General features: G+C 70.7%; 52 protein-coding genes (1 of these 52 cut by a window edge). 41 read left to right on the plus strand and 11 right to left on the minus strand.

The annotated features are described in order from the left end of the window. Both EW117_RS21240 and EW117_RS21245 read right to left on the minus strand, forming a co-directional pair. The coding region (locus tag EW117_RS21240) for a hypothetical protein (RefSeq protein ID WP_165362806.1) at nt 1–423 on the minus strand (423 nt) is incomplete at its 3' end. Between the two features lie 49 nt (nt 424–472). Next, nucleotides 473–1,093 (minus strand): hypothetical protein, encoded by a 621-nt coding sequence (locus EW117_RS21245; protein ID WP_129788698.1) that lies wholly within the window; start codon nt 1,091–1,093, stop codon nt 473–475. A 296-nt stretch (nt 1,094–1,389) separates the two neighbouring features. Here EW117_RS21245 and EW117_RS21250 point away from each other — a divergent pair, with 296 nt between their 5' ends. From EW117_RS21250 to EW117_RS21280, 7 genes are all read left to right on the plus strand, one after another. Further along, the gene (locus EW117_RS21250) at nt 1,390–3,951 is read left to right on the plus strand and encodes an ATP-dependent Clp protease ATP-binding subunit (protein WP_129788699.1); all 2,562 of its coding nucleotides are present in this window, start codon (nt 1,390–1,392) and stop codon (nt 3,949–3,951) included. Between the two features lie 199 nt (nt 3,952–4,150). Beyond that, a complete protein-coding gene (locus EW117_RS21255) occupies nt 4,151–5,197 on the plus strand; it encodes a TRAP transporter substrate-binding protein (protein ID WP_129788700.1) in 1,047 nt (348 codons plus the stop codon). A gap of 23 nt (nt 5,198–5,220) precedes the next feature. Next, the gene (locus EW117_RS21260) at nt 5,221–5,724 is read left to right on the plus strand and encodes a TRAP transporter small permease (protein ID WP_129788701.1); all 504 of its coding nucleotides are present in this window, start codon (nt 5,221–5,223) and stop codon (nt 5,722–5,724) included. A 13-nt stretch (nt 5,725–5,737) separates the two neighbouring features. Next, nucleotides 5,738–7,042 (plus strand): TRAP transporter large permease, encoded by a 1,305-nt coding sequence (locus EW117_RS21265; protein ID WP_129788702.1) that lies wholly within the window; start codon nt 5,738–5,740, stop codon nt 7,040–7,042. 29 nt (nt 7,043–7,071) lie between these two features. Then, nucleotides 7,072–7,956: a 5-dehydro-4-deoxy-D-glucuronate isomerase gene (gene kduI / locus EW117_RS21270; protein WP_129788703.1), complete on the plus strand. Its 885-nt coding sequence runs from the start codon at nt 7,072–7,074 to the stop codon at nt 7,954–7,956. Between the two features lie 41 nt (nt 7,957–7,997). Next, entirely contained in the window at nt 7,998–8,813 is an 816-nt protein-coding gene (locus EW117_RS21275; protein ID WP_129788704.1) for an IclR family transcriptional regulator, read from the plus strand. A gap of 40 nt (nt 8,814–8,853) precedes the next feature. Continuing rightward, complete coding sequence (locus EW117_RS21280; protein ID WP_207211978.1) at nt 8,854–9,669, plus strand: SDR family oxidoreductase; 816 nt, start codon at nt 8,854–8,856, stop codon at nt 9,667–9,669. A 10-nt stretch (nt 9,670–9,679) separates the two neighbouring features. Here the strand turns inward: EW117_RS21280 and EW117_RS21285 are convergent, their stop codons facing one another. Next, nucleotides 9,680–10,426: an IclR family transcriptional regulator gene (locus EW117_RS21285; protein ID WP_129788705.1), complete on the minus strand. Its 747-nt coding sequence runs from the start codon at nt 10,424–10,426 to the stop codon at nt 9,680–9,682. A gap of 69 nt (nt 10,427–10,495) precedes the next feature. On the opposite strand from EW117_RS21285, the gene eda reads away from it, so the two are divergent. From eda to EW117_RS21300, 3 genes are read left to right on the plus strand one after another with little or no spacing between them, the layout of a single operon-like run. Further along, nucleotides 10,496–11,161: a bifunctional 4-hydroxy-2-oxoglutarate aldolase/2-dehydro-3-deoxy-phosphogluconate aldolase gene (gene eda / locus EW117_RS21290; protein WP_129788706.1), complete on the plus strand. Its 666-nt coding sequence runs from the start codon at nt 10,496–10,498 to the stop codon at nt 11,159–11,161. Next, nucleotides 11,158–12,258: a sugar kinase gene (locus EW117_RS21295; protein WP_129788707.1), complete on the plus strand. Its 1,101-nt coding sequence runs from the start codon at nt 11,158–11,160 to the stop codon at nt 12,256–12,258. Before eda ends, EW117_RS21295 begins: the two co-directional genes overlap by 4 nt. 29 nt (nt 12,259–12,287) lie before the next feature. Further along, nucleotides 12,288–13,283: an NAD-dependent epimerase/dehydratase family protein gene (locus EW117_RS21300; RefSeq protein ID WP_129788708.1), complete on the plus strand. Its 996-nt coding sequence runs from the start codon at nt 12,288–12,290 to the stop codon at nt 13,281–13,283. Between the two features lie 81 nt (nt 13,284–13,364). Here EW117_RS21300 and EW117_RS21305 read toward each other — a convergent pair whose 3' ends face one another. Next, nucleotides 13,365–14,381, minus strand: coding sequence for a LacI family DNA-binding transcriptional regulator (locus EW117_RS21305; RefSeq protein ID WP_129788709.1), 1,017 nt, complete (start codon nt 14,379–14,381; stop codon nt 13,365–13,367). A 278-nt stretch (nt 14,382–14,659) separates the two neighbouring features. Between EW117_RS21305 and EW117_RS21310 the strand changes: the two genes are divergently transcribed. The 6 genes from EW117_RS21310 (at nt 14,660) to EW117_RS21335 (ending at nt 21,599) form a co-directional block, all read left to right on the plus strand. Beyond that, nucleotides 14,660–15,685, plus strand: coding sequence for an ABC transporter permease (locus EW117_RS21310; protein ID WP_129788710.1), 1,026 nt, complete (start codon nt 14,660–14,662; stop codon nt 15,683–15,685). Further along, nucleotides 15,679–16,593: a carbohydrate ABC transporter permease gene (locus EW117_RS21315; protein WP_129788711.1), complete on the plus strand. Its 915-nt coding sequence runs from the start codon at nt 15,679–15,681 to the stop codon at nt 16,591–16,593. The genes EW117_RS21310 and EW117_RS21315 overlap by 7 nt, the downstream gene beginning before the upstream one ends. A gap of 82 nt (nt 16,594–16,675) precedes the next feature. Continuing rightward, nucleotides 16,676–18,319 carry an ABC transporter substrate-binding protein gene (locus tag EW117_RS21320; RefSeq protein ID WP_129788712.1) on the plus strand — a complete coding sequence of 548 codons (1,644 nt, stop codon included), beginning with the start codon at nt 16,676–16,678 and terminating at the stop codon, nt 18,317–18,319. Between the two features lie 87 nt (nt 18,320–18,406). Next, complete coding sequence (locus EW117_RS21325) at nt 18,407–19,930, plus strand: GH39 family glycosyl hydrolase (RefSeq protein ID WP_129788713.1); 1,524 nt, start codon at nt 18,407–18,409, stop codon at nt 19,928–19,930. Then, on the plus strand, nt 19,923–20,624 hold the full coding sequence (locus EW117_RS21330) for a glycosyltransferase (protein WP_129788714.1): 702 nt from the start codon (nt 19,923–19,925) through the stop codon (nt 20,622–20,624). Before EW117_RS21325 ends, EW117_RS21330 begins: the two co-directional genes overlap by 8 nt. A 54-nt stretch (nt 20,625–20,678) precedes the next feature. Then, nucleotides 20,679–21,599, plus strand: coding sequence for a hypothetical protein (locus tag EW117_RS21335; RefSeq protein ID WP_129788715.1), 921 nt, complete (start codon nt 20,679–20,681; stop codon nt 21,597–21,599). A gap of 18 nt (nt 21,600–21,617) precedes the next feature. On the opposite strand, the gene EW117_RS30855 is transcribed toward EW117_RS21335, so the two are convergent. Beyond that, nucleotides 21,618–22,364, minus strand: a complete 747-nt coding sequence (locus EW117_RS30855; RefSeq protein WP_129788716.1) for a GbsR/MarR family transcriptional regulator — start codon at nt 22,362–22,364, stop codon at nt 21,618–21,620. 242 nt (nt 22,365–22,606) lie between these two features. Between EW117_RS30855 and EW117_RS21345 the strand changes: the two genes are divergently transcribed. The 4 genes from EW117_RS21345 to EW117_RS21360 all read left to right on the plus strand — a co-directional run bounded on the left by EW117_RS21345 (nt 22,607) and on the right by EW117_RS21360 (nt 25,418). Then, nucleotides 22,607–23,275, plus strand: coding sequence for a DUF4097 family beta strand repeat-containing protein (locus EW117_RS21345; protein WP_129788717.1), 669 nt, complete (start codon nt 22,607–22,609; stop codon nt 23,273–23,275). A gap of 57 nt (nt 23,276–23,332) precedes the next feature. Further along, entirely contained in the window at nt 23,333–24,151 is an 819-nt protein-coding gene (locus EW117_RS21350; protein ID WP_129788718.1) for an alpha/beta fold hydrolase, read from the plus strand. Nucleotides 24,152–24,339: 188 nt separating this feature from the next. After that, nucleotides 24,340–25,077, plus strand: coding sequence for a MerR family transcriptional regulator (locus EW117_RS21355; protein ID WP_165362807.1), 738 nt, complete (start codon nt 24,340–24,342; stop codon nt 25,075–25,077). Beyond that, nucleotides 25,074–25,418 carry a YnfA family protein gene (locus tag EW117_RS21360; protein ID WP_129788720.1) on the plus strand — a complete coding sequence of 115 codons (345 nt, stop codon included), beginning with the start codon at nt 25,074–25,076 and terminating at the stop codon, nt 25,416–25,418. The genes EW117_RS21355 and EW117_RS21360 overlap by 4 nt, the downstream gene beginning before the upstream one ends. An 8-nt stretch (nt 25,419–25,426) precedes the next feature. On the opposite strand, the gene EW117_RS21365 is transcribed toward EW117_RS21360, so the two are convergent. After that, a complete protein-coding gene (locus EW117_RS21365; RefSeq protein ID WP_129788721.1) occupies nt 25,427–25,834 on the minus strand; it encodes a type II toxin-antitoxin system death-on-curing family toxin in 408 nt (135 codons plus the stop codon). Between the two features lie 59 nt (nt 25,835–25,893). On the opposite strand from EW117_RS21365, the gene EW117_RS21370 reads away from it, so the two are divergent. Together EW117_RS21370 and EW117_RS21375 are read left to right on the plus strand one after the other, a co-directional pair. Then, nucleotides 25,894–27,000 carry a serine hydrolase domain-containing protein gene (locus EW117_RS21370; RefSeq protein WP_129788722.1) on the plus strand — a complete coding sequence of 369 codons (1,107 nt, stop codon included), beginning with the start codon at nt 25,894–25,896 and terminating at the stop codon, nt 26,998–27,000. Nucleotides 27,001–27,056: 56 nt separating this feature from the next. After that, nucleotides 27,057–27,563 carry a pyridoxamine 5'-phosphate oxidase family protein gene (locus tag EW117_RS21375; RefSeq protein WP_129788723.1) on the plus strand — a complete coding sequence of 169 codons (507 nt, stop codon included), beginning with the start codon at nt 27,057–27,059 and terminating at the stop codon, nt 27,561–27,563. Nucleotides 27,564–27,620: 57 nt separating this feature from the next. On the opposite strand, the gene EW117_RS21380 is transcribed toward EW117_RS21375, so the two are convergent. From EW117_RS21380 to uxaC, 3 genes are all read right to left on the minus strand, one after another. Beyond that, nucleotides 27,621–29,717 carry an acyltransferase family protein gene (locus EW117_RS21380; RefSeq protein ID WP_129788724.1) on the minus strand — a complete coding sequence of 699 codons (2,097 nt, stop codon included), beginning with the start codon at nt 29,715–29,717 and terminating at the stop codon, nt 27,621–27,623. A 108-nt stretch (nt 29,718–29,825) separates the two neighbouring features. Beyond that, entirely contained in the window at nt 29,826–31,967 is a 2,142-nt protein-coding gene (locus tag EW117_RS21385) for an alpha-glucuronidase (protein WP_129788725.1), read from the minus strand. 90 nt (nt 31,968–32,057) lie between these two features. Further along, nucleotides 32,058–33,494: a glucuronate isomerase gene (uxaC, locus tag EW117_RS21390; protein WP_129788726.1), complete on the minus strand. Its 1,437-nt coding sequence runs from the start codon at nt 33,492–33,494 to the stop codon at nt 32,058–32,060. A gap of 166 nt (nt 33,495–33,660) precedes the next feature. Between uxaC and EW117_RS21395 the strand changes: the two genes are divergently transcribed. From EW117_RS21395 to EW117_RS21460, 15 genes are all read left to right on the plus strand, one after another. Further along, nucleotides 33,661–34,446 carry an AraC family transcriptional regulator gene (locus tag EW117_RS21395; RefSeq protein WP_129788727.1) on the plus strand — a complete coding sequence of 262 codons (786 nt, stop codon included), beginning with the start codon at nt 33,661–33,663 and terminating at the stop codon, nt 34,444–34,446. A 75-nt stretch (nt 34,447–34,521) separates the two neighbouring features. Further along, nucleotides 34,522–35,133 (plus strand): LysE family translocator, encoded by a 612-nt coding sequence (locus tag EW117_RS21400; RefSeq protein ID WP_129788728.1) that lies wholly within the window; start codon nt 34,522–34,524, stop codon nt 35,131–35,133. 28 nt (nt 35,134–35,161) lie between these two features. After that, entirely contained in the window at nt 35,162–35,308 is a 147-nt protein-coding gene (locus EW117_RS29515) for a hypothetical protein (protein WP_165362808.1), read from the plus strand. 24 nt (nt 35,309–35,332) lie between these two features. Further along, entirely contained in the window at nt 35,333–35,548 is a 216-nt protein-coding gene (locus tag EW117_RS21405; RefSeq protein ID WP_129788729.1) for a hypothetical protein, read from the plus strand. Between the two features lie 370 nt (nt 35,549–35,918). Further along, nucleotides 35,919–36,944: a LacI family DNA-binding transcriptional regulator gene (locus tag EW117_RS21410; protein WP_129788730.1), complete on the plus strand. Its 1,026-nt coding sequence runs from the start codon at nt 35,919–35,921 to the stop codon at nt 36,942–36,944. 41 nt (nt 36,945–36,985) lie between these two features. Further along, nucleotides 36,986–38,218: an extracellular solute-binding protein gene (locus EW117_RS21415; RefSeq protein WP_129788731.1), complete on the plus strand. Its 1,233-nt coding sequence runs from the start codon at nt 36,986–36,988 to the stop codon at nt 38,216–38,218. Beyond that, entirely contained in the window at nt 38,215–39,354 is a 1,140-nt protein-coding gene (locus tag EW117_RS21420; RefSeq protein WP_129788732.1) for an ABC transporter ATP-binding protein, read from the plus strand. The genes EW117_RS21415 and EW117_RS21420 overlap by 4 nt, the downstream gene beginning before the upstream one ends. A gap of 97 nt (nt 39,355–39,451) precedes the next feature. Next, entirely contained in the window at nt 39,452–40,372 is a 921-nt protein-coding gene (locus EW117_RS21425) for an ABC transporter permease (protein ID WP_129788733.1), read from the plus strand. Continuing rightward, nucleotides 40,372–41,226 carry an ABC transporter permease gene (locus EW117_RS21430; protein WP_129788734.1) on the plus strand — a complete coding sequence of 285 codons (855 nt, stop codon included), beginning with the start codon at nt 40,372–40,374 and terminating at the stop codon, nt 41,224–41,226. The genes EW117_RS21425 and EW117_RS21430 overlap by 1 nt, the downstream gene beginning before the upstream one ends. Beyond that, on the plus strand, nt 41,219–42,700 hold the full coding sequence (locus EW117_RS21435; RefSeq protein WP_129788735.1) for a mannitol dehydrogenase family protein: 1,482 nt from the start codon (nt 41,219–41,221) through the stop codon (nt 42,698–42,700). The genes EW117_RS21430 and EW117_RS21435 overlap by 8 nt, the downstream gene beginning before the upstream one ends. Nucleotides 42,701–42,917: 217 nt before the next feature. Continuing rightward, nucleotides 42,918–44,033 carry a Gfo/Idh/MocA family protein gene (locus EW117_RS21440; RefSeq protein WP_129788736.1) on the plus strand — a complete coding sequence of 372 codons (1,116 nt, stop codon included), beginning with the start codon at nt 42,918–42,920 and terminating at the stop codon, nt 44,031–44,033. A 99-nt stretch (nt 44,034–44,132) separates the two neighbouring features. Beyond that, nucleotides 44,133–44,969, plus strand: coding sequence for a cupin domain-containing protein (locus EW117_RS21445; protein ID WP_207211979.1), 837 nt, complete (start codon nt 44,133–44,135; stop codon nt 44,967–44,969). Between the two features lie 229 nt (nt 44,970–45,198). Further along, a complete protein-coding gene (locus EW117_RS21450; protein ID WP_129788737.1) occupies nt 45,199–46,527 on the plus strand; it encodes an ABC transporter substrate-binding protein in 1,329 nt (442 codons plus the stop codon). Beyond that, entirely contained in the window at nt 46,524–47,534 is a 1,011-nt protein-coding gene (locus EW117_RS21455) for a carbohydrate ABC transporter permease (RefSeq protein WP_129788810.1), read from the plus strand. The genes EW117_RS21450 and EW117_RS21455 overlap by 4 nt, the downstream gene beginning before the upstream one ends. After that, the gene (locus EW117_RS21460) at nt 47,531–48,460 is read left to right on the plus strand and encodes a carbohydrate ABC transporter permease (RefSeq protein ID WP_242504430.1); all 930 of its coding nucleotides are present in this window, start codon (nt 47,531–47,533) and stop codon (nt 48,458–48,460) included. The genes EW117_RS21455 and EW117_RS21460 overlap by 4 nt, the downstream gene beginning before the upstream one ends. Before the next feature lie 9 nt (nt 48,461–48,469). Here the strand turns inward: EW117_RS21460 and EW117_RS21465 are convergent, their stop codons facing one another. Continuing rightward, a complete protein-coding gene (locus EW117_RS21465; RefSeq protein ID WP_129788738.1) occupies nt 48,470–50,497 on the minus strand; it encodes a DUF2264 domain-containing protein in 2,028 nt (675 codons plus the stop codon). 119 nt (nt 50,498–50,616) lie between these two features. Between EW117_RS21465 and EW117_RS21470 the strand changes: the two genes are divergently transcribed. The 3 genes from EW117_RS21470 (at nt 50,617) to EW117_RS21480 (ending at nt 54,001) form a co-directional block, all read left to right on the plus strand. Further along, entirely contained in the window at nt 50,617–51,696 is a 1,080-nt protein-coding gene (locus EW117_RS21470) for a substrate-binding domain-containing protein (protein WP_129788739.1), read from the plus strand. 157 nt (nt 51,697–51,853) lie between these two features. Then, nucleotides 51,854–53,143, plus strand: a complete 1,290-nt coding sequence (locus EW117_RS21475) for an ABC transporter substrate-binding protein (protein WP_242504431.1) — start codon at nt 51,854–51,856, stop codon at nt 53,141–53,143. 219 nt (nt 53,144–53,362) lie between these two features. Further along, the gene (locus tag EW117_RS21480; RefSeq protein ID WP_129788740.1) at nt 53,363–54,001 is read left to right on the plus strand and encodes a Poxvirus protein I5; all 639 of its coding nucleotides are present in this window, start codon (nt 53,363–53,365) and stop codon (nt 53,999–54,001) included. Between the two features lie 58 nt (nt 54,002–54,059). Here EW117_RS21480 and EW117_RS21485 read toward each other — a convergent pair whose 3' ends face one another. Beyond that, nucleotides 54,060–56,798 carry an exo-rhamnogalacturonan lyase family protein gene (locus tag EW117_RS21485; RefSeq protein WP_242504432.1) on the minus strand — a complete coding sequence of 913 codons (2,739 nt, stop codon included), beginning with the start codon at nt 56,796–56,798 and terminating at the stop codon, nt 54,060–54,062. A gap of 266 nt (nt 56,799–57,064) precedes the next feature. On the opposite strand from EW117_RS21485, the gene EW117_RS21490 reads away from it, so the two are divergent. Then, nucleotides 57,065–57,190, plus strand: partial view of a rhamnogalacturonan lyase gene (locus EW117_RS21490; RefSeq protein WP_129788741.1) — the beginning only. The gene runs 2,199 nt beyond the window's last position; 126 of the gene's 2,325 nt are visible here — the first part of the coding sequence; the start codon lies at nt 57,065–57,067; its stop codon lies off the right edge, out of view.

Below are 57,190 nucleotides of genomic sequence, written 5' to 3' on the forward strand. Positions count from 1 at the left end.
CGCGGTGCACGCGGTGCTGTCCTCCGTCTCGTGCCAGTTGCTCGCGTCCTCGACCTCTACCCACACCACGCAGTAGCCGTCCGGATAGGCCTCGCGGGCCTCCCAGAATGCTGCCCAGCCGTTGTTCTGCTCGTTTCTGCCGAGCTCGCGGGAGAACGCCTGGCCGCCGCCGCGCGACCCGAGAGGACGCACCACGTAGGAGACCTCGTCGCTCTCGCTCCCACGCTCGAACGCGACACCGTCGACACTGACCCAGATCTCGTCCCGGTAGTGCTCGGCGGCCGCAGCACGCTGCGCGACGGCGGCCGCGCCCACCAGCGCGAGCACCGTCAGCAGGAGCGGGAGCAGCAGGGCGGGGCGCCGTCCCGGGGCGTCGCCGACCGTCGGCCGCGGCGTGGCGGCGGAGGCGGTGGCGCGGATCACAGCGGCGATCCTACCGCCGCATGACCTGCCGTTGGGGGCGATCAGCGGGTTAGAACCGCGGCCCTTCCTCGCCGTGCAGGAGGTTGCGGATGGGGCGGGTGATGACGTCGATGCGGTCCACCAGGTCGGTGGGCCCGGTGACGACGACGGCGCGGTCGGCGGCCGGCGAGTACACGGCGGTCACGTTGCGCACCGTCACCCGCATGCAGCGTTTGGCGGTGCCGTCAACCCGGAACTGGCGCGTCTCGCACGGTACGTCGTCGACCTCGGCGACGATGGCGCGCATCGCGCTGCGGTAGTCCTGGTACGACTCGGCGAGGTCGGTGACGTCGGCGATCTCCGGGGGCGCGGCCGGATCGACGTCGGCATGCAGGGGTGCGACGAGCGCACCGCTGCACGCGGCGCGGACGATGTCCTCGATCTGTGCGGGCGTGGCGGGCACGCGGAGGGTCTCGACCTCGACGGTCTCGCCGGAGAATGTGCGGTAGGACCGCAGGAACCGTTCCTCGGTGGGGTCCGTGCTGTCGGAGACGCCGGTGACCTCCTCCTCGACGAGGTCGAGGCCCCAGGTCAGGGGGTCGTCCACCTCGCCGACGACGCCGGAGAAGCGCGCGAAGCGCGCGACGATCTGTTCCCAGGACTCGGGGGTCGGGCTCGGTTCGTCCGCCATGTGGCCTCCCCGGGGCGGGTGCGGGACTGACACGAGACTGCCGGGTGCGGGGGGAGGCGTCAACGACCTCCGGCAGAATCGGCCCGGAATCAGCCGGGACTCGCCGCCAATTCCCGGTGTCCGGGCGTGTCGCCGCGCGTTGGGGTGCTCCTTGCCGCTCGCGGGCCGTACATCGTCACGCCCCTGGCGAACATGGGCATCAACCGGCCCATGGGCGCGTTGTGAGCGCATAGAGTCGTTGCGGTCAGGCCTGGTACCGCCGGTGCAGGTGTACGCCGCTCGTGAGGGAGCAGCACATGTTCGAGAGATTTACGGATCGCGCCCGTAGGGTCGTCGTCCTCGCCCAGGAAGAGGCGCGGATGCTGAACCACAACTACATCGGCACGGAGCACATCCTGCTCGGCCTCATCCACGAGGGTGAGGGCGTAGCCGCCAAGGCGCTCGAGTCGCTGGGGATCTCGCTCGACGGCGTCCGCACCCAGGTCACCGAGATCATCGGTGAGGGGCAGCAGGCGCCGAGCGGGCACATCCCGTTCACGCCCCGCGCCAAGAAGGTTCTTGAGCTGTCGCTCCGCGAGGCGCTGCAGCTGGGCCACAACTACATCGGCACGGAGCACATCCTGCTCGGCCTCATCCGCGAGGGTGAGGGAGTCGCGGCACAGGTGCTCACCAAGATGGGTGCCGACCTGAACAAGGTGCGCCAGCAGGTCATCCAGCTGCTGAGCGGCTACCAGGGTAAGGAGCCGGTCTCCGCGGGCGGCCCCCAGGAGGGCCAGCCGGCAGGCTCGGCCGTGCTCGACCAGTTCGGCCGCAACCTCACCCAGGCCGCGCGTGAAGGCAAGCTGGACCCGGTCATCGGTCGTACGCAGGAGATCGAGCGGGTCATGCAGGTCCTGTCCCGCCGCACCAAGAACAACCCGGTGCTGATCGGCGAGCCCGGCGTCGGCAAGACCGCCGTCGTCGAGGGGCTGGCGCAGGACATCGTCAAGGGCGATGTCCCGGAGACGCTCAAGGACAAGCAGCTGTACACGCTTGACCTGGGTGCGCTGGTCGCCGGTTCGCGCTACCGCGGTGACTTCGAGGAGCGCCTCAAGAAGGTGCTCAAGGAGATCCGCACGCGTGGCGACATCATCCTGTTCATCGACGAGATCCACACCCTGGTGGGTGCGGGTGCCGCCGAGGGCGCCATCGACGCGGCCTCCATCCTGAAGCCCATGCTGGCTCGCGGTGAGCTGCAGACCATCGGTGCCACCACGCTCGACGAGTACCGCAAGTACGTCGAGAAGGACCCGGCCCTGGAGCGTCGCTTCCAGCCGATCCAGGTGCCTGAGCCGACGCTCGAGCACGCCATCGAGATCCTCAAGGGTCTGCGCGACCGCTACGAGGCGCACCACCGCGTGTCCATCACGGACTCCGCGCTGGTCTCCGCGGCCACGCTCGCCGACCGGTACATCAACGACCGGTTCCTCCCGGACAAGGCGATCGACCTGATCGACGAGGCCGGCGCACGCCTGCGCATCCGTCGCATGACGGCGCCGCCGGAGCTGAAGGAGCTCGACGAGAGCATCGCCGAGGCACGCCGTGAGAAGGAGTCGGCGATCGACGAGCAGGACTTCGAGAAGGCCGCCGGGCTGCGTGACAAGGAGAAGCAGCTCACGCAGGTCCGCGCGGACAAGGAGAAGGCCTGGAAGTCCGGCGACCTCGACACGGTCGCGGAGGTCGACGACGAGCTGATCGCCGAGGTGCTGGCGATGTCCACGGGCATCCCGGTCGTCAAGCTCACCGAGGAGGAGTCCAGCCGGCTGCTCCACATGGAGGACGAGCTGCACAAGCGCGTCGTCGGCCAGGAGGCCGCGATCAAGGCGCTGTCGCAGGCCATCCGCCGTACGCGGGCCGGGCTCAAGGACCCGAAGCGTCCCGGTGGCTCGTTCATCTTCGCCGGCCCCACGGGTGTCGGTAAGACCGAGCTCGCCAAGGCGCTCGCCGAGTTCCTGTTCGGTGACGAGGACGCCCTCATCCAGCTCGACATGTCCGAGTTCTCGGAGAAGCACACGGTCTCGCGGCTGTTCGGCTCCCCGCCCGGATACGTCGGTTACGACGAGGGTGGCCAGCTCACCGAGAAGGTGCGGCGCAAGCCGTTCTCCGTGGTCCTGTTCGACGAGGTGGAGAAGGCGCACGCCGACATCTTCAACTCGCTGCTGCAGGTGCTCGAGGACGGTCGCCTCACCGACTCGCAGGGTCGGGTGGTCGACTTCAAGAACACCGTCATCATCATGACCACGAACCTCGGCACGCGGGACATCGCCAAGGGCGTCCAGACCGGCTTCAACTCCGGCGGCGACCTGGTGACCTCCTACGAGCGCATGAAGGCGAAGGTCAACGAGGAGCTCAAGCAGCACTTCCGGCCCGAGTTCCTCAACCGCGTCGACGACGTGGTCGTGTTCCCGCAGCTCTCGCAGGACGAGATCATCGAGATCGTCGACCTGGAGATCGCGAAGCTCGACCGTCGCCTGCGCGACCGGGACATGGGCATCGAGCTCACGCCGGCCGCCAAGCACCTGCTGGCGGAGAAGGGTTACGACCCGGTGCTCGGCGCCCGTCCGCTCAAGCGGGCGATCCAGCGGGAGATCGAGGACTCACTGTCCGAGAAGATCCTGTTCGGCGAGCTCACGGCCGGTCAGTTGGTGATCGTCGACGGCGAGGGCGAGGGCATCCTCGGCGAGTTCACGTTCCGCGGTGTGGAGCGCGACGAGCGTCGTCGGCCGACCCCGGCCGAGCCCCAGTCGGTGCCCGCGGGTGCCGGACTGGTGCCGCGCGACCTGCCGCCGTCGGGCCAGATGGCTGCCGGCGGGGCGTAACCACCCGGTAGTTCCACGGACCACAGAGGCCCGGTCACCCCGAGAGGGGTGGCCGGGCCTTCGTGCGTTGTACGCCGGATGCGTCCGGGTTTGACATCCTTAGGGTGAAATGGTTCCGTACAACAGAACTGAGTTCCGCTAGACGGACCACCGGTACCCGATGGATTGTTCCGCTCGACGTTGAGCAGAAGGAGAAGCGATGAGGCTCAAGAGGATGGTTGCCGCCGGTGCGGCGGCCCTGGTGGCCGTGGCGTTCACGGCCTGTGGCAGCGGGTTCGAGACGCCCGCCGAAGGCGGCACCGAGGCCACCGGCGGCGCGGGGGCGCCCGAGGCGGAGACGGTCTTCAAGGTCGCCTTCAACCAGAACGCGGAACAGCCCGAGGCGGTCGCACTGACCAACCTCGGGGAGCGCCTCGCCGAGCGGACCGATGGCCGCTACGCGCTCGAGGTCTTCCCGAACGAGACCCTGGGCGCGCAGAAGGACACGGTCGAGCTGGTCCAGGCCGGGACGGTCGACTTCGCGCTCGTGGCCGGATCGCTGCTCGAGAACTTCAACCCGGACTTCGTCGCGCTCAACCTGCCGTACGTGTACGACTCGCAGGAGCACCAGGAGGCCGTGCTCAACGACCCGGAGATCACCGGTGACCTGTACGCGTCGATCGAGGACCAGAACCTGCGGGTGCTCGGCGGCTTCTCCGCCGGTGTGCGCAGCGTGTACAACTCGTCGCACCCGATCGAGAAGCCGGCGGACCTCGCCGGCCTCAAGATCCGCGTCATGGAGTCCGACACGAACGCCCGGATGCTGGAACTCATGGGCGGGATCGGCACGCCGATGGGACAGGGCGAGGTCTACACGGCGATCCAGTCCGGTGTGATCGACGGCGGGGAGAACAACGAGTCGATCTACGCGAACCTCAAGCACGACGAGGTGGCGCCGTACTACTCGTACACCAAGCACCTCATGATCCCGGACTACCTGATCACCAGCCCCGCGCTCTTCGACTCGATGTCGGAGGAGGACCAGGCGGTGTTCCTCGAGGAGCTCCAGGCGGCGTACGAGGAGTCCAGCGAGCTGACGGCGAAGGTCATGACCGAGAGCCAGGCCGCGGCCGAGGAGGCCGGCGCCGAGTTCAACGAGCCCGACGTCGAGCCGTTCCGGCAGGCCGTGGAGCCGCTCCTGGACGAGAAGCTGACCACGGACACCTCCCGGGAGCTGTACGACAGCGTCCGCGCGGCCGCCGAGTGACGCGGCGCTGAGGAACTCGATCGATGACACACGTCAAGCGAGGTCTTGATCTCGGTCTGCGGTGGCTCTGCATCGGCCTGTTCGCCGTGCTGGTGCTGGTCGTGGTGTGGCAGGTCTTCACCCGGCAGGTGCTGTCGGCGCCGAGCACCTGGTCGGAGGAGCTCGCCAAGTACATCTTCATCTGGCTCGGGCTCTTCGGCGCCGCGCTGGTCTTCGGCGAGCGGGGGCACATCGCGGTCGACGCGGTGGCCCGCAGGCTGCCAGAGCGTGCGCAGCGCTGGAACGCCGTGCTGGGTCAGGTGGTGATCGGCGTCTTCGCGGCCGCCGTCCTGGTCTATGGCGGCTGGCAGGTCTCCGAGCTCGCCTGGAACCAGAGCATGCCCGGGCTGCCGCTCAAGGTCGGCTGGCTCTACCTGGCGCTCCCGCTGTCGGGGTTCCTGGTGCTCTTCTACACCGTCTACCACCTGGTCGCCGTCGTGCGGGGCGTGGAGAACGCCACCACCGACGGCGAGCCGGAAGCCATCTGAGGGGGTCGAAGACATGGAGGTGGCCGCTCTGGCAGGGCTCGTCCTCGTGGTGGGGATCGCCGTGCTCCTCGTCCTGGGAATCCCGGTCTCCGTCGCCGTGGGTACGTCCGCCGCGCTCGCGGCGGTCACGGCCCTGGGCCTGGAGAACGGTCTGCTGACGTCCGCGCAGCAGATGTTCCGCGGTATCAACAACTTCTCGCTGCTGGCGATCCCGTTCTTCGTGCTGGCGGGCGTCATCATGAACAACGGCGGGATCGCGCTACGGCTCGTGAACTTCGCCAAGATGCTGGTCGGGCGCGCCCCGGGGTCGCTCGCGCAGACGAACGTCGCGGCGAACGCGATGTTCGGCGCGGTCTCGGGCTCCGCCGTCGCGTCCGTCGCCGCTGTCGGCTCCACGATGGGGCCGCTGCAGGCCAAGGAGGGTTATCCGAAGGACTTCGCCGCCGCCACGAACATCGCGTCGGCGCCGTCCGGGATGATCATCCCGCCGAGCAACCTGATGATCGTGTACTCGCTGGTGTCGAGCACGTCGATCGCCGCGCTCTTCGTGGCCGGCTACGTGCCCGGCATCCTCTGGGCGCTGCTCTGCATGGTGATAGTGCACCTGTACGCCCGCGGGCGGCCCGAGCTGCGGATCACGGAGCGGCTGTCGCTCTCGGCGGGCCTCCGCGTGACGCTCGAGGCCATCCCGGCCCTGATGCTGATCGTCGTGGTGATCGGCGGGATCCTGGCGGGCTTCTTCACCCCCACCGAGGCGTCGTGCATAGCGGTGGTCTACTCGCTGGTGCTGGCGTTCGTGTACCGGGCGATCAAGGTGCGCGACCTGTCCGGCATCCTGCTGGAGTCCGCCCGCACCACGTCGATAGTGATGTTCCTGGTCGGGGTGTCCGCCGTGATGTCGTGGGTGATGTCGTTCGCGCAGATCCCGCAGCTGGTCACGGACGCGCTGCTGTCCGTCACGAACAACCCGTACCTGCTCATCGTCCTGATCGTGGTGCTGCTCCTGGCCATCGGGTGCTTCATGGACCCGACGCCGGCGGTCCTGATCTTCGCGCCCATCTTCCTGCCGGTGGTCACGGCGTTCGGCATGGACCCGGTCCACTTCGGCATCTTCATGGTGATGGCCCTGTCGATCGGCACGATCACGCCGCCGGTCGGCCCGGTCCTGTTCGTCGGCGCCCGGGTCTCCGGGATCTCGATCGAGAACGTGATGCGCCGCATGGTGCCGTTCTTCGTCGCGCTCGTGCTCCTGCTTCTCGTCGTCGCGATGACACCCGCACTGTCGATGTGGCTCCCCACCGTCCTCGGGCTCGCGTAGCCCGGCTCCACCACCAAGGAGGCAAGCAGTTGGAACAGCGATACGCCACCGCCCCCGACCAGGTTCCCGGGATGACCACGGACGACCTCCGTCGTCACTACCTGGTACCCGGGCTCTTCGTCGACGACGAGATCCGCACGGTCTACACCCACCACGACCGCGTGGTGCTCGGCGGGATCAGCCCGGTCTCTGCCCCGCTGACGTTGCCCGGCTTCCCCGAGATCCGCTCGGAGCGGTTCTTCGAGCACCGTGAGGCGGGCATCGTCAACGTGGGTGGTCCGGGCACCATCACGGTCGACGGGACCGAGCACCACCTCGGCCACGGCTCCTGCCTCTACGTGGGGCGCGGCGCCGCCGACGTCGTGCTCGCTTCGGACGAGCCGATCACCCTGGACGGGGGCGGGCCGACGGCGGCCGAGGGCGGGCCGACGGCGGAGGCCGGGCCCGCGCGCTTCTACTTGTTCTCCGCGCCCGCGCACACCGCGTACCCGACGACGCTCGTGCCCGCCGGGCAGGGCACCGTCCGCGAGCTGGGCGACCCGCTCACGAGCAACCGCCGCACGCTGAACCAGTACATCCACGAGAACGGCGTGCGGTCGTGCCAGGTGGTCATGGGGGTCACCACCCTGCACCCCGGTTCCATGTGGAACACCATGCCCGCGCACACCCACGACCGGCGCACCGAGTGCTATCTCTACTTCGACCTGCCGGGCGAGGCGCGCGTGCTGCACGTCCTGGGCGAGCCGACCGAGACGCGGCACCTCGTGGTGGCCGACCGGGAGGCGATCATCGCCCCGAGCTGGTCGGTGCACTCGGGCGTCGGCACGGCGTCATACTCCTTCGTGTGGGCGATGGCCGGGGAGAACCAGGCCTTCGACGACATGGACGGGTTCGACGTCGCGACGATGCGCTGACCGGCCCGAGCGCACCAGCCCGAGGACACCTGGGAGATCACATGACCGATACCGCCGCTGCCACGCCAGCTCCTGTCCCGGGGACCGGCGGACCGGTCGCCGCCCAGGACGCGGGGATGCTCAGCGCCAGCGAGAAGACGCTGATCGTCCTGGAAGCCGCGATGACGCACGACCGGTTCAGCGAGATCGTCGCCGCGGCAGGGCTGCCCAAGGCGACCGTGCACCGCATCCTCGCGACCCTCGTGGACCGCGAGTTCGTGGTGGTGTCCGACGGCGGGTACGTGCCCGGTCCGCGCGTGCTGTCCCTCGCGGGCCTCGCCTACGAGCGCGTCGACATCTCCCGGCTCGTCCAGCCGTACATCGACGACCTCGTGGAGCGCGTGCACTGCACGGTGCACGTCGGGACGCGCAGCGGCGACGAGATGGTCTACCTGGTGCGCACGGACTCGGACAAGCCGTACCGCATGCCGTCGCGGGTCGGCGCGTCGATCCCGCTGCACACCTCCGCGATCGGCAAGTCGATCCTGGCCGAGGACGACGACGACGCGATCGACCGGCTGGTGGCCCGTGCCGGGCTGCCGCGCCGAACCGCGCGCTCGATCACCACCATCGAGGACCTGAAGCGTGAGCTGGCCGACGTGCGCGAGCGCGGGTTCGCGTTCGACCGTGAGGAGAACGTGCCGGGTGTGGTCTGCATCGGCGCGCCGATCCGCGACCACACGGGCCACACCAACTACGGGCTGTCGATCTCGTCGCTGGCCCTCGAGCACACCGAGGAGCAGCTCGTCGCGATGTCCGGCGACCTGCTCCGCACCGCATCCGCGGTCACGCACGCGCTCGGCGGGACTCCCCGCTGACCGGCCGGGCGCCCGACCGCACACGACGAAGGACAACGCCATGACGCCTGCCGCCACCGTGCCCACAGAGCTGCCCACCGAGACGACCGCGACCTCCGTGGAGTCCCTGTTCCGCATCGAGGGGCAGACCGCCGTCGTCACCGGCGCCAGCAAGGGGATCGGGCTGGCGACCGCGACGCTGCTGGCTCGCGCGGGCGCCGACGTCGTGGGCGTCAGCACCACGATGCCCGACGGCGTGTCCGACGCCCGGGCGGCCGTCGAGGCGGCCGGGCGCACCTTCACGCCGATCGCCGCCGACCTCTCGGACCGGGGAGTCGTGGCGGACCTGGCCGCCCGGCTCGCGGCGCTCGAGGTCGACGTGCTGGTCAACAACGGCGGCACCATCCGCCGCGCGCCGGCAGCCGACCACTCCGACGAGGATTTCGACGAGGTCATGGACATCAACCTGCGCGGCGCGTGGGTGCTGTCCCGCGAGGTGGGGCGCGGCATGCTCGCGCGTGGCCGGGGCAAGATCGTCAACACGGCCTCGATGCTCAGCTTCCAGGGCGGCATCAACGTGCCGGGCTACACCGCGTCCAAGTCCGCCCTCGCGGGCCTGACCAAGGCGCTCGCCAACGAGTGGGCGGGCCGGGGCGTGAACGTCAACGCCGTCGCGCCGGGATACGTCGCCACGGCGAACACCGACCCGCTGCGGGCCGACGCCGAGCGCAGCGCCGCGATCCTCGACCGGATCCCCGCCGGACGCTGGGCCACCCCGGACGACATCGCGGGCGCGGTGCTCTACCTGTCGGCCCCGGCGTCGAACTACGTGCACGGCGCGATCCTCCCGGTAGACGGCGGCTGGCTCGCCCGCTGACCACTCAACATCATCTGGCGGGCGGGATCGTCAGGCCTGCCGGAAGGAGGGGCGGGAGCACATCGCGCAGCGCCGCCACCCGCTCCGCGCGCGCTTCGCCGCGCAGGCGCTCGGCGGGCGCGGTGATGCTGACGGCGGCCACCGCGCGTCCGGCCCGTAGCAGCGGGACGGCGATACAGGCGATGCCCGGCTCGTTCTCCTCGGTCTCGCCGGCGACGCCGCTCCGCCGGGCCTCCGCCAGCGCCTCGCGGAGCCGTGCGGGGCGCGCGTCCCCGCCTGCGAACCGGGCGAGCGCGGCGTCGTCGAGGTCATGCACCGACAGGAGCGCGCGGCCGAGCGCGGTCGTCGCGGCCGCGCGCCGCCGTCCGACGGCTGACCACACCCGCACCGCGCGCTGCGGCTCGACCTTGTCGAGGTAGACCACCTCGCGCCCCGCGAGCACGCCGAGGTGCACCAGCTCGTCGGTCTTCTCGCTGAGCGCGGTCAGGGCCGGGTGCAGCAGCGCGGGCAGGTTCTCCTCGGCCAGGTAGGTGCTCCCGAGGGCGAGCGCGGCGGGGCCCAGCCGGTAGGCGCCGTCCGGCGTCTGCTCGGCGTACCCCCGATGGCGCAGCGCGGCGAGCGTGCGGTGCAGTGTCGGCTTGCTGACGCCGACGGCCTGGGCCAGCGCGGCGAGCGGGGCGCCCGCGGCGCCGAAGCCCGCGAGGGTGTCGAGCGCGAGGAGCGCCTTGTCGACGCCGCCGAGCGGACTGGCTTCCATCGGGCTCCCTCACGTAGCATGCGTTTCGCAGTGAACAACAGGCGTTCACCATAGCGAAATGGAGATCGGATGTCATCCGCGGACAGCACAGTCCTCGAGACCCTCGCCGCGCACCGGCTGGTGCCGGTGGTCGTGGTCGACGGCGCCGACGAGGGCGCCCGCCTGGCCGACGCGCTCGTCGCGGGCGGCCTGCCCGTCGCCGAGATCACGCTGCGGCTCGCGGGCGGCGTCGATGCCATCCGGGCCGTCGCGAAGAACCACCCCGACGTCGTCGTCGGCGCGGGCACCGTGACCACCGCGCAGCAGGTGGACGACGTCGCCGCGGCCGGCGCCCGCTACATCGTGTCCCCTGGCCTCTCGGCCGCCGTCGTGCGGCGCGCGCAGGAGCACGGCATCACCGTGCTGCCGGGCATCGCGACGCCCTCGGAGATCATGGCGGCGCTCGACCTGGGGATCGACGTCGTCAAGCTGTTCCCGGCGTCCGTCGTCGGCGGGCCTGCCGCCATCAAGGCATTCTCCGCGCCGTTCCCCGGGCTGCGGTTCGTGCCCACCGGCGGCGTCAGCGCCACCAACCTGGCCGACTACCTGACCCTGGCGCCGGTCCTGGCCGTCGGCGGCTCGTGGATGGTCGACCGCAAGCTCGTCACCGCGGGCGACTGGGCCGAGATCACCACCCGGACCCGCGACGCCGTGGCGCTCGCGGCCCAGATCGACAACGAAGGGAACAACCGATGAGCTCGCTCAACGTCCGCCCCGCCGCCGAGAGCGCGTACGACGTCGTCGCGCTCGGCGAGGTGATGCTTCGCCTCGACCCGGGCAACCGCCGCGTGCGCACCGCCCGCAACTTCGACGTGTGGGAGGGCGGCGGCGAGTACAACGTGGCGCGCGGCCTGCGCCGCTGCTTCGGCCTGCGTGGTGCGATCGTGACGGCGCTCGCCGACAACGAGATCGGCCGCCTGGTCGAGGACTTCATGCTCACCGGCGGCCTCGACACGCAGTACGTGCGGTGGGTGCCGTACGACGGCATCGGCCGCGAGGTGCGCAACGGCCTCAACTTCACCGAGCGCGGCTTCGGCGCGCGCGGCGCGGTCGGCGTCAGCGACCGCGGCAACACCGCGATCTCGCAGATGCGGCCCGACGACGTCGACTGGGACGCGCTGTTCTCCCGCGGCGTGCGCTGGCTGCACACGGGCGGCATCTTCGCCGCGCTCTCCGAGAGCAGCGCGGACGTCGCGGAGGCCGCGATGGCCGCCGCCCGCCGGCACGGCACCATCGTGTCCTACGACCTGAACTACCGGCCGTCGCTGTGGAAGGGCATCGGCGGGGAGGAGCGCGCCCGGGAGGTCAACCGGCGCCTGGCCCAGCACGTCGACGTGATGATCGGCAACGAGGAGGACTTCACCGCCTCGCTCGGCTTCGAGGTAGAGGGTGTGGACGAGAACCTCACCGACCTGGACACCGGCGCGTTCCGCGCGATGATCGAGACGGCGTCGGAGGCGTACCCGAACTTCCAGGTGATCGCCACGACGCTGCGCGGAGTGCGGTCGGCGTCGCGCAACGACTGGGGCGCGATCGCGTGGTCGCGCAAGGAGGGCTTCGCCGAGGCGACCCACCGGGCGGACCTGGAGATCTTCGACCGGGTCGGTGGCGGCGACTCGTTCGCCTCCGGCCTGGCGTACGGGCTCATGGAGCTGGGCTCGCTCCAGGAGGCCGTCGAGTACGGTGCGGCGCATGGCGCGCTCGCGATGACCACCCCGGGCGACACCACGATGGTGACCCTCGCCGAGGTGGCCAAGCTGGCCGGTGGCGGAAGTGCCCGCGTGCAGCGCTGACCTGCCCAGAGGGTGCAAGGATTGGCGGCATGTCGTCCAAGAGCATCCTGTTCATCGGTGGAAGCGGAATCATCAGCCACGCCTCGGTGGCCCGGGCCGCCCGGCTCGGGCACCGGGTGACAGTGCTCAACAGAGGCAGATCCTCGGTGCGCCAGCTTCCGGCGGACGTCGAGACGCTCGTGGCCGACGCGAACGACGCGCAGGCGGTGGCCGCGGCGCTCGGCGGCCGGGAGTTCGACGTCGTCGCGCAGTTCCGCGCGTTCAGCCCGGAGCACGTGGCGCGCGACGTCGCGCAGTTCGCCGACCGGACCGGGCAGTACGTGTTCATCTCGTCCGCGTCGGCGTACCAGACGCCGCCGGCGCGGCTGCCGGTCCGGGAGTCGACCCCGCTGCGCAACCCGTTCTGGCAGTACTCGCGGGACAAGATCGCGTGCGAGGACCTGCTCGTCGGGGAGTACCGAGACAACGGGTTCCCGGTGACAATCGTGCGCCCGTCGCACACGTACGACCGCACGCTCCTGCCGACGTCGGGCGGCTGGACCGACGTGGCGCGGATGCGCGCCGGGAAGCCCGTGGTGGTCCACGGCGACGGCACGTCGCTGTGGACGCTCACGCACGCCGAGGACTTCGCGGTCGGGTTCGTGGGCCTGCTCGGACACCCGCTTGCCGTGGGGGAGACGTTCCACATCACCGGCACGCACGCGCCCACCTGGGACCAGATCTACACCTGGCTCGCGGAGGCGGCGGGCGTGCGCAGCCTGGACCTGGTGCACGTGGCGTCCGAGACGATCGCCCGCGTGCTCCCCGAGATCGGCGACGGCCTGGTGGGCGACAAGGCGCACTCGATGGTCTTCGACATCTCGAAGGTGCGGACGCTCGTGCCCGAGTTCGGCACCACGATCACGTACGACGTCGGCGCCGAGGAGCAGATGTCCTGGTTCGACGCCCACCCCGAGGCGCAGATCGTGGACGCCGACCTGGACGCGGCCTTCGACCGCCTGGCCGCCCACGCCCGCTCGCTCTGACCAACCTTCTTTGTTGTGGGCGGGATCGTTGCGACTACACGAACGTTTTAGGCGCAATGATCACGCCCACAACAAAGAAGGTCAGCGGAGCGGGGACGTCGAGTCCCGGACGACCAGTTCCGTCGAGAGGTTGAGGCGGCGGACCTTCGGGGACCGGCCCCGGGCGATGTCCAGCAGGATCTGCGTGGCGGCCGCGCCCATCTCGCGGAGCGGCTGCCGCACGGTGGTGAGTGGCGGGCCCACCCAAGAGGCCAGCGGCAGGTCGTCGTAGCCCACCACCGAGAGGTCCTCGGGCACGCGCAGGCCGAGCTGGTGCGCGGCGCGGAGCACCCCGAGGGCCTGCATGTCGGAGCCGGCGAACACCGCGGTCGGGCGGTCCGGCAGGGACAGCAGCTCCAGGCCCTGGTCGAATCCCGCCTCGACGTAGAAGTTGCCCTCCCGGATCAGCGCGGGGTCGACGGCGGCGCCCGCCTCCTCGTGCGCCGAGCGGAACCCGTCCGCGCGCGCCCGGCTGCACAGCATGTCCCACGGGCCGGTGATCATCGCGATGCGGCGGTGGCCCAGCGCCAGCAGGTGCCGGGTGGCCGCCAGCCCGCCGTTCCAGTTGTCCGAGCCCACGGAGGCGACGTCGGCAGGGGGCTCGCCGTCGGTGTCGATCACCACGTAGGGGATGCTGCGCCGGTCGAGCTGCTGGTGCTGCCCCTCGGACAGGTTCGCGGCGACGAGCAGCACGCCCAGCGGCGGGCGCGCGATGGTGGTGTCGAGCCACCGGGCGGGCGGGCGGTGCTCGCCGCCCAGCTCCGACAGGATCACGCTGGTGCGGGACTCGGCGGCGGCGTCCTCGACGCCGCGGATGATCTCCATCGACCAGGCGGAACCGAGCCGGTGGAAGACGAGGTCGATCAGGCCCGTGCCGGCCGGCGCGGTCGCGGGACGGCGCCGCCGGTACTGGTGCCGCTCCAGCGCCGCCTCGACGCGGTCGCGGGTAGCGGGGGCGACGTCGGCCCGGCCGTTGAGCACCTTGGACACCGTGGGCACCGACAGGCCGAGCTCGCTCGCGATCGACGCGATGGTGGGGCCCGGCCGTGCATCCGCCATTTCGCAGGCCTTTCGACTTGTCTCAGAAACTTTCGCTGCTGACGGTACACCCAGTAGCGAGCGAACCCGCTGCAGCGATGGGTGATCTCTGCACAGAACCGACGTAACCACATCGTGATGCCGTTGATCATAGGCTGGTCTTGACGATATGACGGCCATCGCCCTAATGTCCGAGCAAACGACTGTCGGCAAAGCCGCCGATACTTTCGAAAACGTTACACGAAGACGTGGCGTCCTCGCTGGCGAGGTCCGGCACGTCGAGGTGACCGGAGGACTTGATGGCACGAGGTACTGGGACGGTTGACGCCGTGCCCCGGCCCGGCGGTGGGCTGCCCGGCCGGGGAGCGGGTGGCACCGTCGTCGGCGCGGGGCAGCGGCCGCCGCAGCAGCTCCGCAACAACGAGACCTGGCGGGTGTCCCTGCGCAGGCACTGGCGGCTCTACACCTTCGTGGTGCTGCCGGTCGTCTTCCTCCTGGTGTTCCGCTACGTGCCGATGATCGGCAACGTCATCGCGTTCCGGCGGTACCGGCCCGGCGGCTCGATGTTCGGCGACGAGTGGGTCGGTCTCTACTACTTCCAGATGTTCATCGGCAGTAAGCCGTTCTGGGACGTCTTCTGGAACACCGTCATCCTCGGCGGGCTCACCCTGGCGATCTGCTTCCCGCTGCCGATCATCCTGGCGCTGATGCTGAACGAGCTGCGGTCACGGCACTTCAAGCGGGTCGTCCAGACCGTCACCTACCTGCCGCACTTCATGTCCATAGTGATCGTGGCCGGCATGGTCTTCCAGCTCACCGCCATCAACGGCACGATCAACCAGATCATCGAGGCGTTCGGTGGCGAGGCGGTCCCGTTCATGCAGCGGGCCGACTGGTTCCGCACCATCTACCTGAGCTCCGAGGTGTGGCAGACGGTCGGCTGGGGCACGATCCTCTACCTCGCCGCGCTGACCACCATCGACGACCAGCTCTACGAGGCGTCGCGGATCGACGGCGCCAACCGGTGGCAGCAGACCTGGCACATCACGCTCCCCGGGATCCGGCCGACGATGATGGTGCTCCTCATCCTGAACATCGGCAGCTTCATGGCGGTCGGGTTCGAGAAGGTCCTGCTGCTGTACAACCCCCTCACGTACGACACGGCCGACGTGCTCTCCACGTACCTGTACCGGGTGGGGATCGGTGAGGGCGGCAACTACTCGTTCGCCGCCGCGATCGGCCTGTTCGAGGCGCTGATCGGCGTCGCCCTGGTCGTCACGGCCAACCAGATCTCGAAGCGAGCGGTGGGAGCCTCCCTGTGGTGACGACGAACACTCCCGACATCACGGCGGTCAGTCCCGCCACGATCACGGTCAAGGACACCCCCGGTTACCGGGTGTTCCGGGCCGTCAACGGGTTCGTGCTGGTGGTGATCACGTTCCTGACGCTGTATCCCTTCATCAACATGGTGGCGAAGGCGTTCAGCGCCCAGGCCTACATCGCGGCCGGTCAGGTCAACCTGTGGCCGCGCGGGTTCAACCTGACCACGTTCGCGAGCGTGATGGGCGACTCGATCTTCTGGGTCAACTACCGCAACACGATCGTGTACACGCTGCTGGCCACGGCCATCGCCATGGCGCTGACCACGACCTTCGCGTACGCGCTGTCCAAGCCGTACCTGAAGGGCAGGGGAGTCCTGGTCGGGCTGGCCATGGTGACCATGCTGTACGCGGGCGGCCTGATCCCGAACTACCTGCTGATCGATGCGCTCGGGTTCAAGAACACGATGTGGGCGATCGTCGTCCCTGGTGCGATCAACGTATTCAACCTGCTGGTCATGAAATCGTTCTTCGACAACTTCCCCAAGGACCTCGAGGAAGCCGCGGAGATCGACGGCATGTCGCAGTACGGCGTGTTCTTCCGCATCGTGCTCCCGCTGTCGAAGGCGGTCATCGCCACGATGACCCTCTTCTACGCGGTCCAGTTCTGGAACTCGTGGTTTCAGGCGTATCTGTACCTGAACGACCGTGACATGTACCCGGTCACGCTCTACCTGCGCAACCTGCTCGCTGCGGCGACGTCCACGACGGACCTCGGCAGCGACACCGTGCAGATCCAGGCGAACGTCCAGTCCGTGGCGATGTTGCTCACGGTCCTGCCGATCGTCTGCGTGTATCCGTTCATCCAGAAGTACTTCGTGTCCGGCGTGATGCTCGGCTCCGTCAAGGGCTGACCGCACGCCGTCCGACACGCGAGGACCACCCGATCCAGCCTGACCGTCCTGAACGACGGCGTTCACAACCTGAAGGAGAACCATGAGGATCACCCGCAGACGGGCGGCCGCCAGCTTCGCCGCGTCGGCCCTGGTCGTCACGCTGACAGCATGCACGACCAGCGGCGGCAGCGAGGAGGAGTCCAGCGCCATCGACATGGAGTCGCAGGTCGGCTACATGGAGGACTTCGAGGTCGGCACCACGTTCAAGGCGACGGAGCCCGTCGACTTCAGCCTGCTGTACCGCGACCACCCCGACTACCCGTTCAAGGAGGACTGGTCGATCGTCGAGCACCTCAAGTCCAACCAGAACGTCGAGTTCGAGTACGTCAACGTGCCGCTCGCCGACCTGGCGACGCGGCGCTCGGTCCTCATCAGCTCGGGCGACGCGCCCGACATCATGCCCGCCATCTACGCGGGGGAGGAGACGCAGTTCCGGAACGCCCTGCTGCCGATCTCGGACTACGTGGAGCACATGCCCAACTTCCTCGACAAGATCGAGAAGTGGGGGCTCGAGGCCGAGGTCGAGCAGCTGCGCCAGGAGGATGGCAAGTACTACATCCTTCCCGGCATCCACGAGATCGCGAAGCCGCAGTACTCCATCGCGGTCCGCTCGGACCTGTGGGAGAAGGCCGGGATCACCGAGGACCCGGAGACCTGGGACGAGTTCAAGGAGCAGCTCGCGGCTGTCAAGGAGGCCAACCCGGAGATCGACTACCCGTTCAGCGACAAGTGGTCGATCAACAGCCCGATGGAGCAGACGCTCAGTGCGGCTGCGCCGAACTTCGGGACGACGGCGGGCACCGGCTTCATCAACGGCCTGTGGTGGGACGACGAAGCCGGGGAGTTCAGCTACTCCGGTGCCTCCGACGGCTACAAGGACCTGGTGACGTACTTCGCCTCGCTCGTCGAGGAGGGCCTGATGGACCCCGAGTCCGTCACCCAGGAGATGGAGCAGGGCGAGCAGAAGTTCGCGTCCGGCAGCGTCGCCGCCATCAGCTCGAACGACCAGGAGCTGGTGAAGTACCGCGACAACTTCGACCAGCTCGGCAACAAGGACGCCGAAGTCCACCAGATCGTCGTGCCCGCCGGGCCGTACGGCAGCTACCTGGCCCCAGGATCGCGTCGCGAGTCCGGCATCGTGTTCGGCGCCGAGGCCGCGAAGGACGACGACTTCCTCGCGATGCTGCAGTTCGTCGACTGGCTGTACTACTCGGACGAGGGCCTCGAGTTCGCCAAGTGGGGTGTCGAGGGCGAGACGTTCGAATGGGACGGTGACAAGCGCGTCCTCAAGGAGGACATCGACGTCAACGGGCTCAACCCCGGCGCGCCCCAGGAGCTCCGCAAGGACTTCGGCTACCACAACGGTGTCTGGATGACTTCGCACGGGTCCACCGAGGAGCTGGACAAGTCGATGCTGCGCGACGAGGTGGTCGAGTTCATCGACGGCATGAACGAGAAGGAGGAGCTGCCCCTCCCGCCGGCCATCACATTCGACGAGATGGAGCAGGAGCAGGCGACGCTCTACCAGACGAACCTGCAGGACATCGTCTACCAGAACACCGCGCAGTTCATCGTCGGCGAGCGGCCGCTCAGCGAGTGGGACGACTACGTCGCCGAGCTCGAGGCGGCCGGCATGACCGACTACGTCGAGCTGGCCAACGGCGCCGTCACCGGCGGCGAGTGACCCTCGACCGACCCTGAGCCAGGCGTGCGGGCCGTCGTCGACGACCCGCACGCCTGACCACGCCCGAACGAACGACCGAGGAGATCTGTGTCCCGCACCATCGTGCCGACCGAGGCCGCCGGAGCACTGAGCGACGCCTGGCGCACCTGCGTCGGCACGGGCCGGTTCAGCCTGGCGCTGCGCAAGGACTACCAGGACTCTCTGGCGCTGGTGCAGCGCGAGATCGGCTTCCGGTACATCCGGGGCCACGGCCTCCTGCACGACGACGTCGCCGTCCATCGCCCGTACGACGCCGGCGGGCACCGTGGCACAACCTACGTGTTCACCTACGTGGACCAGGTGGTTGACGCGTACCTGGGGCTGGGGATCAAGCCGTTCCTCGAGCTCGGATTCATGCCCAGCGGACTCGCCTCCGGCGACCAGACGGTGTTCTGGTGGCTGGGCAACGTCACCCCGCCGCGCGACCACGCCGAGTGGGGGAGCCTGGTGCGGGCTCTCCTGCGACACCTCATCGACCGGTACGGCCTCGACGAGGTGCGCACCTGGCCCGTCGAGGTGTGGAACGAGCCCAACCTCACCCACTTCTGGCAGGACGCTGACCAGGCCGCGTACTTTCGCCTCTACGAGACGTCGGTCCGGGCCGTGAAAGAAATCGACGCGTCGCTCCAGGTGGGTGGCCCCGCTATCTCCCCCGGAGCGGACGACTGGTGGGAACCCTTCGCGGAGTTCGTCACCGCGCGCGACCTGCCCGCCGACTTCCTCTCCGTGCACGCCTACAGCTCCGGGCCCGCCCAGCACGTGCCGTTCGGCGTCTACCAGACGCTCCAGCGCCCCCAGCACCTGCTCGACCAGTTCGCCAAGCCCCGCAAGATCCTCGCCGGGACGGCGCTCGCGGACCGGCCCCTGCACATCACGGAGTTCAACTCGAGCTACCGGCCCGACAACCCCGTGCACGACACCGCGTACAACGCCGCCTACCTCGCGCCGGTCCTCGCGGAGGGCGGCGAGCACGCCGACTCCTTCGCCTACTGGACGTTCAGCGACGTCTTCGAGGAGGCCGGTGTGCCGGCCTCGTTCTTCCACGGCGGCTTCGGGATGCTGGCCCATCGGCAGGTGCGCAAGCCGACCTTCCACCTGTACGCCTTCATGGCGCGGATGGGGCCGGAGATCCTCGCTCGCGGGGTCGACCACCTGGTCACGCGGCATCCCGCCACCGGTCAGGTGACAGTGCTCGCCTGGCAGCCCGTCGGCGGGACCGGCGACGCGGCCGAGCCCGACCGCCATGAGCTACGCCTGAGCATCCCGGTCCTTGCGACCATCGGGGCGCGCGTGTTCGTCATGCGGCACGACGTCGACGAGACCGCCGGCAACGCGTGGGCGGCCTGGCGCGAGATGGGGCGGCCCGCGTCGCCGTCGGGCAGACAGCTGGACGCGCTGCACGAGACGAGCGAGCCCGCACGGCGAGCGAACTCGCTACCGGTCGGCGACGGCGGCCGGGTGGACCTCGACCTGACGATCGGGCGGCACGGCGTCACGCTGGTGACCCTCGACGCCGTACGCGACGAGACCCCGTCCTGGCTCGACGACACCCGGATCCTGGGCCGTGGCTGAGCGCCGGGAGTTCGGCGACGGCCCGCTGGGGCGGGCGGCGAACACGATCTACTGGTACCTCGTGGTCGAGCTGCTGCTCGTGCTGACCTCGTTGCCGGGTCTGGTCGTCCTCGCGCTGCTGGACCGGTCGGCCGGCAACGCCCCGTTCGTGGTGCTGTGTCTGCTGCCGCTGGGCCCGGCGGCGTCGGCCGGGCTGTTCGCGCTGCGTGAGCGGGCCACCGCCGATGCGCTGACCCCGGCGACCTTCTTCTGGCGGGGGTACCGCCTGAACTGGGCCGACGTCCTCCGAGTGTGGACGCCGGCGCTCGCGGTGCTCGGTCTTCTGGGGTTCTCGCTGGCGAACCTCCGCGCGGCCGGGGTGCCCGGGTGGTACGCGCCAGGGCTCCTCGTCATCGGCGCGGGACTGCTCCTGTGGACGGTGAACGCGCTGGTGATCGTCTCGTTCTTTGGCTTCCGAGCTCGGGACTCGGCACGGCTCGCCGCCTATTACCTCGCGGCTCGCCCGCTGGTCACGTTGGGGAACCTCTCCCTGCTCGTGCTCGCGGGAGGAGTGATCGCGCTGACCACCGAGGTGCTGTTCGGCCTGGTCGCTGCCGTGTGGCTCGCCCTCGTGCTGCGCAACGCGGGCCCCTTGATGGCCGACGTCGAGAAGCGGTTCGTCGCCGGCGACCGAGCCGCGGATACTCCGGAGTGATCGTATGGCCGGGCAACATTGTCCGATCTGGGGCACTTGCGTCACAGTGAGCCCATGGCTATCAAGCAGGGGGACCCGGTACGGCTGACCTATCGATATCTGCGGGTGGCGATAGTGGCGGTGGTGCTGGTGCTTTTCGTGTCGCTGACGATGCAGATCGTCGCCGACCACGGCAGGCTCGGGTCGGGCGAGGAGTGGTGGCACGCGTCGATCAGCGCGTACTTCTACTCGCCCGTACAGAGCATCTTCGTGGGCGCGCTCGTCGGGATCGGGACGTGCCTCATCGCGATCAAGGGGCGGCGTGGCGCCGAAGAGGTGCTGCTCAACTTCGCCGGCATGTTCGCGTTCGTCGTCGCGCTGGTCCCCACGCCGCTCGACGCCGCCATGTGCACCGAGCAGCCGTACTGCCTCGACGTGCCGGAGCGGGTCGGCAACAACGTGGGGACGCTGCTCCTGGTCGGCGGCCTGGTCATGGTGCTGTCGACCTGGCCACGGCGGCGTGACCTGGCCGGCCGCGAGGGCTGGGACCTGTGGCTCACCTGGCTGACGTGGGCGGCGACCGGCGTGTGGCTCCTGGTCTGGCCCGGCAACTTCCTGACGGTGGCGCACTACGCCGCGGCGATCCTGCTGTTCGCCTGCCTGGTCGGCGTCGCCTGGATCAACGGCTCGGACCTCGCGGTCACGGCCCAGGCGCTCGAACGGCTGCGGGGCATGTCGGCCGCCGCGTACCGGCGCTGGTACCGGTGGATAGCGGTGGCCATGGCCACGGTGCTCGTGGTCGGGCTCGTCACGATGGTGGTGCTCGACCGGTTCTACCCGGAGCTGTTCCCGCAGACGCTGTTCGTGGTCGAGACCCTGATGATGCTGATCTTCGCGCTCTTCTGGACGCTGCAGACCATTCAGTTCTGGGACATCGGCCTGCCCGCGCGCGCCCAGGTCCAGGACCGGAGGCTGCCGGGGGACACGCCGCTGTAGCCGGGCCGGGTCGCGGCTCTAGCCGCGCTCCGGCGGGTTGTCGCCGTCCGACGTCGGCGCGGGCTGGGCGTGGAGGATCTCGCGGGCCTGCTCCGCCGCTCGGGCGATGCTCTCGCCGACGAAGTCCATGTAGCGGGCGATGTTCTCCAGGCGCGCCGCGGCGGGGGTCTGCGGGCCGAGGACCCGGACGCCCTCCCGCGCGGTCCGGGCGAGCTCGGTATTGGCCCGCGCCCCCGCGAGGGTCGCTTGGTAGAACAGCTCGTTGTCGACGACGTAGCGGTCGCGCCGGCCGTCGGCGCGCTCCCGGCGGACGAGGCTCTGACCCTCCAGGAACGTGATCGCCTTCGAGATGGACGCCGGGCTGACCTGGAGGTGGCGCGCCAGCTCGGACGCGGTGAGGCTGCCGGTGTCGCTGACGAACAGGCAGGTGAGCACCCGTGCCGTCATCCGGGGCAGGCCCGAGCCCATGAGCACGGTGGTGAGGGTCTCCTCGTAGTCGGCTACGGCCGCGGCGTCGCGCCCGTGTGCCTGTGGGGCTGCATCCTGCCGCGGGGAGGCGGGCCTGCGCCGGTGCGCGCGCCGTTCGGTGGCGCGGTGCGCCAGGTCGGCGCGGTACGCGGTCGGTCCGCCGTTGCGCATCACCTCGCGCGTGATCGTCGAGGTCGGGCGGTCGAGGCCGCGGGCGATCTCGGCGTATGGCTGGCTGTCGGCCAGCCCCAGCGCGATCTGCTGGCGTTCCTGCTTGGTGAGCCTGCCTCCCGGCATGACGTTCTCCTCAGTGGTTCCGCGCGGGTCCCTGGCGTCGTCACTATAGCGTTCACATCTGGGCCATTGCAATATCTGAGACTCCAGCGTTGCGTTGCATTCTGGACGGTTGCAACAATATGTGCGGTCTGACCTGGATGTATATCGCTCATGGGGCAACAAGCATCTTGTACGAATCTGGAATGCAACGTAGCGTTTCCGGTATAGGAAACGAAGAGCAGCACCGAACACAGGAGCGGATCATGACGAACAAGTTCGATACCCCCGCCGCCATCACCGCCGTCATCAACACCCTTGCCGGCCGGGTGCAGGTCATCGCCGCCGACCGTGCCGACACCACCGTCGACGTCCGGCCGGCCAACCCGGCCAAGGGTCGCGACGTGCAGGCCGCCGAGCGGACCACGGTCACCTACGCCGACGGCGTCCTGCGGGTCAGCGCGGCCGAGCCGAAGAGCCAGCTCGTCGGCCCGACCGGGGCCGTGGAGGTCACGGTCCAGCTGCCTGCCGGCTCCCGGGTCGAGGCCGCCTCTGCCACCTCCGAGGTGCGCGGCGTGGGCCGGCTGGGCGAGGTCGTGGTCCAGGACGTGTACCGCCAGATCAAGATCGACGAGGCCACCACCGTGCGGCTGAGCGCGATGGACGGCGACGTCGAGGTCGGTCGGCTGACCGGCCCGGCACAGATCAGCACCCAGCGGGGCGACATCCGCGTCGGCGAGGCCACCAGCGGCACGGTCGTGCTCAGCACGCAGTCCGGCAACATCACGGTCGGCGCCGCCGCCGGCGTCTCCGCGGCGCTGGACGCCGGCACCAGCCTCGGCCGGGTCAGCAACTCCCTCAAGAACACCGGCACCACCGAGCTCGACATCCGCGCCACGGCCATACAGGGCGACATCAGCGCCCACAGCCTCTGAGCCTTCTCAGGCCGACCACACCGCACGTACCCGACCGGCACCTGCCAAGGAGAGAACATGACCAACGACCGGACCCCGACGACCAGCTCGACCTGGACCGGCATGGTGCCGGTCGACGACACGGCCCTGGCCGTCACCGACACCGGCGGCCCCGGCATCCCTGTCATCTACTGCAACGGCCAGTTCGCCACCCAGGGCTACTGGCGGCGCGTCATCTCCGAGCTGGGTACCGGCTTCCGCCACATCACCTTCGACGAGCGGGCTCGCGGCAGGAAGTCGAGGACCTCGTCGGACTACTCCTTCGAGGCGGCGATCCGGGACGTCGATGCCGTCCTGGCCGCCCGAGGCGTGGACCGGGCCCTGCTGGTGGGCTGGTCCTACGGGGCGGTCGTCGCGGCGCACTGGGCCGGCCGGAACCCGGACCGCACCATGGGCACGGTGCTGGTCGACGGCGCCTTCCCGCACGACTGGCTCGACGACGCCATGGAGATGCGGATCCGTAGGCTGTTCCGGCGGATGAGCTGGTTCACGGTGCCCCTCCGGCTGACGGGCATCACCCCGCGGATGTCCGCCGCCGAGCAGGCCGAGAGCAACATCGAGCTCGGCAGGATCTCCCGGGCGGCCGAGCTCGGCCCTGTCCTCGACCGCATCACCGTTCCGACGCGGTACGTGGTCGCCTCGGGCACCTCGCTCGGCAGCAAGGGTGATGAGCAGGAGGTCATCCGCGCCAGTCTGGACGAGGTGGTCGAACACAACCCGAACATCAAGATCGGCGCGAAGGTCGCCAGCAACCACGGCGCGATCCTGAAGAAGGACTTCCGGGCGATCGCCGCGTCGGTCCGCGAGGTCGCCGCCCTCGACCGCGAGGTGCGCTGACGGCACCGCCGGCCGATGCCACCGCCAACCGTCCTCGTCACCCGTCCAAGTTCACCGCGTCCGTCCCACGCAGGGCCCCCAGCCCTTCGTACGGGACGGGCGCGGTGGTGTCCGGGCTCTCGACGAGCCACGCCGGGATGCTGTGCGGCCTTGACCTTCGAGCCGACTCGAAGGTCTACCGTCGTGGCATGGACGGGATGAGGATCTCCGAGCTCTCGGCGCGCAGCGGCGTACCGACGTCGACCCTGCGGTACTACGAGGCCGAGGGGCTGCTGCCGGCGGAACGCGCGGGAAACGGCTACCGCGTCTACGGGTCGGCAGCGGTGGACCGGCTGGCGTTCATCGCGCAGGCCAAGCATCTGGACCTGCCGCTGTCATCGGTGCGCGAGCTCGTCGACGCGTGGGAGTCCGAGCCGTGCCAGAGCGTGCGTGCCAAGTACCGGCCGATGCTGGCCGAGCGGGCCGCTCAGGTCGACGAGCGAAGGGTCGCGCTCGATGCACTGCGTACAACCCTCACGACCGCGATCGAACGGCTCGACGCGCTGCCCGATCGCGACCAGCCATGCGACGCCGGCTGCACCTTCCTCGGCCGCGCCCGCCCTGCCCTGCCGATCGTGAGTGCGCGGGCCGAACCGATCGCGTGCTCACTCGGTTCGGGCGACTACTCGGCGCGCATCGAGGAGTGGCGCGATCTGCTCGCCGACGCACCCCGTGTCGACGTCGACGGCGGGGTGCGCGCGACCCTTCCCACGACCACGCTCGAACGGGCCGCTGCCCTCGCCGCCGCCGAGCAGGGGTGCTGCGCGTTCTACGCGATCCGTATCGACCTGCACGGCCCGACGTTCGACCTGACGGTCACGGCGCCGCCCGAGGCGGCAGACATGCTCGCCGAGCTGCTACCCACCACGGGGAGCGCCGCTCGATGAACGTGACCCGCTCGATCATCCTGTTCGTCGCCGCGGCAGTGTTCGAGATCGGCGGCGCCTGGCTCGTCTGGCAGGGCGTCCGCGAGCACAAGGGCTGGCTCTGGATCGGCGCCGGGGTGATCGCGCTGGGTCTGTACGGGTTCTTCGCCACCCTCCAGCCCGACGCCCACTTCGGCCGCATCCTGGCGGCCTACGGCGGCGTCTTCGTGGCCGGCTCGCTCGTCTGGGGCATGGCCGTGGACGGTTTCCGGCCCGACCGCTGGGACATCATCGGAGCGCTCATCTGCCTCGCGGGCGTCGCGGTGATCATGTACGCGCCGCGCGCGGCATCAGTCGGCTGACGTGGTTGTCAGGTGAGCGGGTTCTCGTCCGGTGCCAGCGGAGTGTGCCAGCTAGTGAGGGTCTCGGCAATCTTCGCAACGTCACGCTGTGATCCGTCCGCCGCGGCCATGACCAGCTCGTAGACAGCGTCGAGCGGCGGGTCGAAGTAGAAGCCGTTCACCTCGTAGAAGGTTGCGGCGGCGATCAGGCCGAGGCGCTTGTTCCCGTCGATCAGGGTGTGGTTGTTGACTGTGGAGTCGAGCAGTGCCGCAGCCTTGAGGTCGAACGTGGGGTATGCCTCGACGCCCATCATTGAGGTGGCTGGTCGAGTAACAGCTGACTCAAGCAAGCCTGGGTCTCGGACTTCGACAGCTCGGCCGAGGAACTGTTCAGCGATCCAGAGCAGTTCGGGCGCTGTGAGGTAGCGGACTGTCATCGGGTGCTACTTGAGGAAGCCGCCGATGACTTTTCGCCCGGCACACGGTCGGACACCGTATGGGCAACAGCGCTGCACAGTCCCGCGTCCAGGACGCGGTCGACCACCTGACGGCGGACGGCCCCGAGCGGGGCCTGCAGGTCGCCGTCATCCACAAGGGCGAGCTCGTCGTCGATGTGGTGAGCGGTACGGCCGACGCCGAGCGAGGACTGGCCGTCACCCCGGGCACCCTGTTCTTCGCCACGTCGACGGCCAAGGGGGTCGCCTCCGCCGTCGCGCACGTGCTGGTAGAACGCGGCGAGCTGACCTACGACCTGCGGGTCGCCGACGTCTGGCCCGAGTTCGCCGCGCACGGCAAGGGCGGAACGACTCTGCGGAACGTGCTGATGCACACGGCCGGCGTGCCGGCACCGCCGGCCGGCACGACCGTCGAGGACCTCTGCGACTGGGACCGGATGTGCCGCGCGCTCGCGGACGCCGAACCCTGGTGGGAGCCGGGCACGCGGTTCGGCTACCACGTGCACACCTTCGGGTTCCTGCTCGGCGAGACGGTGCGCCGGGCGACCGGCCGGCCCCTGACCTGGTGGCTCCACGAGGCGGTGACCGGGCCGCTCGGCGTCGAGGACGACGTGCACTTCGGCGTGCCGACGGCGCTCCTGGACCGAGTGGCGCGGCAGGAGCCCGCGCCGGGAGTGCCCGTGCCCCGCCCAGAACCGGGTACGCCCGCCGGCCGGGCGGTACCGCCCGCGACCCTGCCGACGGCCGACCTGGCCAACCGCCGTGACGTGCTCACCAGCGACATCGTGGCCATGGGCACCATGACGGCCCGCGGGGTGGCTCGCGTCTACGCCGGCCTGCTGGGCCATACGGACGTTCCGCTGGTCTCGCCGGACCGGCTGACGGAGCTGGCGCGCCCGGCGTACGAAGGCCCCGACGAGGTCATGGGTGTGGACTCCGTCTGGGCGTTCGGGTTCAGCCCCTATCGCCCGGGCGGTGTGCCGGCAAGGCCGGGCTCGACGTTCGGCATGGTCGGCGGGAACGGGTCCGCGGCCTGGGCCGACATCGACTCCGGGCTCGCCGTCGCGGTGATGCGGAATCGCTTCAGCTCGGACTGGGACGCGGCGGGCGAGATCGACCGCCTGGTCGTGGGCCTCTTTCCGGCATGACCTCGACCCCGACCAGCAGGACCCCGACCAGCACAACCCTGAGGAGCACGATCATCATGAACGACCCGGTAACCACCCTCGACGCCCGGTTCAGCGACACCGACGCCGAGCCCACCAGCTGGGAGGCGACCCAGGAGGTGCTCGAGAACGCCCAGATCACCTGGCTGACCACCGTGCGCGCCGACGGGCGCCCGCACGTCACGCCGCTCGTCGCCGTCTGGCTCGACGGCGCGCTGCACTTCACGACCGGACCGGAGGAGCAGAAGGCCGTCAACCTCGTGCGCAACCCGCACGTCGTGCTGACCACGGGTTGCAACACCTGGGACCAGGGGCTGGACGTGATGGTCGAGGGCGAGGCCAGGCGCGTCATCGACCGGCGAACGCTGGAGCGGCTGGCCGCGGCGTGGCGCACGAAGTGGGACGGCCGGTGGCAGTACGAGTGGAGCGACGAGGTGTTCCGCAACGACATCGGCGGGCCCTCGCTCGTGTTCGCCGTGGAACCGGACAAGGTGCTGGCCTTCGGCAAGGGGACCTTCAGCCATACGCGGCACATGCCGCGGTAGCCGCCACGTGCCGCGCGGGACTGCGCCCGCGCGGCGACATCCGACCGATCAGGGCCGTCAGTACAGCCAAGGCGCCGCCTGCCGGACCGCCCTGCCGAGCGCCGGGGTGAGCGTGCGCAGGTAGGTGGCAGTCAGGTGCGAGCCGTCCCGGTAGACCATCACGTTCCCGACCACGGGCGGGCACGTCGTCGGCTCGCAGATCACGTCCGTGAGGTCGACGTGCCCGGCGGTCGTGGGCACCCCCGGGAAGTCCTCCACGGGATTGTTCCTCGCGAACACGTCGGACCGGTCCAGGGTGCACCTGCCGGCGTCGCGCCCGTTCCCCCGCACGCAGTTCGGCGGGCTCCAGTTGAACCGTGGGTTGTCGCGGATCGTGACCACCGGTATGCCAGCGGTGTCGAGCTGCTGCCAGGCAGCCACCTCCTCGGGCATGACCGCCTCGAGCCGGTCCTCATGGGTGCGCGTGCCGGTCACGAACACCGCATCGGGATCCAGGGAGTCGGCGGCGGCTATCACGTTCGCTGTCCAGCGCTCGCAGTCGTCGGTCGGCGCCGGCTCGTACCTCAGGCGGCACTGCCCCTTGCCGGCGACCAGCACGCGCCAGTCGTGCTTCCGCGCCACCCGGTTCACGGCTGCCGCCCACTGGTAGGTGTGGGAGCCGCCGGCGACGAGCACCGTCCGGGTCGGGTCGTCCGGGTCGTGGAGGGTGCACATCCGCACCTGGTCGAGGCCGGGGCCGTCGCCGTGCTCCTGGATGCACTCCTCCATGTGGTCCACCCGGGTCTCGTCGGTCTTCGCGAGCTCGGGGTCGGGCCGCACGGGCACCTCGTCGGACACATCGCGGACCGTGGTGCCGCCCGCGGCGGACGACGTACCCGACGCGGAGTTCGGGCCCTGGGCGGACAGCGCCTGGGCTCCCGTGTACTCGATGCCGAGGTGCTGGAGGGCCTCGAGCTGTGCCGCCTCCCGTGCCTGCATGTCGGTGCTCACCGCGAGCGTCGGCACGATGACGAGCGCCATCGCGGCTCCAGCCGCCAGCAGCGTGCCGGCCGACCGCGCCGGGGTCATGGTGCGCGGCAGTGCGAGGCCCACGGGGCGTGCGACCACCTGGCGGGTGACCCACGCGAGGGCCAGCGACACGGCCAGCACGAGGGTGGCGCCCCGCACGCCCACGGCCGGGAAGTCGCGGACGGCCAGGTAGAAGATCAGCACAGGCCAGTGCCACAGGTACAGCTCGTACGAGATGTCGGCGATGAACCGGAGCGGCGCCAGCTCCAGCAGCCGGCGCGGGCCCCACGCCGCGGTGGTGCCGGCGCCGGCGAGCACCAGCAGAGCGCCGGTGACCGGCCACAGCGTCCACGGGCCCGGGAAGAGCGTCCCGCCGTCGAGCAGGAAGCCCGAGGAGACGATGAGGCCGAGCCCGACCCAGGCACCCAGGGCGCGCAGACCGGCGCCGCCGCGGAGCGGGACGAGCGCGAGCACCGCGCCGACACCGAGCTCCCAGAACCGGGTGGCGGTGTGGAAGTAGGCGGTGGGCTGCAGCACCCCGGTGAGGTACAGCGCGTAGGCGAACGAGGCGGCGGACGCGAGCGCGATGACCATCATGAGCTGCCGCCGGACCCGGGCCCGCGCCCGTCGGCACAGCGACGCCACCACGAGCACCACGAGCGGCCAGGCCAGCAGGAACTGTCCCTGCACGGACAGCGACCAGAAGTGCTGGAGCGGGCTGACCCCTGGACCGGCCGCGCCGTAGGAGAGCGAGTTCGCGATCAGGTCCCAGTTCTCGACGTAGAGGCCCGAGGCGACCACCTGCCGCCAGACCTCCAGCCACCGTCCGCTGGGCAGCAGCAGCCATGCGGCGAGGGCCACGGCCCCGAGCACCACGAGGGCGGACGGCGCCAGGCGCGCGAGGTTTCGCGCGTAGACGGAGCCGAGTCGGAGGGTGCCGGTCTCGGCCCGCCGGACGAGCGATCCGGTGACGAGGAAACCGGAGACGACGAGGAAGACGTCGACGCCGCCGGAGACGCGCCCGCCGCCGAACAGGTGAAAGAGGACCACCAGCAGGAGGGCGAGACCGCGCATGCCGTGCACCTCGGTGAGGTGCGGACGGCTGGTCGTGGTGGCGACCGGTGAGGCGGGTTCAGCGGCATGCATGAGGGGGACCACCAGGGTGTGAGTGAGACTCGATTTACACACGTGGTGACGCCCACCACCCCCGAATCGATGTCCCCGTAGCCGAAGCGTTACGGGAGTTCACCCGCTTCAGTAGATGGTTCGTCCTCGTTCATCAGGGATGCCGGACTTCCGGAAGAAATACGTATTAATCTGGTCGCGCCACTCGGTCGCGCTGCGGAGCTGCTCGGTGAACCGCTCGGCCACCCGTTCGGAGACGCGCGGGTCCACCAGCGTCGAGACGGCGGACCACGCGCTGATCATCCGTTCCACCCGCTCCACGCCCTCGAAGTGGGTGTCGTAGATGTGCTGGATGACGGTCTTCCCGCTGTGCAGCACGTGCGTGTACGGCACGTGGTGGAAGAACAGCAGCAGCTCGTCGGGGCACGTCGACAGCGACTCGTAGGTCTCGCGCCACGGCGAGGGGTACTGCCCGGCGTACCCGGTTCCGGTGTGCACGGTCCGGTCCACACCGATCCCGTCGCGGTCCGCGAAGTGGTAGGTGCCCCACGGTGTGTACTCGTACCCGTCGACGTCGGGTCCGTAGTGGTGGCCGGGGCGCACCATGAAGCCCACGCCGAGCGGGGCCGTGTACCGCTCGTACGTCTCCCACGACCGGTCCAGCACGGCGTGCACGGCCGGCCCGACGGCGTCGGCCTCGCCCGGGAACGTGAGGCCCACCCACTCGTCGAGCAGCTCGGCAGGGTCGAGACTCGGGTCCCAGCACAGCCGCCCGTAGGCGTACAGGTTGGCCTGGGCGAACGGGTGGCCGGTCCAGAACTCGTCGTCGCCGGCGTTGGAGACTGCCGCCAACCCGCCGGCGGGCTTGCGCCACGTGCCGGTGCCCGGATCCTCCGCGGCCTTGCCGCGCCCGGTGGCGAGGTCCGCCACGGTGGGCGAGCCGCCGTCCCGGCCCTCGGCCTCCCAGAAGCGGAAGCCGAGGATCTGGCTCCACTGCGGCCCGAGGTAGACGGCGTGCCGCTGCTGGCCCGTGTACTCCTGGGTGACCTGCAGCTCCAGGGCGACCCGCGTGTGCGGCATGGCGGCCAGGACGGGGGAGATCGGCTCGCGCACCTGGAAGTCGAGCGGACCGTACTTGACCTGCACGATCACGTTGTCGGAGAACGCGCCGTCCAGCGGGTGGAAGTGGTCGTACGCGGCGCGCGCGCGGTCCGTCGACCGGTCGCGCCAGTCCTGCCGGTGGTCGTAGACGAACGCCCGCCAGTGGACCAGGCCGTCGTACGGCTCGACGGCTGCCGCGAGCATGTTCGCGCCGTCGGCATGGGTGCGTCCGTAGGCGAACGGCCCGGGCTGGCCCTCGGAGTCGGCCTTGACGACGAACCCGCCGAAGTCCGGGATCGCTCCCCACACCCGAGCCGCGGCCCGCACCCACCAGTGCGCCACGTCCTGGTCGAGCGGGTCCGAGGTGGTGAGCCCGCCGAGGGTGATGGGCGAGGCGAACGACACCGACAGGTGCACCCGGATGCCCCAGCGCCGGAACACGGCCGCGATCCGGACGACGTCGCCCAGGTCGTCGGTCAGCAGGCGCGCCTCGTGCTCGTGCACGTTGACGTTGTTGATCGCCACGCGGTTGATGCCGACCGCGGCCAGCAGCCGTGCGTAGCGTTCCACGCGCGACAGGTCGGCGCGGACGAAACCGTTGTCGTAGAAGATGGAGCCGCCGGAATAACCGCGTTCCACCTGGCCCATCGTCGGGTGCGCGTCGACGTTGTCCCAGTGGTCGAGCATCCGGAGGCCCGTGGCGGGGGCGTGCCTCTCGTCGACGTCGGGACCCTCGAACGCGGCCTCGCCCAGGCGCACCACGTGGAACAGCCCGTGCAGCAGCCCGGCATCGCACCGCGCCTGCACGACGACGGCGCCGGCCTCGCGCGTGAACCGAAAGCTCTCGTCGGCGTCGTCGCTCCCGGCGCTCGAATTCTTGTCGGCGGAACCCGGCGCACTGGCGGAGACGCTGATGGTCTCGACCGGCTCGTCGAGCGGCGGCGCGAGGGTCAGCACCAGCTCGGCGTCGGCCACGCCGTCGCCCACCTCGAGACGGGAGAACGCCCCGCCGAACCGCGCGGTGGCGACCGCCAGCTCTTCCGCGACCGTTCCCGCGAGGGCGCCGTCGCCGGCCACCACCACCCGGCGTCTGCCGATCGCGGCGAACGCGTCATCGGGCAGCCAGGCCGGGTGGGGGGCAGGGGTGGAGCGCGGAGAATCACCGGTCATGGGTAGTCGTCCCGTCCCTCTTGCGTTTGATGTGCGGGTTTGCGGGGAGAGTCTCCACCCTAACGCCGCCGCAGGTCGGTACCGCGGTCGTCAGCGGGCCGCGTAAGCCAGCTTCGGCAGGTGATAGGCCAGGTCGGCGGCGGTGTCCACGGCCTCGTCCAGGTCGAGCCGGTGCTCCGCCACCAGCCGCGCGAGGTACCCGGCGTCGACCCGCCGCGCCAGGTCGTGGCGGGCCGGGATCGAGCAGAACGCGCGGGTGTCGTCGACGAAGCCCGACATGTTCGAGAAGCCCGCCGTCTCCGTGGCCGCCTCCCGGAACCGGCGCATCGCGTCCGGCGCGTCCAGGAACCACCAGGGCGCCCCGAGCCGGAGCGCCGGGTAGACGCCGGCCAGCGGCGCCAGCTCCCGCGAGTACACGTCCTCGTCCACCGTGAAGGCGATCATCCGGAAGGTCTCCGAGTTCCCGAACGCCTCCAGCACCGGCCGCAGCCCCCGCGCGAACTCGGTGACGACCGGGATGTCGTAGCCCTTGTCCGGCCCGAACGTCGCGGCGACGGTCGCGTCGTGATCCCGCAGCACACCCGGGTGGAACTGCATGACCAGGCCATCCTCTGCCGACATCGCCGCCATCTGGAACAGCATGTGCGCCGAGAACGCGGCCTCCTCGGCGGCGCTGATCCCCGGGCCGTCCGTCGACGATCCCGCGCCCAGCGCCTTGTCGAACAGGGCACCCGCGACGTCGTCGGGCAGGGGGGTGGTGTCCGCGCTGAAGTGACCGTGGTCCGTCGCCAGGCCGCCCGCCGCGACGAAGGCGGCGCGGCGCTCGCGGAGCGCCGCCAGGTAGCCCGCGTAGGTGTCCGTTGCGATGCCCGACGCCGTGGCGAGCCGCTCCAGGTCGCCCCGCCACGTCTGCCGGGCCGGGTGCAGCAGCGGGTCCGGGCGGAACGTCGGCAGCACCCGGCCCGGCAGCTCTACGGCGAGCCGGGCGTGCTCCTCGAGCGTGCTCCAGGCGGGATCGGTGGTGCCGATGGTCTCGATCGCGAACCGGTCCAGGAGGGCGCGCGGCCGGAAGGCGGGATCCGCCAGGCACTCGGCGATCTGGTCGTAGACCTGGTCGGCGGTGTCGGCGGAAGGCCGCACGGTCACGCCGAAGATCTCGACGAGCTCGTGCTCCAGCCAGTACCGCGTCGGCGTGCCGCGGAAGTGCTTCCACCCGGCGCAGAAGCGCCGGAAGATCTCGCGCGGGTCCTTCTCGAACCCAGGCCCTTCGGCCGGGCCGACGCCGAGCTCAGGCAGCTTCGCGCCCTGCGACACGAGCATCCGCGTCAAGTAGTGGTCGGGCACCACGAGGAGCTGGGCGGGGTCGCCGAACGGCTCGTCGTCGGCGAAGGCCGTGACGTCGACGTGGCCGTGCATCGACACGATCGGCAGGTCCCGCACCGTCTGGTAGATCTCGCGGGCGATCGGCCGCGTCACCGGGTCGGCGGGCAGTGCGCGGTCGGGGTGCAGGGTCCAGGTGTCGGTCACAGAGGTCCTCCTGAGGCATCGTTGCCGGGTGGGTAAGCGGTTGCTCGGCCATCGTAGGGCACCCTCCGCGTACTCCCGGCGGGGGACGCGGCATGCACCGCGGGCCCCATACGCTGACCGGATGGGTACCGACCAGGGCCGGTGCCGGAGAGGTGGATGACGGCGGATGCCTGAGTTCTGGCACAGCGCACAGATGCCGCAGCTCGAATCGCGGCGGTCTTGTCAGAAGGTCGCCTGTTACCGGCCGCACACCCATGACCGCCTCTCGATCGGGCTCATCGACTCCGGCACGACAACGTTCACCGGTGCGGCAAGCGGACCCGTCCCGCTCGCCGCAGGCGATGTGATTCTCATCCCCGCCGGGCACGTCCACGCCTGCAACCCGGAGAACGGCCGTTGGCAGTATCAGATGATGCAGGCCGATCAGGACTGGATCGCGACGCTCGCTCCGGACGCGGCAGCTGGCCTCCTGACCGAGATCACCGTGTTCCGGCACCGGGGCCTGCATCGACGGTTCAGCGCGGTCAACGATCTGCTCTTCGCCGATACGGGCATCGAACGAGTCGAGGCCGAGTTCCGCCGCGTCCTGCACGAGTGTTCGACCCTCCCACCGCATCGCCGGGTCACGCCGGCCACTGAGACGGCTCTCGTGGCTCGACTGCGGCCGGTACTCGACCGGCTGCACCACGACGAGTCGAACCCGTTGCTCGACGAGCTGGGGGAACTGGTCGGGATGGGCAAGTATCAGCTCATCCGGACGATGAAGCGGGCCACCGGGTTCTCGCCGGTGGCGTGGCGGCAGAACGACCGGGTCATCACCGCGCGGGCGATGCTCCGCGACGGACGATCACTGGCGGAGACGACCCACGCGCTCGGCTTCGCCGACCAGAGCCACTTCCACCGTGTCTTCCGAGCCCACGTCGCTGCCTCTCCGGGTGCGTACCGCCGCTGACGCAATTTCGTTCAAGACCCCGTGGGCGACGGCGCCCCAGACTGCCGACGTTCGTCGTCGAGCCTCAGGGGAGACATGGAGCAGTTCCTTGCCGTCGCGGTTGCGCATTTCCTCGCCCTGCTGATTCCCGGAGTGGACTTCTTCCTCGTCGCCCGCACCGCGATGGCCGGCGGCTGGCGAAACGCGAGCGGTGTCTGTATCGGCATCGCCTCAGCGAACGGCATCCTCATCACGGCCGCGTTCTCAGGGCTGTCATTGATCTCGCACCCGGTCATCCTGAACGTCGTCCAGGCGTCCGGCGGCATGTTCCTGACCTACATCGGGATCGCGTTCCTCCGCGCCCGGGCGAGCATCGAGCCGGCCCGGCCGCGAGCTCTGCGCACCACCTGGGTGAAGAACCTGGGGCTCGGGCTGGCCTCGGGCCTGCTCAACCCGAAGAACGCGCTGTTCTACGTCAGCCTCGCCGCTGTCCTCGCCGACGCGACGCCCGTATCGCTGGTGATCTACGGAGCGTGGATGGTCACGCTCGTGCTGGTCTGGGACCTGTTCGTCGCGATCACTCTTGGCTCCGAACGCGCACTGACCGGGCTCTCCCGCGTCCTCTCGTGGCTGACCAAGATCGCCGGTGCCTTCCTCGTCGTGCTCGGTCTGGGGATGATCCTCGGTCTGCTGATCCACCTGACGTGAGCGGAGCCCACGCGTCACGCGTCCCGGCGTGAGCAGGATGATCGCCGCGGCGGCGGGCCTGCGCACCACGACCCCGAAGAGCATCGCGAAGCCGCCCCAGACCAGCATCTGCACCGGGATGAAGATGAGCAGCACCCGAGCCAGCTCCGGGTCGGACAGCGAGAGCGCCGGATAACCGCCGAGCCGCAGCATGCCCTGGGTGATCGCGAAGTTGACCAGCGAGATCACCAGGCCCGCCACCGCTCCGATCCCCCACGCGACGATCAGCTTCGCCAGCAGCAGCCGCGTCCGGTTCGGCGTCGCGACGAACGAGTACCTGATGACGCCGTTGCCGAACTCCCCGGCGCTCATCGTCGCTCCGAAGAACGCGTACGCCCAGACGGCCAGGCCCGGCCCGAAGAACATGACCGAGTAGCGGCTCCCACCGCCGTCGGCCTGCCGCTCGTAGAGCGCCTCGGCACCCCCTGCTCCGGTCACCGCCGCGGTGAGCCCGACGGCGATCGCCAGGGTGACGAGCAGCAGCACCCAGAGGCTCGGGCTGTGCCGCACCTTGACACGTTGTCGACGGCGGCGCGCTCCCCGTATCTCTTGGTCAGCTTCGTTGTTCGGATCATGTGATCCAGCCTCGGCGGAGCGGGGCCGGCGCAACAGCGTCGTCAGGACGTGTCCGGCGAGCCGTTCGTCGGTGCGTGCCCGCTACTTTCGGACCAGGCTGCGAACGTTTGCACTTAAACCGTGCGCTAGGGTGCAAACGTTCGCAGCGTCGCGGGTCACGAGGAGGTGCCATGGTCACGGTGCACGACGTCGCTCGCGCCGCCGGGGTGTCGATCTCCACCGTGTCGCGCGCCCTGGCCTCGCCGGAGCGCGTGGCCGCCGAGACCCGAGACCGCGTGACACGCGTGGCCGCAGAGCTTGGCTACCGGCCCAACCGCGCGGCGAGCGGCCTGCGGATGGGACGCACCCACGCCGTCGGCCTGCTGGTGCCCGACCTGGAGAACCCGTACTTCGCGACCGTGACCAAGGCCGTGCAGGCGCGGGCGCGGGCCGAGGGATACGAGGTGTTCGTCGCGGACTCCGACGAGGACGCCGATGTCGAGGCCGAGCTGATCGATGCCCTGGCCACCCGGACCGACGGGCTGCTCGTGACCTCGCCGCGGTCGGGCGAGGCCGAGCTCCGCGCGGCGCTGGTCGGCGTGACCGCCGTCCTGGCCAACCGCGAGCTGCCCGCCGAGCCCGGCTCCGAGACACCGCCCGTCCCGTCCGTGTGCGTCGACGACGCCGACGGCGCCGCCCAGGTGCTCGGTCACCTGTACGCGCTGGGCCACCGGACAGTCGGCATCGCCGCCGGCCCGCCGTCGTCCTGGTCGGGCGGACGGCGTGTCGCCGGGCTGTTCGCCGCCGCCGAGCGCTGGGACGTCGAGCTGGTGGAGCTGGGCACCTTCCAGCCGTACTTCGCGGGCGGCACCCAGGCGGCCGACTACGCGGTGGCGAGCGGCGCCACCGCCGTCGTCGCGTTCAACGACCTCATGGCCCTCGGCATCCTGGACCGGCTGCGGCACCGTGGCGTCGACGTCCCGGGCGAGATGTCCGTGGTGGGGTTCGACGACGTCCAGCTCGCCACCCTCGTCTCACCCGCGCTCACGACGGTGCGCGCGCCGCTGGCCCGGCTGGGCCGGCGAGCCGTCGACCTGCTGCTCGCCCGCCTGCGCGGCGGTACGCCGACGGGCACCCAGCTCCCCGTGGAGCTCACGATCCGTGGGTCCTCAGGACCCGCCCCTGCCGAGACGGTCGACCGAGGCCCGTCCCGATGAACGAACCATGGGCGAAGAAGCCCGAGAGAGAGGAAAGCACTATGCGCACCTCGAAGAAGGCCGTGGCGCTCGTCGGCGTCGCGGCACTGGCTCTGCTGACCGCCTGCGCCCCGCCGGCGCCCCCGGGCGGCGAGGGCGGCGGCGCCGTCACCGATCCGGCCGACGTCCCGGACACGCCCTCCGAGCCCGTCACCCTGAACATCCTCGACGTCGCGGGCAACCAGCGGCTCACCGAGGGCATGGTCGACGAGTTCGTCGAGGAGAACCCCGACGTCATCGAGTCGGTCACCTGGGAGACCGGCGGCGCGCCCGACGTCACGGGCATCGTCAAGCCCCAGGTCGACAGCGGCAACCTGTCCATCGACGTGGTCTTCACGGGCAACGACGGGCTCGCGGCCGGCATCAGCCAGGACCTGTGGCTGCCGATCGTGGACGACTACGGCGACCGCGTGTCGAACCAGGAGAACTACCTGGAGCCGGCCGCGAACATGCAGGAGCTGGCCGAGGGCTACGGCATCGTGACGACGTACTACCCGTCCGGGCCGCTGCTGCAGTACGACCCCGAGGTCGTCGACACGCCGCCGGCGACGCCCGAGGAGCTGCTGGAGTGGGCGGAGGCCAACCCGGGCAAGTTCGGGTACGCGCGCCCCGCGAACTCCGGCCCGGGCCGCACGCTGCTCATGGGCCTGCCCTACCTCCTGGGCGACGAGGACCCGACCGACCCCGAGAACGGCTGGGACAAGACCTGGGCCTACCTCAAGGAGCTCGGCCAGTACGTCGACACCTACCCCACGGGCACCGGGCAGGTCATTACCAACATGGCCGACGGCACCTGGTCGATGGTCCCGACCACCACGGGCTGGGAGATCGCACCGCGTGCCGAGGGCCAGCTGCCGAACACGCTGCAGGCCGCAGCGTTCGACGACTTCACCTGGGTGACCGACGCGCACTACGCGGCCATCCCGAAGGGGCAGAGCGCCGACAAGATCAGCGCCATCATGCTCCTGCTGCAGGACATGCTCACCCCGGAGCAGAACGCCAAGGCGTACGACGCCGGTTACTTCTACCCCGGCCCGGCCGTGGAGGGCGCGACGCTCGACCTCGCTCCGCAGGAGTCGCAGGACGTGATCGAGGAGTTCGGCCGGCCCGAGTTCGACGAGCTCATCGAGTCGCAGGACGCCGTCGTCCCGCTCGACGCCGAGTCCATGGTGACCGCGTTCGACATCTGGGACCGCGAGGTCGGCGGCGGCAAGGTGGAGGAAGAAGCAGAGTGAGTGACTTCGAGTCGTTGGAGCTGCGCGGCGTCGGACGGCGGTTCGGCGGGGTGGACGCGCTGTCCGGGCTGGACCTGACGATCAAGTCGGGTGAGTTCGTCGCCTTGCTCGGGCCGTCGGGCTGCGGCAAGTCGACGGCGCTCAACTGCCTGGCAGGCCTCCTCCCGCTGACGCACGGCGAGATCCTGCTGGACGGTCGGCGGATCGACACGCTGCCCCCGGAACGGCGCGGTTTCGGCATGGTCTTCCAGTCGTACGCGCTGTTCCCGCACCTCTCCGTGGAGAAGAACGTCGCGTTCGGCCTGCAGATGCAGGGGCTGCCGCGGGCGGAGATCGACTCGCGGGTGCGTGAGGCGATCTCGCTCGTGAAGCTCGGCGAGCACGCCAAGAAGCTGCCCGGCCAGCTCTCGGGCGGGCAGCAGCAGCGCGTGGCCATCGCTCGCGCGGTGGTGCTCGAGCCGTCCCTGGTGCTCATGGACGAGCCCCTGTCGAACCTGGACGCGAAGCTCCGGCTCGACATGCGCACCGAGATCCGGCGTCTGCACCAGTCGCTCGGGCTGACGACCATCTACGTGACGCACGACCAGGAGGAGGCGCTCTCCCTGGCCGACCGCCTGGTCGTCATGCGCGAGGGACGGGTGCAGCAGGTCGGCACTCCTGACGAGCTCTACGAGAGCCCGACGAGCTGGTACGTCGCGGACTTCATGGGGTACCGGAACATCCTGCCCGCTACCGTCGTCTCGACGTCCGCGGGCGAGGCGGTGGTCGAGCTGCCCGGAACCGCGGGCGGCGGCGACGGCGCCCGGCTCACAGGGCGGGCGGTCGGCGGCCTGGCCGCCGGGGACGACGTGCGGGTGGCGATCCGGCCGGAGGACTTCGTACTGGTGTCGAGCGGGGTGTCGGCGGGTTCGCCCACCGGGCGTGCGGCCGGGTCGATTCCCGGCGCCGTGTCGGTGGTCGAGTACCACGGGCGCGAGCACGCCGTCGGAGTGCAGACCGGCGACACCATGCTGCACGCGCGCACCCCGGCCGCCCCGCAGGTCGGCGCGCCCGTCTCCCTGACCGCGCCCGTCGAGCGGGTCCTGGTGTTCCCGGAGGCGCTGGACGCCGTCGTACCGCAGGAGGTGGCGGCATGACCCGCGCGACCGCCATTGGTTGTGAGCGTGACGGTTGCGACTACGTGTCCGTTTTAGGCGCAACGATCGCGCCCACAACAAAGGCGGGGGGTGCGCCGTGAGCGGCGTCGGGCAGCAGCGGGCTACCGCGAGCCTGCGGCACCGTCTGGCCGAGCGGGGGGTGGACGCCGCCCTGCTCCTGCTGGTGCCCGGGCTGGTGGTGGCGCTCGCGCTGTTCGTCTACCCGTTCTCGTACGGGATCGGGCTCACGATCCAGCCGACGGCGGCCATGCAGGAGCAGTGGGGCGGGGGGATCTTCGCGAACTACGTGGCGTTCTTCAGCGACCCGTTCGTGTTCGACTCCGTCGGCCTCACCATGCGGCTCGCCCTGCCGGCCGCCCTGTTCAACGTGCTCGCGTCCGTGCCGGTGGCGATGGTGCTGCGGCACCGGTTCCGCGGCAAGCGGCTGCTGACGTCGCTGCTCGTGCTGCCGATCACGCTGGGTACGGTGCTCACCGCGCAGGGCCTGCTGATCTTCGCGGGGCGGCAGGGCTGGCTCAACCGGACGCTGCTGGAGATCGGATTGATCGACGAGCCGCTCCAGCTGGTGAACAACTACCTGGGCGTCATGTTCTCCTTGGTGATCACGGGCTTCCCGTTCGCGTTCCTGCTCATCTCGTCCTACCTGTCGGGCATCGACCCGTCGCTGGAGCAGGCCGCGAAGACGCTGGGTGCCGGCTGGTGGCAGCGGTTCCGGCGGATCGTCCTGCCCCTGCTCGCGCCGGGGCTGGCCACCACGTTCGTGCTGACGTTCGTGCTCGCGTTCTCCGTCTTCCCGTCGGCGCGGCTGGTTGGTGACGCCATGGGGGAGACCCGGGTCATGTCGCTCATGGCCTTCCGGGCGTTCGGTGAGCAGAACGACTACGCGATGGCGTCCACCATCGCGCTCATGATGGGTGCGGTCGAGCTGATCGTCGTGGTGGCCGTGCTGGGCCTGCGGTCGCTGCTGTACCGCGGGACCACGGGAGGGAAGGGCTGATGGCCGCTTCGACGCTGGAGCGGCCGCTCGCCGCCCGACCGTCCACCTGGTTCGTGTGGGCCGGCATGACCGCGTTCGGGGTGTTCCTGCTCGGGATCCTCCTCGCGGTGGTCGTCGACTCGTTCGGGCGCCAGTGGTTCGACACCTGGTTCCCCGAGGGGCTGACCACCGAGCGCTACGCCGAGGCCTGGGACCGGTTCGCGCTGGGCGAGGTCGTCGGCGTCACCGTCGGCGTGGCCCTGCTCGTCGTGGTGATCTCGGTGCTGGTGGGCGTGCCCGCCGCGTACGTGCTGGCCCGCCGCGACTTCCCGGGCAAGCGTGCGGTCATGCTGCTGTTCCTCCTGCCGGTGCTCATGCCGCCCATCACCTACGGCATCCCGCTCGCGACCGTCATGTACTCGTTCGGGCTGGGGCGCACGCTGACCGCCGTCGTGCTGGTCAACCTGGTCCCGTCCGTGCCGTTCGTCATCCTGACCATGACGCCGTTCATCGAGCAGATCAACCCCGCCATCGAGTCGGCGGCCCGGATGTGCGGGGCGCGGACCCGGCAGGTCTTCACCCGGATCCTCGCGCCGCTGCTCGTCCCCGGCATCCTCGCCGCCGCCATCCTGGTGCTCGTCCGGACCGTCGGCCTGTTCGAGCTGACCTTCCTCGTGTCGGGCCCTGGATCGGACACACTCGTCGTGGCGATCTACCGTGGCATGACATCCGCCGGTGGTGGCGAGGCGAGACAGCTCATCTCGGCCATGTCGGTGATCTATACAGCGACCATGCTCGTCATGCTCGTGGTGGCGCTGCGGTTCGTGAACCCGACGCAGCTCGTGGCACAGGTGAAGGAGACACGCGATGACTGACGACCGCCTGCACAGGGACCGCGTCCCCGCGGGCATCGACGCGCCCGTGCGCCCGACGGCGGTGGGCATCGTCCACCTCGGCATCGGGGCGTTCCACCGGGCTCACCAGGCCGTCTACACGGAACGCGCGGCGATAGCCACCGGCGACACCTCGTGGGGCATCCTCGGCGTGACCCAGCGGTCCGCGCGGGTCCGCGACCAGCTCCGCCCCCAGGGCGGGGTCTACGCGGTCCTCACTGCGGGGGAGCAGGAGTCCACGGTCGAGCTGATCGGCTCGGTGGTCGACGTCGCCTACCCCGCCGAGGAGACCGAGCTGGTGCTGGCAGCGCTCGCGGCGCCGACCACCCACGTGGTCACCCTCACGATCACGGAGAAGGGCTACGCCCGGAACCCGGACGGGTCGCTCGATCTCGATGCGGTCGCCGGGGACCTGGCGGCCCTGGCCGACGGCGCCGACGCCCAGCCTGCCTCGTCGGCCATCGGGCTGCTCGTGCGGGGGCTGGCCCGGCGGGCGCCGACCGGGTTGCCCATTACCGTGCTGACCTGCGACAACATGGTGGACAACGGGAGGGTGCTCGAGAGTCTGGTGCGTCAGGCCGTGGACGCGGGCCTGCCCGGGGCTGAGGGCGACGTCCTGCGCGGCTTCCTGGACGCGCGCGTCACGTTCCCGTGCTCCATGGTCGACCGGATAGTGCCCGCGACGACGCCGGAGCAGCGCGACCACGTCGGGCAGGCGCTCGGCGTGCGGGACGAGGGTCTGGTCGTGGGCGAGCCGTTCGCGCAGTGGGTGATCGAGGACCGGTTCGCCGGGCCGCGCCCCGCGTGGGAGGCCGCCGGCGCGACCCTGACCAAGGACGTCGCGCCCTTCGAGCAGGCCAAGCTGCGGTTGCTCAACGGGACGCACTCGCTGGTCGCGTACTCCGGGTGGCTCGCCGGGCACGCGACGATCGCCGAGGCCGTGACCGACCCGGAGATCGCCGAGCGCGCCCGGCAGTACCTCTTCGAGGACGCGCTGCCGACGCTCACTCCGCCCGACGGCCTGGACCTGCACCAGTACGGCGAGCAGATCCTCACCCGGTTCGCCAACCCGCACACCGGGCACACGACCGCCCAGGTGGCGATGGACGGCACCCAGAAGATCCCGTTCCGGTGGGGCGGTGTGCTCACGGACGCGCTGGCGGCCGGGCGGGAGCCCGAGGGGGTGGCGTTCGGCCTGGCCGCCTGGGCGGAGTTCGTCCGACGCCGGACGCGTTCCGGGGAGGGCGTCGACGACCCGCGGGCCGAGGAGCTGGCCGCGCTCGTCACCGCCGCGGAGGTGCCCGGCGGATCCGACGGCCTGGGCGACGTCGCGGGACTGGCCGGCGCCGAGGAGGACCTCCGGGCGCTGCTCGCGCTCCCGGGTCTGCTGCCCGCCGGAACCCCGGAGAGCTTCGTCGACGCGGTCGCGGCAGAGATCGACGCCGTCGTGCTCTGACAGGTCGGCGGCGGGTGGCTGGTTGCGGCCGGCGTGGCGCTGACTTCGGTCGGTTGCACCGCCGCCCAGCTGACTTCGGTCGGTTGCTCTGACATCGGTCCGTTGAATGACCGATGTCAGAGCAACCGACCGAAGTCACTGCGGCGCCACGCAGCGCCAGGTAGGGTCAAGGCGTTTTGAAACGATTCGATCCATACGTCGACGAGGACGGAGCGAGATGAGAGTCACGATCCTGGGTACCGGTGCCATCGCCGCGGCCCATGCGGGCGCGATAGCAGGGCTGCCGGCCCATGGGGTGGACGCCGTCCTGGCACACGCCGTCGACATCGACCCGGCTCGGGCGGAGGCGTTCGCCCAGCAGCACGACGTCGCCGCGCACGGGACCGACCTGGCCGCCATGCTCGCCGAGACGGATGTGCTGCACGTCTGCACGCCGCCCGGCGCCCACGTGGACGCGGCCGTGGCCGCGCTCGACGCGGGCGTGCACGTGGTGGTGGAGAAGCCCGCGACCCTCTCCCTCGCGGAGATCGACCGGATCGCGGAGGCCGAGGCCGGCTCGACCGCGAGCTTCACGCAGGTCGTGCAGCACCGGTTCGGGCACGGTGTGCGGCAGCTGCGCCGGCTGCTCGACGACGGCGCGCTGGGCCGCCCGCTCGTCGCCACCTGCGACACCCTGTGGTTCCGCGCGCCCGAGTACTTCGAGGTGCCGTGGCGCGGGCGCTGGGACACCGAGGGCGGCGGGCCCACGATGGGCCACGGCATCCACCAGTTCGACCTGCTGCTGGCGGTGCTCGGCCCGTGGTCCGAGGTGACGGCGATGGCCGGCCGTCTCGCCCGGCACGTCGACACCGAGGACGTCTCGATGGCGATCGTGCGGTTCGAGAGCGGCGCGATGGCGACGGTCACCAACTCCCTGCTGTCCCCGCGCGAGACCTCCGACCTGCGGTTCGACACCGAGGCGGCGACCATCGAGCTGTCGCACCTGTACGGGTATTCGGACGCCGACTGGACGTTCACGCCCGCGAAGGGCCGGGACGACGTCGGGCAGCTGTGGCAGCCGGACCGCGCCGCGCTGCCTTCCGGTCACCTCGCCCAGCTCGTGCCGACCTACCGGGCGTTCGCCGCGGGCGAGGCGCCGCCGGTCACGGTGGGCGACACGCGCGGCACCCTGGAGCTGGTCGCGGCGATCTACCGGTCGGCGTTCACGGGAGCCGTGGTGCGGACCGGAGAGATCGGGCCCGGGGACCCGTTCTACGCGTCCATGCGCGGATCGGGCCCGGCCTGGGCGCCCGTCAAGGACGTCGACGCGGTGCGGGCCGGCGCCAGCAGCTGACTCGGGGCCTCCGGTGCCGCGAGTCAGTGGTGTGGTGCGCTATCGCGTCGATCGGCGTTTGATGGAGGTGAGAATGGCCGGCGCAGAGAGGTGAGGACCATGACCGACGCAATCAGCGCCCCGGTATTTCCCGGCGGGACGTCGGTGTCCCACCTGCGCGTCTACGACTGGCCCGCGCCGGACGCGCCCGGCGGGTCCGGCTCACCGCACTTCCACACGGCTTCTACCGAGGCCTACGTGACGCTCGCCGGCCGCGGCCGGGTGCAGACGCTCAGCCAGGAGGGTTTCGCGGAGCACGAGCTCGGGCCGGGCCGGATCGTCTGGTTCAGCCCCGGCGTGATCCACCGCACCGTGAACGACGGCGGCCTCGAGGTGCTGGTCGTGATGTCCAACGCCGGGCTGCCGGAGGCCGGGGACGCCGTGCTCACGTTCCCGCCCGAGATCCTCGTGGACCCGGCGGCGTACCGCGCCGCGGCGACGCTGCCGAGCCCGTCGACCGGCGCGGGTTCGGGCGGCCGGGAGACGGCCGATGCCGCCGAACCCGGGGCCGACCCCGCCGAGGACGACCCAGCAGTGGCCGCCGCGGCGCTCGCGCGCCGGGACCTGGCGCTCGCGGGGTTCCAGGTGCTCCGGGACGCGGTCGAGGAGGACGGCGAGGCCGCCTTCGACGGCCTGTACGTGGCGGCGGCCCAGCTGGTCGCCCCGCAGGCGGCCGGCTGGCGGGAAGTGTGGACGACGTCGGTGGGGCGCGCCGTCGCCGAGACCGACTGGGCCCTGGCCGCGCTGGCCCCGGAGTCGGGTGCGGATCCGGGCGCGGCGGAGGCTGCCGTCGTCGGGCACCTGGAGTTCGGGCGGGTCGCCGCTCGCGACGCCGAGCCCGGCCACCGGCGCTACGGGATGTGCGGCCGGCTGCAGGTCTGGTCGACGCGGGGCTGAGCCGCAGGGGGCGCCGTCCGCCACCCGCAGTCGCACCCCCTGCGATCGGCCAGTTGCCCGCCGTCCCCTTCAGGGGCCATGGGTCGCTTCGACCTGTATCGATGCACTTCGTTACGAATTCCTGACCTCAGGCCCTGGACAACGCTTCCCGAGTGAGTATTGTATCGATTCAGTCGGCCGTCGAGGATGCAGCCGGCGTGCCAACAGCAGTACGAGCAAGGAGGCTCACGTGGTCCGCACACGCACCACCACAAGGACGGCCGCCGTCCAGGTCACTGCCCTCGCGGCGGCATCGGCCCTCGCCCTCTCGGCGTGCGGGGGCGGTTCCGGCCCCTCGGCCGAGGCGGCCCCGGTCGCCACCGACCGCGACATCGAGCTGTCGCTCGTCTGGTGGGGGGATGACGACCGCGCGTCCAGGTACGAGGAGGCCGTCGAGCTGTTCGAGGCGGAGTACCCGAACATCGACGTCCAGACCCAGTTCCAGGCATGGGACGACTACTGGACCGCGCGCACCACCGAGGCCGCGGGGCAGACCCTGCCCGACGTCTTCCAGATGGACCTCGCCTACATCCACCAGTACGCGTCGAACAACCAGCTGCTCGACCTGTCGAGCCAGGCGGGCATCAACCTGGAGACCGAGGGGCTCGACGAGACACTGCTCGCCTCCGGCTCCCTCGAAGGTGGGCAGTTCGGCATCCCCACGAGCACGAACACGCTCGGCATCATGTACCACCAGGACCTCCTGGACGAGGTGGGCATCGACCCGCCGGCGGAAGGGCTCACCTGGGACGAGTACGACTCCTGGATCCGTGAGGTCAGCGAAGCCGGGGCCGACAGCGACCCGCAGATCTATGGCGGCACGGACTACACCGGCACCCTCTGGCTCTTCATCCAGTGGCTGATCCAGCAGGGCAAGACGCCGTTCGGCGACGACGGCATGCCGGCCTTCGAGGAGTCGGACCTCGTCGCCTGGGTCGAGCGCACCCAGCCTCTGCGCGACGACGGTGTGTTCTTCCCGATCGAGCGGGTCAAGCAGGTCGAGCCCCTCACGGGCATGCAGGTGGGGCAGGCCGCGACCGAGATGTCGTGGGACAACATGCTGGCCGGGTACTCGGCCGGCGCCGAGTCCGAGAACCTCGACCTGCTGCCGCTGCCCACGGGCGACGACGGATCCGCCCAGTTCTGGAAGCCGTCGATGCTGCTCTCGGCGTCCTCCACCACTGAGGAGCCGGACGCCGCCGCCACGCTCATCAACTTCCTCGTGACCGACCCCGAGGTGGGCCAGATCTTCGGCACCTCGAAGGGCGTGCCGGCGGTGGCGGCCCAGCGGGACGCGATGGAGATCGCGGACGGCTCGATCGACGACAAGATCGTGACCTACGAGGACGAGGTGGCGGAGCGCGTCACGGCGGACACGCCGCTCCCGGTCGAGGGCTACGGCGTGGTCGAGGCGGAGTTCAAGCGCCTCGGCGAGGAGCTCGCGTACGGCAACGTCACCGCCGAGGAGTTCGCCGCCCAGTGGTTCCAGTACGCCGAATCGAACCTCGGCGGGTCCTGACCATGTCAGCTACCACCACCGAACGCGACGGGCCCGGCGGGCGCGGGCCCGGCGGGAACGGCACCGCGCGGGGGGCGACCACGGCGTCGTCCCCCGCGCGGGGCGGCACCGCCAAGCCGCCGCGGAGCCGGGCCGATACGCGCGCGGGCTACGCGTTCCTGTCCCCGTGGTTGCTGGGGTTCGGCCTGCTGACGGCCGGCCCGATGCTGATGTCGCTGTACCTCGCGTTCACCGACTACAACCTGTTCCGGGCGCCGGAGTTCGTGGGCATCGACAACTTCACCGCCCTGTTCGCCGACCCGCGCTTCCTGAAGTCGGCCCAGGTCACGGCGATCTACGTGCTGGTGGGCGTCCCGGTGAAGCTGGCCGCCGCGCTGGCGGTGGCGATGCTGCTCAACGCCAAGCACCGCGGGCAGGGCGCGTACCGCTCGATGTTCTACGCGCCGTCGCTCATCGGGGCCAGCGTGTCCGTGGCGATCGTGTGGCGCGCGATGTTCATCGACGACGGCATCGCCGACCGGGTCCAGCAGTTCTTCGGCCTCCCGGCCGGCGGCTGGGTGGGTGATCCCAGCATGACCATGCCGATGATGATCCTGCTGGCGGTGTGGCAGTTCGGCGCCCCGATGGTGATCTTCCTGGCCGGGCTCAAGCAGATCCCGGCCGAGCTGCTGGAGGCGGCCGCCGTCGACGGCGCGGGCCCGATCCGGCGGTTCGTGTCCGTGACGATCCCGATGCTGTCCCCGGTGCTGTTCTTCAACCTGCTGCTCGAGACGATCGGCGCGTTCCAGGTGTTCAGCTCGGCCTTCATCATCTCGGGCGGCACGGGCGGCCCGGCCGACTCCACGCTCTTCTACACGTTCTACCTCTACATCAAGGGCTTCACGGAGTTCCGTATGGGGTACGCGTCGGCCATGGCCTGGGTGCTCGTGCTCGTCGTCGGCATCATCACGGCCGTCCTGTTCCGCACCTCGCGTGCGTGGGTCCACTACACGGGAGACCAGCGATGAGCGAGAACCTCTACCCGAACCACACCGCGCAGGAGGCCGGGGCGACGCTGCTCGCCGAGCGAGGCGGCTCGCCCTCGAGCCAGGCCCGCCAACGCCGGCGCACCAACTCCGTGGTGTTCCACACGCTGGTGATCGCCGTCGCCGTGGTGATCCTGTACCCCGGCGTGTGGATGGTGATGAGCTCGTTCAAGCCGAACGGCGACATCGTCGGCAACGTGAACCTGTGGCCGGAGACGTGGACGCTCGACAACTACGTGTCCGCGCTCGGCGGGATCGGAGGTGTGTCGTTCTGGAGCTTCGTCCTCAACTCACTGATCCTCGCGGTCGGCTCCGTGGTCGGCATAGTCCTGTCCGCCACCGTCTCGGCCTACGCGTTCGCCCGCATCAGCTTCCCCGGGCGCGGGGTGTACTTCGCGATCATGATCGGCACGATGCTGCTGCCGTTCCACGTGGTGATCATCCCGCAGTACATCCTGTTCAACTCGATGGGCATGGTGAACACGTTCCTGCCGCTGCTGGCCCCGAAGTTCCTGGCCACCGAGGCGTTCTTCGTGTTCCTCATGGTGCAGTTCCTGCGGGGGCTGCCGCGCGAGCTCGACGAGGCCGCGCGGATCGACGGCTGCGGGCACTGGGGGATCTTCCGGCTGGTGCTGCTCCCGCTGATGCGGCCGGCGGTGATCACCAGCTCGATCTTCGCGTTCATCTGGTCGTGGAACGACTTCCTCGGGCCGCTGCTCTACCTCAAGCAGCCCGAGACGTACCCGCTGCCCATCGCGCTGCGCATCTACGTGGACCAGACGTCGGTGTCCGACTACGGCGCGCAGATGGCCATGGCCGTGCTCGCGCTGGTGCCGGTGCTCCTGTTCTTCGTGCTGTTCCAGCGGTACCTCGTCGACGGTGTCGCGACGCAGGGCCTCAAGGGCTGATCCGCTGGGTCACGGGACCGGGCCGGTGGGCCCCTCGACGACGTCCACCGGCCCGTCCCGCCAGCGGACGGCGACCCGGGTGCGGCCGGCGTCGGGCAGCCTCGTCACCGACTCGACGGCGTCCAGATCGAGCGGCGACGGGACCCCCGTGAGCACCACGAGCGCCGCGCCCACCTCGCCCGCCGTCACGGGCAGGCTGCTGCGCAGCCACGGCGTCGCCGACGCCGCTGCCAGCGGGTCGGCCCCCAGCCGCCGCCGTGTCCCTGGCACGCCCAGCCCGGTCAGCCCCTTGACGAGCGAGGACAGCCCGTCGGGGCGGACGACGCGCACCCAGTTCGCGCCGGTCTCGACGGTCAGGCCGCTCGCGTCCGGGGCGGCCAACGCCCAGCCGCCCACGTGGAGGCGCCACGGGCCGACGTCGCGCGGCCACGCCGCGGCGTCGACGTCCGTACCGTTCCCGGACACGCCGTCCGGCACGTCCTGGAGGTACCAGCCGATGCGGACCTCGAACCGGCCGCGCACCACCGAGGCCGTGACCAGCCGCGGCCCACGGCGTATCGATGCCCAGGTGGCGGCGGCGCCGTCGGCCGCAGACGACGGCAGGTCCAGCCAGTGCACCCGAGACCACGAGGTGGCCACATGATCGCCGAGCATGAGCCGGTCGATGCCGTCGCGGTGGGACGGCGCGCCGTCGGCGTCGAGCAGCGCGACGTGCGACTCGACGGGTGCGGCTATCGCGTCCTGCGAGAGCTGGGGCGAGACCAGGTTGGCGTAGGCGGCCCGGCGGTAGAAGGGGTCGTCGGCGTGCGGCTCCACCGCGTGCTCCATGAGGCGGTCCGAACCGTGGTTGACGATGCGGACGAGACCGTCCTCCGGCGTGCTGGAGACCAGCCAGCCCGGTGCGCGCAGCGGCACCACGGCGTCGTCGTGCCAGGCCTCTGGCGTCTCCGGCTCCGCCGTCCAGACGGCGTGGTCCGGCGGCAGCAGCAGCCCGAGGAAGCCCTTGCTCGCCCAGTAGGGCGACGCCGCCCCGGTGTAGAGCTGCCGGACCCGGTCGTAGCGGTGGTGCCAGCCGACCGGGAGCAGCCCGTGCTCGTCGACAGACCCGGCGGCCAGGAAGTGCTCCGCGACGGCGCCCGTCAGCGCGCGGGTCTGTCCCGGCACGAGCGGCGTCGCGTCGGCCAGAGCGCCCGCCCAGAACGGGGCGAGCATGCCCAGCCGGTAGGTGGCCGACCGGCCCTGCAGGAGCGGCGCGCCGGTGGCGCCCACGAGGTGCCGGGCCTGGCCGAGGTAGGCGTGCAGCCGGTCGGCGTGCCGCTCGGGCACCGGCCCGCCTTGGATGCGGGCGTGCAGCACGGGGTAGAAGTGCCAGGCCCAGCCGGCGTACCAGTCGAAGGACTGACGCCGCCCGTCCTGGCCGTGCCCGTCCGAGTACCAGCCGTCGCCCACGTACAGGCGCTCCTGGAGCTCCTCGTTGCGGTCGAGGTCCGCCTGGTCCCACGGGCCACCGACCGACGCGAGGAATTCCTCGATGATGTTCTGGAACCAGATCCAGTTGTTGCGGTAGCCGCGCGTGCCGACGATCCCCGCCAGCCAGTCGACGGTGCGCTCCTGCGTCACCTGGTCGAGCCGGTCCCAGAGCCACCGCCGCGTCTCGGACAGAGCTATCGCGACGGAGGCGGCCTCGACGACCGCCTGCCGGCGCTCGTCGATGCGGGGCCAGCGCTCGGGATGGGTAGGGTCGGTGCCGTGCCGCAGTCCGTCGGCGTAGCGTTCCAGGAGCCCGGCCGGGTCGTCGCCGTCCTCGCCGCGCAGGCGGAATGCGGCGAGCAGGAACGTGCGGGCGTAGCCCTCGAGCCCGTCGCTCCACGCGCCCGAGGCGCTGACGGGACCGGGCAGCCGGATGAGCGAGCGACCGGGCGAGGCGTGGGCGGCCGTCGCGCCGAGCAGCTCGTCGGCAGTGGTCAGCCAGCGGTCGCGCGTCCAGCGCCGGGCGGGTCGGAGGGCGGCGTGGACAGCGGTGTCAGGACTCGTCACTGCGGGAGTCTCACCGACCCGCGTGAGCGGTGCGTCCGATCGGACATTTCCAGTCACTGCCGGTCGGCCGGGTCGCTACAGTGCTGCCCCGGACCTCACCGGCGAGGGAGGAGCTGACCATGCAGCTGCCGCGGGCGAGGCACGAGTACCTGCTGCGCGAGGTGGAGCTGCGCGGAAGCCTGCGCTCCGCGGAGGCCGCGGAACGGCTCGGCGTCTCGGAGGTCACGATCCGCCGCGACATCATGGCGCTCGACCGGGCCGGCAAGCTGGCGCGGGTGCACGGCGGGGCGATAGCGCTCCGCTCGTCCCGGGGGCCCGAGGCAGCGCGGGTCCTGGTCGGTGTGGTGGTGCCCAGCACCGCGACACACTTTCCCCAGTTCGTGCGCGGCATGGAGTCCCTGGCCCCTGCGGTCCGGGCCCGGCTGGTGCTCGGGGTGTCGCACTACCGGCCGGAGGTGGAGGAGGCCCAGGTCGCGCGCATGATTGCCCTGGGCGCCGCGGGCATCGCCATCGCCCCGACCACCCGCGGCCGGGAGCCCGCGGAGCTCGCCGCGTGGGCGTCCGCCATCCCGGTACCGGTGGTCCTCGTGGAGCGGCGTATCGACGGGATGACCCGGCTCAGCGAGCTGGACCTGGCCCGGACGGACCTGACCCACGGCGCGGTGGTCGCCGTCGAGCACCTCGCGGCGCTGGGCCACCACCGCATAGCGCTCGCCGTGTACGACCGGACGCCCACCGCGCCCTACGTGCGCGAGGGCTACCGGCAGGCGGTCGACCGGCTCGGCCTCGCGCCCGCGCCCACGGCGTCCCTGCCCAAGGGCGAGGATGATCCCGCCGCGCTCGAGCACGCCGTCGGGCAACTGCTCGACGAGTGCACCCGGGCGGGCGTGCGCGCCGTGATCGTGCACACGGACCATCACGCGGCGCGGTTCGTCGAGGCCGCGCTGGACCGCGGGATGCGGGTTCCGCAGGACCTCGCCGTCGTGGCGTACGACGACGAGAACGCCGAGCTGGCGGCGGTGCCGCTCACCGCCGTCACACCGCCACGCTGGGAGCTGGGCCGCGAGGCGCTCCGGCTCCTCGTCGACCGGATCGCCGAGCAGGGCGGCGACCGGGACGAGGACCGCCGCCCACCACGCCACGTCGACCTGCTGCCGCGCCTGACGATCCGGGAGTCGTGCGGCGGCAGGCCGCGCTGAACCGACGTGTCAGAACCCCAGGTCACCAGAGTGACCTGTGCGTCCGACATGTCACGGGCGCCTGACCGTTCTTGTCCGTTTTCGTCGGTTCCCCGCACACGGCGGGCAGCATTCTGCCGTGCGCGGAGGCGCAGACGGCTGAGCAAGGAGGCTCACGATGAAACGAACGGACGCACGCGGCGCCCGGGCCCTGATTGCCGCGGCGGCTGTGCTGCCGCTGGTCGTGACGGGATGTTCGGCTGGTGACACCGGCGACGGGGACGGCACCGTCGTGCTCGACTTCGCCTGGTGGGGCGACACGACGCGCGCCGAGCGGTACGAGGAGGCGGTCGCGCTCTTCGAGGAGCGGAACCCCGGCGTCGAGGTCCGCACCAACTTCGCCGCCTGGGGCGACTACTGGAGCGCCCGGAACACCGAGGCCGCGAGCGGCAGCCTGCCCGACGTCATCCAGATGGACCTCGCCTACCTCGCCGAGTACGGGACCAGCGGGCGCATCGTCCCGCTCGACGAGTACGTGGGCGAGCAGATCGACACCTCGACGCTGCCCGACGGGCTGGTCGAGTCGACGCAGCTCGACGGGCAGACGTACGCGATCCCGACCAGCACCAACACGCTGGCGACGATAGTGAACGCCGACCTGCTCGCCGACCTCGGCGTGGAGGTACCCGAGGGCGACCTCACCTGGGACGAGTACGACGCGTTCCTGGCGGACATCGCCGAGGCGGGCGCCGACCAGGACCCGGTGGTGCACGGCTCCGTGGACTACACGCAGCTCCTGTGGCTCTTCCAGATCTGGCTCGGCCAGCAGGGCAAGACCCTGTTCGAGGACGGCGCGCTCGGCTTCACCGAGGAGGACCTGGTGCAGTGGTGGGGACGGGCGGCGCCGCTGCACGAGGACGGGTCCTTTCTGCCGGCGGAGCGGCTCGACCAGCTCGAAGGGGTCGACGCGATCGGCGTCAAGGAGACGGCGTCCGACATCAGCTGGGACAACTTCCTCGTGCGGTACAGCGAGGGCAGCGGCGGTGCGAATCTCGAGATGCTGCCCCTGCCGGCGGACGACCCCGAGCAGCGCGGCCTGTTCCTCAAGCCGTCGCTGATGCTCTCCCTGGGGGCCGGCTCGGAGCACCCCGAGGAGGCCGCTGCCCTCATCGACTTCATCACCAACGACCCCGAGGTCGGCGAGATCTTCGGCATCTCGCGCGGCGTCCCGGCGTCGGCGGCGGCCATGGAGGGCTTCGAGCCCGAGGGACTCGACGCGCAGGTCGCGGACTACGAAGCCGCGCTCGAACCCCACCTCACCGGGGCGGCGCCGCCGCCGGTCGCCGGGTTCGGCACCATCGAGGCCGCCTTCGTGCGGATCGACGGCGACCTGGCGCACGGCGCCCTGACCCTCGACGAGGCGGTGGAGCAGTTCTTCGCCGAGGCGGAGGCGGCGCTCGCGGGGTAGACGCGTAGGTCGGGCGCGCCGGGCCGCCGGATGCGGCGGGTGCGGGGGTGGGCCGGGTGCGACGGGAGGGCCCGGCGCACCCGGTCGGCGTCGCCCGGAGCAATTGCACTTTCGTGGCGTTCTGCAGGGCTCCTGCTAGGGTCCAGATTTGTATCGTTTCAGGGTCTGTGGCGGAGCAACGTGAAAGCCGGCGGCCCTCCAGCAGAGGAGCCGCGCGCCGTGAACTCTCATGAGCGGGCCGACGAGCCCGACGAGCAGCCGACCCGCGGCCGCCGCGTGGCCGGCGAGGGATGGTTCGCGCTGCTCGGGGAAACCCTGCTGACGGGGCTCCTCACGCTGGTGGGCAGCCTCCCCGTGGTGACGGCGCCGGCGGCGCTCGCCGCCGGTGCCGCCCACCTGCGCCGGCACCTCGGCGGGTACGACACCTCCGTCCGCTTCTTCTTCCACGACTGGCTGGCGGCCGCGCGCAGCCTCTGGGCCCTGGGTGTGCTCATACCGCTGGCCGCCGTCGCGGTCTGGGTCAACACAGGGCTGACGGCGTCGGGCGAGCTGCCAGGGGGATCCGTCGTCCGGTGGGTCACGTGGGCGGCCGCGGCCTGCGCGGCCGTAGTGGTCGTGCGTGCCGCGGCCGCGTGGTCCGACGACGATCGGCCCGCCGGATCGGTCGGCCTGTGGTGGGAGCTGTCCCGCGGCGTCGTGCGTACCAGGGAGGACCTGAGCGGGTCGGCGCTGCTGCTCGCCGCCCTGGTGATGTGCGCGGTGCTCGTCTGGATGCTCCTGCCCCTGGTCCTGGTGACGGGCGGGCTGCTCAGCCTGGCGGCGACCGCCGTCGAGGCGCGGCGACTGAACCGCCTCTGACCGGCACGATCTACCTTGTCAGGCGGCGACCACCCGCCGCGCCGTTGCCGGGCCCCGCTCAGGTGAGTCGGTTCCCGACCAGCGCCAGGCACTGGATCACCGCGAGGCCGTACTGGGCGCTCGCGTTGGTCGAGAAGCCGGCCTCGTCGATCGGGTGCAGCACCCGTGGCGGCTCGATGCGGACGGTCCCGAACGAGTGGTCGTCCGGGTATCCGGCGTGGCCGGTGCGCAGCTCGCGCCAGGCCCGGTCGGCGAGGGCGTCGTCGTCCAGCTGGACCGCCGCGTAAGCGGTGGCGCGGGAGTAGGCCTGGCGCAGGTTGAGGTTGCCCCAGGACGAGCCGGTGGCCGCCTGCTGCTCGGCCGTTGTCGCGTTGTACAGGCGGCAGAACTCGACCCACTTGGCGGCGACTTCCGGTTCGTCGACCAGGTCGAGCAGCTCGGCCATGACCTCGATCAGGCCGAATACCGAGCTCAGGCTGCCGACCGAGACCGTCGGCTCAGCGCCGGAGCTGAAGGTGGCGGACGCCAGGTCGTAGGTCACGTCCGCCTGGACCCAGCCGTTCGGCAGGGCGGCAATCGACCGCGCGCTGCTGAGCAGCTTCTCCCGCGCGGCCGGGTCCCCGTTGCGTTCCCACTCGGTGAGCCATGCCGCGGCCAGCGCACCCCAGTCGGTGGTCTTGCCCACCGGCAGAGCGGCCGGGTCGGGATCGTAGGGGCCGGTGGACCCGTCGATCTTGCGGGTCGGGTTGAGCACGAGGAACGTCCGGTCGGAGTCCACGAGCTCGTGCAGCAGGTCGCCCACCCGTTCGTCGGCGGTGAGGTAGTAATAGAACCGGCGGTAGCTCGCGTTGCTGATGCGCACCTGCTTGGCGCTGTCGGCCCAGTGCATGACGCCGTGCCGGGTACCGAGGCCCTTCCACGTGCCGAGGTGGTAGACGTCCACCTCTCCGGTGTGCCGGGTCATCGCCTCGGCGAGCCGGAACGCCGCGGCGTCGCCGGTGCGCAGGTAGTGGTACCAGAGCCACAGGTCGGTGGAGAGCTCGGAGTTGTCCCAGGCGTACCCGCCGACGTCGTACCGCCACTGGTGCCGGTCGCCGTCGTAGGAGTGCATCACGTCGCCGTAGTCCCAGAACCCGTACCAGGAGCGCTGGTCGACCTGGTCCTGGTGGTAGCCCTGGATGGCGTCGAGCCGGTCTTCGAGCTCGGCCCGGGCCGGGTTCGAACGGTCCACGGGCGCCCAGGAGCCGAACACCCCGGCCGCATGGTTGTGCTCCGGGCTGCTCACGATCAGCGGCGGCGCGCTGTTCGCGGCGGCGAGCTCCGCGAACCGCTCGGCCGTCGGCGTGGCGTCCAGCGCCCAGAACATCAGCTCGGTGGTGCGCGCCACGCCGTACGGGGTGCCGAAGTCGGGCTCGTAGTCCTCGTACGTGATCTCGAGTGCGTCGAGCTGCTCGGGATAGGTGTCCTGGCCCAGGCCGTCGTGATAGAACCGCAGGTCCATCGCGCCGGCCCGGGGCGACCACAGCCATACGGTCGCCTCCGCCTCGTCGTCGGCCGCCCCGGTGACCTCCAGCTCGGTGGGGTGGAGCTGCCAGAAGTTGCGCATCCCGAAGGCCAGCCCGCCCGACGGCGTCCCGACGTAGCCGAGCCCGGCGGCGCGCTGACCGGCGTCGACCCGGAGCCACGAGTGGCCCTGGCCGGTGCGCTTGCGGATCTCGAAGCCGTGCGCCGTGAGCTGGCTCAGGCTGTAGTCGCCGAAGGCGGGGATCCAGTGCAGGCGGGACGTGACGCGCTGGTCCCAGGTTGCGGGGTCGGGCAGCGCCTCACCGGCGACCTGCGCCTGCCGGACGGCGGCGCCGGGGTCACGCCGCAGCCCGGTGATGCCCCGGACCGCCTCGGACAGCACGCCGCCGTCGGCCCCCGCGAAGCGCACGTGCCGGTCGTGCAGCTCGGCGCGCATCGGCACGGTGAACCGGACGCCGATGCCGTTGATGAAGTCCCGCTCCTCGTCGCCGTCGAAGACGAACGTGTGGACGACGCGGATGCCGTCGGAGCCGGCGAACAGGGAGAACCGGAGTACGAACGGCAGCCACTCGCGGGGGCCTTTGCGGTGCTTGCCCTCGACCCGGACCACCGCACGGACCGGCCCGGACTGCTCCACGACCACCGAGCTGACGGATCCGGTGAAGGACTCGAAGCGGATCGCCTGGGGGTCGTCGGTGTCAGGCTTGTCCTGGCGGGAGACCACCAGGCGGCCGGAGTGCGCGATCACGGTGTCCCCGCGTCGCACCGACCGGACCACCTGGTTCCCGTTCCGGGCGAAGGAGACCTGGACGACGCCGGTGTCCACAGTGATCTCGCCCGCCGACTCCCGGACCGCGACCGCGTGCGCGCCGGTGGCGGGCCGGCCGGCGCCCAGCCGGTAGGTCTGGGCGCGTGGCGCGTCCTCGCTGACGGCGTGCGCGGTCCACTTCACCGAGCCGTCCGGCCACCAGGCGGTCGGCCAGGTCTGCACGGGCACGGCCTCGCCTGCCGCGGTGCTGAGGGCGAACTCCTGATCCGGAGCGAATGAGCCGCGCGGCCACGGCACGCCCCACGTGGTGCCGCCGGCGAGCGCGCCGGGGGTGTCGCGATCGAGCCAGCGCAGCTCGATCGGGTCGTGGGACCGCAGGGCGAGGGGGACGGTGGCGGCCGGGGCCGCAGCGGCGACCGCGTCGCGGGGTATGAGGGCTGCGGCGCCTGCGGTCAAGGCCGAGGTGAGGACGGTACGACGGCTGACATGAACCACGGTGTTCATCTCCTTCGGGGGCACGCGAGTGACGGACTCCGCCGGGTCGTCGTCGACTCATGGCGGGCTGCAGAGCGAAACTAGAGCGAGGTGGCCTGGCCGGTGGCCGAACGGACATTTCTGAGCAGCCGGTGGATGGACCTGCCCTTGACCTTGTATCGGTTTAGGGCCAGCCTCGTTCCTGACCTTGAATCCTTTCAGGGTCGTGCGGTGCTCGGCCGCAACGTCGCCGTCGAGCACCCTCCCAAGTGCAGAATTCAGAGAGGAATTCGAACATGGTCCCCAGAAGAATCCGGGCGGGTGCCGTCGTGGCGGCGGCGCTCTGCCTCGGCCTGAGCGGGGTGGGCGTCGCGGCGCCGGCGGGCGCGGCGTCCGTCCCCGCGAACGTGCAGACGACTGCC

Origin of the sequence: Promicromonospora panici (assembly GCF_900608595.1) — a bacterium.
GTDB lineage: Bacteria > Actinomycetota > Actinomycetes > Actinomycetales > Cellulomonadaceae > Promicromonospora > Promicromonospora panici.

Bases quoted from the DNA above. Each gene is read 5' to 3' on its own strand.
- EW117_RS21470 (WP_129788739.1), top strand. From the start codon at position 50,617: ATGCAGCTGCCGCGGGCGAGGCACGAGTACCTGCTGCGCGAGGTGGAG.
- EW117_RS21345 (WP_129788717.1), top strand. From the start codon at position 22,607: ATGACGAACAAGTTCGATACCCCCGCCGCCATCACCGCCGTCATCAAC.
- EW117_RS21285 (WP_129788705.1), bottom strand. From the start codon at position 10,426: ATGGAAGCCAGTCCGCTCGGCGGCGTCGACAAGGCGCTCCTCGCGCTC.
- EW117_RS21250 (WP_129788699.1), top strand. From the start codon at position 1,390: ATGTTCGAGAGATTTACGGATCGCGCCCGTAGGGTCGTCGTCCTCGCC.
- EW117_RS21280 (WP_207211978.1), top strand. From the start codon at position 8,854: ATGACGCCTGCCGCCACCGTGCCCACAGAGCTGCCCACCGAGACGACC.
- EW117_RS21430 (WP_129788734.1), top strand. From the start codon at position 40,372: ATGGCCGCTTCGACGCTGGAGCGGCCGCTCGCCGCCCGACCGTCCACC.
- EW117_RS21370 (WP_129788722.1), top strand. From the start codon at position 25,894: ATGGGCAACAGCGCTGCACAGTCCCGCGTCCAGGACGCGGTCGACCAC.
- EW117_RS21300 (WP_129788708.1), top strand. From the start codon at position 12,288: ATGTCGTCCAAGAGCATCCTGTTCATCGGTGGAAGCGGAATCATCAGC.
- EW117_RS21460 (WP_242504430.1), top strand. From the start codon at position 47,531: ATGAGCGAGAACCTCTACCCGAACCACACCGCGCAGGAGGCCGGGGCG.
- EW117_RS21305 (WP_129788709.1), bottom strand. From the start codon at position 14,381: ATGGCGGATGCACGGCCGGGCCCCACCATCGCGTCGATCGCGAGCGAG.
- EW117_RS30855 (WP_129788716.1), bottom strand. From the start codon at position 22,364: ATGCCGGGAGGCAGGCTCACCAAGCAGGAACGCCAGCAGATCGCGCTG.
- EW117_RS21375 (WP_129788723.1), top strand. From the start codon at position 27,057: ATGAACGACCCGGTAACCACCCTCGACGCCCGGTTCAGCGACACCGAC.
- EW117_RS21410 (WP_129788730.1), top strand. From the start codon at position 35,919: ATGGTCACGGTGCACGACGTCGCTCGCGCCGCCGGGGTGTCGATCTCC.
- EW117_RS21400 (WP_129788728.1), top strand. From the start codon at position 34,522: ATGGAGCAGTTCCTTGCCGTCGCGGTTGCGCATTTCCTCGCCCTGCTG.
- EW117_RS21365 (WP_129788721.1), bottom strand. From the start codon at position 25,834: ATGACAGTCCGCTACCTCACAGCGCCCGAACTGCTCTGGATCGCTGAA.
- EW117_RS21360 (WP_129788720.1), top strand. From the start codon at position 25,074: ATGAACGTGACCCGCTCGATCATCCTGTTCGTCGCCGCGGCAGTGTTC.
- EW117_RS21415 (WP_129788731.1), top strand. From the start codon at position 36,986: ATGCGCACCTCGAAGAAGGCCGTGGCGCTCGTCGGCGTCGCGGCACTG.
- EW117_RS21485 (WP_242504432.1), bottom strand. From the start codon at position 56,798: ATGAACACCGTGGTTCATGTCAGCCGTCGTACCGTCCTCACCTCGGCC.
- EW117_RS21335 (WP_129788715.1), top strand. From the start codon at position 20,679: ATGGCTATCAAGCAGGGGGACCCGGTACGGCTGACCTATCGATATCTG.
- EW117_RS21260 (WP_129788701.1), top strand. From the start codon at position 5,221: ATGACACACGTCAAGCGAGGTCTTGATCTCGGTCTGCGGTGGCTCTGC.
- EW117_RS21380 (WP_129788724.1), bottom strand. From the start codon at position 29,717: ATGCATGCCGCTGAACCCGCCTCACCGGTCGCCACCACGACCAGCCGT.
- EW117_RS21475 (WP_242504431.1), top strand. From the start codon at position 51,854: ATGAAACGAACGGACGCACGCGGCGCCCGGGCCCTGATTGCCGCGGCG.
- EW117_RS21385 (WP_129788725.1), bottom strand. From the start codon at position 31,967: ATGACCGGTGATTCTCCGCGCTCCACCCCTGCCCCCCACCCGGCCTGG.
- EW117_RS21435 (WP_129788735.1), top strand. From the start codon at position 41,219: ATGACTGACGACCGCCTGCACAGGGACCGCGTCCCCGCGGGCATCGAC.
- EW117_RS21320 (WP_129788712.1), top strand. From the start codon at position 16,676: ATGAGGATCACCCGCAGACGGGCGGCCGCCAGCTTCGCCGCGTCGGCC.
- EW117_RS21310 (WP_129788710.1), top strand. From the start codon at position 14,660: ATGGCACGAGGTACTGGGACGGTTGACGCCGTGCCCCGGCCCGGCGGT.
- EW117_RS21445 (WP_207211979.1), top strand. From the start codon at position 44,133: ATGACCGACGCAATCAGCGCCCCGGTATTTCCCGGCGGGACGTCGGTG.
- EW117_RS21395 (WP_129788727.1), top strand. From the start codon at position 33,661: ATGCCTGAGTTCTGGCACAGCGCACAGATGCCGCAGCTCGAATCGCGG.
- EW117_RS21440 (WP_129788736.1), top strand. From the start codon at position 42,918: ATGAGAGTCACGATCCTGGGTACCGGTGCCATCGCCGCGGCCCATGCG.
- EW117_RS21275 (WP_129788704.1), top strand. From the start codon at position 7,998: ATGACCGATACCGCCGCTGCCACGCCAGCTCCTGTCCCGGGGACCGGC.
- EW117_RS21255 (WP_129788700.1), top strand. From the start codon at position 4,151: ATGAGGCTCAAGAGGATGGTTGCCGCCGGTGCGGCGGCCCTGGTGGCC.
- EW117_RS21265 (WP_129788702.1), top strand. From the start codon at position 5,738: ATGGAGGTGGCCGCTCTGGCAGGGCTCGTCCTCGTGGTGGGGATCGCC.
- EW117_RS21295 (WP_129788707.1), top strand. From the start codon at position 11,158: ATGAGCTCGCTCAACGTCCGCCCCGCCGCCGAGAGCGCGTACGACGTC.
- eda (WP_129788706.1), top strand. From the start codon at position 10,496: ATGTCATCCGCGGACAGCACAGTCCTCGAGACCCTCGCCGCGCACCGG.
- EW117_RS21245 (WP_129788698.1), bottom strand. From the start codon at position 1,093: ATGGCGGACGAACCGAGCCCGACCCCCGAGTCCTGGGAACAGATCGTC.
- EW117_RS21355 (WP_165362807.1), top strand. From the start codon at position 24,340: ATGGACGGGATGAGGATCTCCGAGCTCTCGGCGCGCAGCGGCGTACCG.
- EW117_RS21350 (WP_129788718.1), top strand. From the start codon at position 23,333: ATGACCAACGACCGGACCCCGACGACCAGCTCGACCTGGACCGGCATG.